Annotated in this window: 52 protein-coding genes and 1 pseudogene (1 of these 53 cut by a window edge); 34 read left to right on the forward strand and 19 right to left on the reverse strand. The window is 62.9% G+C overall.

The features are described 5' to 3' along the window. Nucleotides 1-81: 81 nt before the first annotated feature. Genes M3484_RS21990 through M3484_RS22010 form a run of 5 tightly spaced genes read left to right on the forward strand, consistent with a single transcriptional unit; the run spans nt 82 to nt 5,074 of the window. Nucleotides 82-957, forward strand: a complete 876-nt coding sequence (locus tag M3484_RS21990) for an ABC transporter ATP-binding protein (RefSeq protein WP_249499257.1) — start codon at nt 82-84, stop codon at nt 955-957. Then, the gene (locus M3484_RS21995; RefSeq protein ID WP_249499307.1) at nt 957-1,853 is read left to right on the forward strand and encodes a branched-chain amino acid ABC transporter permease; all 897 of its coding nucleotides are present in this window, start codon (nt 957-959) and stop codon (nt 1,851-1,853) included. The genes M3484_RS21990 and M3484_RS21995 overlap by 1 nt, the downstream gene beginning before the upstream one ends. A 3-nt stretch (nt 1,854-1,856) precedes the next feature. Then, complete coding sequence (locus tag M3484_RS22000) at nt 1,857-2,894, forward strand: branched-chain amino acid ABC transporter permease (RefSeq protein WP_249499258.1); 1,038 nt, start codon at nt 1,857-1,859, stop codon at nt 2,892-2,894. A 35-nt stretch (nt 2,895-2,929) separates the two neighbouring features. Then, entirely contained in the window at nt 2,930-4,267 is a 1,338-nt protein-coding gene (locus tag M3484_RS22005) for an ABC transporter substrate-binding protein (protein WP_249499259.1), read from the forward strand. Between the two features lie 51 nt (nt 4,268-4,318). Continuing rightward, entirely contained in the window at nt 4,319-5,074 is a 756-nt protein-coding gene (locus M3484_RS22010) for an ABC transporter ATP-binding protein (RefSeq protein WP_249499260.1), read from the forward strand. A gap of 232 nt (nt 5,075-5,306) precedes the next feature. Here M3484_RS22010 and M3484_RS22015 read toward each other — a convergent pair whose 3' ends face one another. Beyond that, nucleotides 5,307-8,096 carry a bifunctional aconitate hydratase 2/2-methylisocitrate dehydratase gene (locus tag M3484_RS22015; protein ID WP_249499261.1) on the reverse strand — a complete coding sequence of 930 codons (2,790 nt, stop codon included), beginning with the start codon at nt 8,094-8,096 and terminating at the stop codon, nt 5,307-5,309. Nucleotides 8,097-8,396: 300 nt separating this feature from the next. On the opposite strand from M3484_RS22015, the gene M3484_RS22020 reads away from it, so the two are divergent. The 8 genes from M3484_RS22020 to M3484_RS22055 all read left to right on the forward strand — a co-directional run bounded on the left by M3484_RS22020 (nt 8,397) and on the right by M3484_RS22055 (nt 16,047). Next, complete coding sequence (locus M3484_RS22020; RefSeq protein ID WP_249499262.1) at nt 8,397-9,689, forward strand: 3-deoxy-D-manno-octulosonic acid transferase; 1,293 nt, start codon at nt 8,397-8,399, stop codon at nt 9,687-9,689. Continuing rightward, nucleotides 9,686-11,050: a 3-deoxy-D-manno-octulosonic acid transferase gene (locus M3484_RS22025; RefSeq protein WP_249499263.1), complete on the forward strand. Its 1,365-nt coding sequence runs from the start codon at nt 9,686-9,688 to the stop codon at nt 11,048-11,050. Before M3484_RS22020 ends, M3484_RS22025 begins: the two co-directional genes overlap by 4 nt. Nucleotides 11,051-11,220: 170 nt before the next feature. Then, a complete protein-coding gene (locus tag M3484_RS22030; protein WP_249499264.1) occupies nt 11,221-11,556 on the forward strand; it encodes a c-type cytochrome in 336 nt (111 codons plus the stop codon). Further along, nucleotides 11,553-12,833, forward strand: coding sequence for an NAD(P)/FAD-dependent oxidoreductase (locus M3484_RS22035; protein ID WP_249499265.1), 1,281 nt, complete (start codon nt 11,553-11,555; stop codon nt 12,831-12,833). The genes M3484_RS22030 and M3484_RS22035 overlap by 4 nt, the downstream gene beginning before the upstream one ends. A gap of 27 nt (nt 12,834-12,860) precedes the next feature. After that, nucleotides 12,861-13,895, forward strand: a complete 1,035-nt coding sequence (locus M3484_RS22040; protein ID WP_249499266.1) for a YeeE/YedE family protein — start codon at nt 12,861-12,863, stop codon at nt 13,893-13,895. Then, nucleotides 13,892-15,238 (forward strand): FAD-dependent oxidoreductase, encoded by a 1,347-nt coding sequence (locus M3484_RS22045; RefSeq protein ID WP_249499267.1) that lies wholly within the window; start codon nt 13,892-13,894, stop codon nt 15,236-15,238. The genes M3484_RS22040 and M3484_RS22045 overlap by 4 nt, the downstream gene beginning before the upstream one ends. Then, a complete protein-coding gene (locus M3484_RS22050; protein ID WP_249499268.1) occupies nt 15,222-15,707 on the forward strand; it encodes a thiosulfate oxidation carrier protein SoxY in 486 nt (161 codons plus the stop codon). Before M3484_RS22045 ends, M3484_RS22050 begins: the two co-directional genes overlap by 17 nt. 13 nt (nt 15,708-15,720) lie before the next feature. Beyond that, nucleotides 15,721-16,047: a thiosulfate oxidation carrier complex protein SoxZ gene (locus M3484_RS22055; protein ID WP_092898880.1), complete on the forward strand. Its 327-nt coding sequence runs from the start codon at nt 15,721-15,723 to the stop codon at nt 16,045-16,047. A gap of 84 nt (nt 16,048-16,131) precedes the next feature. Here M3484_RS22055 and M3484_RS22060 read toward each other — a convergent pair whose 3' ends face one another. Then, nucleotides 16,132-16,503: an HIT domain-containing protein gene (locus M3484_RS22060; protein WP_249499269.1), complete on the reverse strand. Its 372-nt coding sequence runs from the start codon at nt 16,501-16,503 to the stop codon at nt 16,132-16,134. Between the two features lie 33 nt (nt 16,504-16,536). Continuing rightward, nucleotides 16,537-18,114, reverse strand: a complete 1,578-nt coding sequence (locus M3484_RS22065; protein WP_092898884.1) for a DUF5928 domain-containing protein — start codon at nt 18,112-18,114, stop codon at nt 16,537-16,539. Nucleotides 18,115-18,339: 225 nt separating this feature from the next. On the opposite strand from M3484_RS22065, the gene M3484_RS22070 reads away from it, so the two are divergent. Further along, nucleotides 18,340-19,158 (forward strand): sulfotransferase family protein, encoded by an 819-nt coding sequence (locus M3484_RS22070; protein WP_092898886.1) that lies wholly within the window; start codon nt 18,340-18,342, stop codon nt 19,156-19,158. A gap of 278 nt (nt 19,159-19,436) precedes the next feature. On the opposite strand, the gene M3484_RS22075 is transcribed toward M3484_RS22070, so the two are convergent. Then, nucleotides 19,437-20,672 (reverse strand): urate hydroxylase PuuD, encoded by a 1,236-nt coding sequence (locus M3484_RS22075; RefSeq protein ID WP_283258546.1) that lies wholly within the window; start codon nt 20,670-20,672, stop codon nt 19,437-19,439. Nucleotides 20,673-20,808: 136 nt separating this feature from the next. On the opposite strand from M3484_RS22075, the gene M3484_RS22080 reads away from it, so the two are divergent. Beyond that, nucleotides 20,809-21,744 carry a LysR family transcriptional regulator gene (locus M3484_RS22080; protein WP_249499270.1) on the forward strand — a complete coding sequence of 312 codons (936 nt, stop codon included), beginning with the start codon at nt 20,809-20,811 and terminating at the stop codon, nt 21,742-21,744. Nucleotides 21,745-21,815: 71 nt separating this feature from the next. Here M3484_RS22080 and M3484_RS22085 read toward each other — a convergent pair whose 3' ends face one another. Both M3484_RS22085 and uraH read right to left on the reverse strand, forming a co-directional pair. Next, on the reverse strand, nt 21,816-23,330 hold the full coding sequence (locus M3484_RS22085) for a DUF2125 domain-containing protein (protein WP_249499271.1): 1,515 nt from the start codon (nt 23,328-23,330) through the stop codon (nt 21,816-21,818). 159 nt (nt 23,331-23,489) lie between these two features. Beyond that, nucleotides 23,490-23,846: a hydroxyisourate hydrolase gene (gene uraH / locus M3484_RS22090; RefSeq protein WP_249499272.1), complete on the reverse strand. Its 357-nt coding sequence runs from the start codon at nt 23,844-23,846 to the stop codon at nt 23,490-23,492. Between the two features lie 172 nt (nt 23,847-24,018). Between uraH and puuE the strand changes: the two are divergent. The 4 genes and pseudogenes from puuE to M3484_RS22110 all read left to right on the forward strand — a co-directional run. Continuing rightward, a pseudogene (gene puuE, locus M3484_RS22095) lies at nt 24,019-24,918 on the forward strand (allantoinase PuuE); the annotation flags it as partial. 27 nt (nt 24,919-24,945) lie between these two features. After that, nucleotides 24,946-25,434: a 2-oxo-4-hydroxy-4-carboxy-5-ureidoimidazoline decarboxylase gene (gene uraD, locus M3484_RS22100; protein ID WP_249499308.1), complete on the forward strand. Its 489-nt coding sequence runs from the start codon at nt 24,946-24,948 to the stop codon at nt 25,432-25,434. Continuing rightward, nucleotides 25,431-26,285, forward strand: a complete 855-nt coding sequence (locus M3484_RS22105) for a bifunctional allantoicase/(S)-ureidoglycine aminohydrolase (protein ID WP_249499273.1) — start codon at nt 25,431-25,433, stop codon at nt 26,283-26,285. The genes uraD and M3484_RS22105 overlap by 4 nt, the downstream gene beginning before the upstream one ends. 89 nt (nt 26,286-26,374) lie before the next feature. Then, on the forward strand, nt 26,375-26,887 hold the full coding sequence (locus tag M3484_RS22110; protein WP_249499274.1) for an ureidoglycolate lyase: 513 nt from the start codon (nt 26,375-26,377) through the stop codon (nt 26,885-26,887). Between the two features lie 13 nt (nt 26,888-26,900). Here the strand turns inward: M3484_RS22110 and hisG are convergent, their stop codons facing one another. The 3 genes from hisG to hisS are packed head-to-tail and all read right to left on the reverse strand — an operon-like array spanning nt 26,901 to nt 30,195. Then, the gene (hisG, locus tag M3484_RS22115; RefSeq protein ID WP_249499275.1) at nt 26,901-27,605 is read right to left on the reverse strand and encodes an ATP phosphoribosyltransferase; all 705 of its coding nucleotides are present in this window, start codon (nt 27,603-27,605) and stop codon (nt 26,901-26,903) included. Further along, nucleotides 27,605-28,714 carry an ATP phosphoribosyltransferase regulatory subunit gene (locus M3484_RS22120; RefSeq protein WP_249499276.1) on the reverse strand — a complete coding sequence of 370 codons (1,110 nt, stop codon included), beginning with the start codon at nt 28,712-28,714 and terminating at the stop codon, nt 27,605-27,607. The genes hisG and M3484_RS22120 overlap by 1 nt, the downstream gene beginning before the upstream one ends. Then, the gene (gene hisS, locus M3484_RS22125) at nt 28,711-30,195 is read right to left on the reverse strand and encodes a histidine--tRNA ligase (RefSeq protein WP_249499277.1); all 1,485 of its coding nucleotides are present in this window, start codon (nt 30,193-30,195) and stop codon (nt 28,711-28,713) included. Before hisS ends, M3484_RS22120 begins: the two co-directional genes overlap by 4 nt. A 104-nt stretch (nt 30,196-30,299) precedes the next feature. On the opposite strand from hisS, the gene M3484_RS22130 reads away from it, so the two are divergent. After that, the gene (locus M3484_RS22130; protein ID WP_249499278.1) at nt 30,300-30,515 is read left to right on the forward strand and encodes a SlyX family protein; all 216 of its coding nucleotides are present in this window, start codon (nt 30,300-30,302) and stop codon (nt 30,513-30,515) included. Nucleotides 30,516-30,614: 99 nt separating this feature from the next. Here M3484_RS22130 and dnaE read toward each other — a convergent pair whose 3' ends face one another. After that, the gene (gene dnaE / locus M3484_RS22135) at nt 30,615-34,103 is read right to left on the reverse strand and encodes a DNA polymerase III subunit alpha (RefSeq protein ID WP_249499279.1); all 3,489 of its coding nucleotides are present in this window, start codon (nt 34,101-34,103) and stop codon (nt 30,615-30,617) included. A 256-nt stretch (nt 34,104-34,359) separates the two neighbouring features. Here dnaE and xdhA point away from each other — a divergent pair, with 256 nt between their 5' ends. The 10 genes from xdhA (at nt 34,360) to M3484_RS22185 (ending at nt 47,133) form a co-directional block, all read left to right on the forward strand. Continuing rightward, nucleotides 34,360-35,766, forward strand: a complete 1,407-nt coding sequence (xdhA, locus tag M3484_RS22140) for a xanthine dehydrogenase small subunit (RefSeq protein WP_249499280.1) — start codon at nt 34,360-34,362, stop codon at nt 35,764-35,766. Then, on the forward strand, nt 35,763-38,141 hold the full coding sequence (gene xdhB / locus M3484_RS22145) for a xanthine dehydrogenase molybdopterin binding subunit (RefSeq protein WP_249499281.1): 2,379 nt from the start codon (nt 35,763-35,765) through the stop codon (nt 38,139-38,141). Before xdhA ends, xdhB begins: the two co-directional genes overlap by 4 nt. After that, nucleotides 38,134-39,123: a xanthine dehydrogenase accessory protein XdhC gene (xdhC, locus tag M3484_RS22150; protein WP_249499282.1), complete on the forward strand. Its 990-nt coding sequence runs from the start codon at nt 38,134-38,136 to the stop codon at nt 39,121-39,123. The genes xdhB and xdhC overlap by 8 nt, the downstream gene beginning before the upstream one ends. Then, entirely contained in the window at nt 39,104-40,636 is a 1,533-nt protein-coding gene (locus M3484_RS22155) for an ABC transporter ATP-binding protein (protein ID WP_249499283.1), read from the forward strand. Before xdhC ends, M3484_RS22155 begins: the two co-directional genes overlap by 20 nt. A gap of 96 nt (nt 40,637-40,732) precedes the next feature. Continuing rightward, nucleotides 40,733-41,827, forward strand: a complete 1,095-nt coding sequence (locus M3484_RS22160; RefSeq protein WP_092898918.1) for an ABC transporter permease — start codon at nt 40,733-40,735, stop codon at nt 41,825-41,827. Further along, the gene (locus tag M3484_RS22165) at nt 41,824-42,753 is read left to right on the forward strand and encodes an ABC transporter permease (RefSeq protein WP_249499284.1); all 930 of its coding nucleotides are present in this window, start codon (nt 41,824-41,826) and stop codon (nt 42,751-42,753) included. Before M3484_RS22160 ends, M3484_RS22165 begins: the two co-directional genes overlap by 4 nt. A 50-nt stretch (nt 42,754-42,803) precedes the next feature. Then, nucleotides 42,804-43,901: a BMP family ABC transporter substrate-binding protein gene (locus tag M3484_RS22170; protein WP_092898922.1), complete on the forward strand. Its 1,098-nt coding sequence runs from the start codon at nt 42,804-42,806 to the stop codon at nt 43,899-43,901. Between the two features lie 100 nt (nt 43,902-44,001). Then, the gene (gene aspS / locus M3484_RS22175; protein WP_249499285.1) at nt 44,002-45,849 is read left to right on the forward strand and encodes an aspartate--tRNA ligase; all 1,848 of its coding nucleotides are present in this window, start codon (nt 44,002-44,004) and stop codon (nt 45,847-45,849) included. After that, a complete protein-coding gene (locus M3484_RS22180; RefSeq protein ID WP_249499286.1) occupies nt 45,849-46,301 on the forward strand; it encodes a DUF1993 family protein in 453 nt (150 codons plus the stop codon). The genes aspS and M3484_RS22180 overlap by 1 nt, the downstream gene beginning before the upstream one ends. A 100-nt stretch (nt 46,302-46,401) precedes the next feature. Continuing rightward, the gene (locus M3484_RS22185) at nt 46,402-47,133 is read left to right on the forward strand and encodes a GNAT family N-acetyltransferase (RefSeq protein WP_249499287.1); all 732 of its coding nucleotides are present in this window, start codon (nt 46,402-46,404) and stop codon (nt 47,131-47,133) included. A 358-nt stretch (nt 47,134-47,491) separates the two neighbouring features. On the opposite strand, the gene M3484_RS22190 is transcribed toward M3484_RS22185, so the two are convergent. Beyond that, on the reverse strand, nt 47,492-48,244 hold the full coding sequence (locus M3484_RS22190) for a response regulator (RefSeq protein WP_249499288.1): 753 nt from the start codon (nt 48,242-48,244) through the stop codon (nt 47,492-47,494). Between the two features lie 142 nt (nt 48,245-48,386). On the opposite strand from M3484_RS22190, the gene mce reads away from it, so the two are divergent. Continuing rightward, a complete protein-coding gene (gene mce, locus M3484_RS22195) occupies nt 48,387-48,809 on the forward strand; it encodes a methylmalonyl-CoA epimerase (RefSeq protein ID WP_249499289.1) in 423 nt (140 codons plus the stop codon). After that, nucleotides 48,806-49,102 (forward strand): DUF1467 family protein, encoded by a 297-nt coding sequence (locus M3484_RS22200; RefSeq protein WP_249499290.1) that lies wholly within the window; start codon nt 48,806-48,808, stop codon nt 49,100-49,102. The genes mce and M3484_RS22200 overlap by 4 nt, the downstream gene beginning before the upstream one ends. Nucleotides 49,103-49,225: 123 nt before the next feature. Here M3484_RS22200 and M3484_RS22205 read toward each other — a convergent pair whose 3' ends face one another. From M3484_RS22205 to M3484_RS22230, 6 genes are all read right to left on the reverse strand, one after another. After that, a complete protein-coding gene (locus M3484_RS22205) occupies nt 49,226-49,810 on the reverse strand; it encodes a nitroreductase family protein (RefSeq protein ID WP_249499291.1) in 585 nt (194 codons plus the stop codon). A 120-nt stretch (nt 49,811-49,930) separates the two neighbouring features. Further along, entirely contained in the window at nt 49,931-50,500 is a 570-nt protein-coding gene (locus tag M3484_RS22210; RefSeq protein WP_249499292.1) for a methylated-DNA--[protein]-cysteine S-methyltransferase, read from the reverse strand. After that, on the reverse strand, nt 50,487-51,140 hold the full coding sequence (locus tag M3484_RS22215) for a 2OG-Fe(II) oxygenase (RefSeq protein ID WP_092901894.1): 654 nt from the start codon (nt 51,138-51,140) through the stop codon (nt 50,487-50,489). Before M3484_RS22215 ends, M3484_RS22210 begins: the two co-directional genes overlap by 14 nt. Before the next feature lie 104 nt (nt 51,141-51,244). Then, on the reverse strand, nt 51,245-52,327 hold the full coding sequence (ada, locus tag M3484_RS22220) for a bifunctional DNA-binding transcriptional regulator/O6-methylguanine-DNA methyltransferase Ada (protein ID WP_216279392.1): 1,083 nt from the start codon (nt 52,325-52,327) through the stop codon (nt 51,245-51,247). Nucleotides 52,328-52,895: 568 nt separating this feature from the next. Beyond that, complete coding sequence (locus M3484_RS22225) at nt 52,896-53,162, reverse strand: glutaredoxin family protein (protein WP_249499293.1); 267 nt, start codon at nt 53,160-53,162, stop codon at nt 52,896-52,898. Between the two features lie 27 nt (nt 53,163-53,189). Continuing rightward, nucleotides 53,190-53,426 (reverse strand): hypothetical protein, encoded by a 237-nt coding sequence (locus tag M3484_RS22230; RefSeq protein ID WP_249499294.1) that lies wholly within the window; start codon nt 53,424-53,426, stop codon nt 53,190-53,192. A 98-nt stretch (nt 53,427-53,524) separates the two neighbouring features. On the opposite strand from M3484_RS22230, the gene M3484_RS22235 reads away from it, so the two are divergent. Both M3484_RS22235 and M3484_RS22240 read left to right on the forward strand, forming a co-directional pair. Further along, nucleotides 53,525-53,794: a hypothetical protein gene (locus M3484_RS22235; RefSeq protein WP_249499295.1), complete on the forward strand. Its 270-nt coding sequence runs from the start codon at nt 53,525-53,527 to the stop codon at nt 53,792-53,794. Between the two features lie 533 nt (nt 53,795-54,327). Next, a complete protein-coding gene (locus tag M3484_RS22240) occupies nt 54,328-55,887 on the forward strand; it encodes an anti-phage dCTP deaminase (protein WP_249499296.1) in 1,560 nt (519 codons plus the stop codon). A gap of 307 nt (nt 55,888-56,194) precedes the next feature. Here M3484_RS22240 and M3484_RS23740 read toward each other — a convergent pair whose 3' ends face one another. After that, nucleotides 56,195-56,326: a hypothetical protein gene (locus M3484_RS23740; RefSeq protein WP_283258547.1), complete on the reverse strand. Its 132-nt coding sequence runs from the start codon at nt 56,324-56,326 to the stop codon at nt 56,195-56,197. Nucleotides 56,327-56,351: 25 nt separating this feature from the next. Continuing rightward, nucleotides 56,352-56,521 carry the final stretch of a thermonuclease family protein gene (locus M3484_RS22245; RefSeq protein ID WP_249499297.1) on the reverse strand. The gene runs 445 nt beyond the window's last position, so the window shows 170 of its 615 coding nt (coding positions 446-615); its start codon lies off the right edge, out of view; it ends in the stop codon at nt 56,352-56,354.

The raw sequence follows: 56,521 nt of genomic DNA on the forward strand, positions 1-56,521 counted from the left end.
CCCCGCGTCCGCGACATCGAAGCCCGCAAAAAACAAACCCTCGCTGCAGAATAAAGCAGCGCCTGCCCTCCGGAGACAGATATGACAGGCCTTGCCCTGAGCGAGCCGGCCCTGCAGCCGGAGCGGCGCAGCTTTGCGTCCCGGATCGCGCCCCCGAGGCCGGTCACGGCCAGCACCACGCCGGCCCTGCAGCTGAGCGGCATCTCGCTGGCCTTTGGCGGTATCCGCGCGCTGAAAGACGTGTCCTTCGATGTGCGCCCCGGCGAGATCCGGGCGGTGATCGGGCCGAATGGCGCGGGAAAATCCTCGCTGGTCAATGTCATCAGCGGGCTGTACCGCGCCGATAATGGCCGGATCGGGATCGGCGGCGAAAGCTTTGCCCATGTTCCGCCGGGGCGGTTGCCGGGCCTTGGGGTGGCGCGGACCTTCCAGAATCTTGCACTGTTTCCGGGGCTGAGCGTGGCCGAGAACATCGCCTCCGGCCTTGTTTTTCGCAGGCGCGCTTTTGCCTGGCTGCCCTTCTTTCCGGCCTCACGGCGCGAGGGTCGGGCGACTGCGGCCCGGGTGCGTGAGATCGCGGCCTTCCTGGGCCTTGAGGCGCATTTGTCGCGCCTGGTTTCGACCCTGCCCTTCGGCTTGCAAAAACAGGTGGAACTGGCCCGCGCCATGATCGCAGATCCGCGGCTTTTGCTGCTGGACGAGCCGATGGCCGGGCTGACCGGCACCGAGAAAGCCGCAATGGCCGCCCATATCCGCGCCATCCGCGACCGGCTTGGCCTGTCTGTGATCCTGATCGAACATGATATCGCCGTCGTGATGGGGCTTTCCGACCGTATCGTGGTGCTCGACCATGGCGAGGTGATCGCCGATGGCAGCCCCGATGAGGTGCGCCGCGACCCCGAGGTGATCCGGGCCTATCTCGGCAACGATGCCGCGCCGCTGGCGGGGGCGGCATGATGGACTGGTATGAATTTCTCTTCGTGATCGAGGTTGCGGTGGGCGGGCTGTTGTCGGGCGTGATGTACAGCCTTGTCGCCATCGGTTTCGTGCTGATTTACAAAACCTCGGGCGTGCTGAATTTCGCGCAAGGGGCGATGGTGCTGTTCGCGGCACTGACCTTCGTGAGCCTGGTCGAGCGCGGGGTGCCCTTTGCCTTTGCCCTTGTGATCACGCTTTTGATCATGGGGCTGCTGGGGCTGGCGATTGAGCGCGCGGTGCTGCGCCCGCTGGCCAATCGCTCGCCGATGACCCTGTTCATGGCGACACTGGGGCTGGCCTGGGTGATCGAAGGGGGCGCGCAGCTGATATGGGGCACCCAGGTCCATGCGCTGGATCTGGGCATCTCGAACGCGCCCTTCGAGATCGGCGGCATCTTCATCTCGAATTTTGACCTCGTGGCGGCGGCTATTGCGCTGGCGCTGGTCGTGGTGCTGACGAGCTTTTTCCGCTTCACCCGCACCGGGCTGTCTTTCCGCGCCGTGGCCGATGACACTTTCGCCGCCATCGCCATCGGGCTGAAACTGAACCGTATCCAGGCTGCGGTCTGGACCGCAGCCGGCGTGGTCGCGCTGGTCGCCGGCCTTCTCTGGGGCGCGCGGCTCGGGGTGCAGTTCTCGCTGTCGCTCGTCGTGCTGAAAGCGCTGCCGGTGCTGGTGCTGGGCGGGTTCGACTCGGTCCCCGGCGCGATTGTCGCCGGGCTGATCATCGGCGCTTCCGAGAAACTGGCCGAGGTCTATCTTGGCCCCTATGTCGGAGGCGGCATCGAGGGCTGGTTCGCCTATGTCGTGGCGCTTGCGGTGTTGCTGATCCGGCCACAGGGCCTGTTCGGCCGCAAGATCACCGAGAGGTTCTGACCCATGTCCCTCGCGGTTGCGGCGCCCGCGCGCGCCCTTTTCACCGGACAGAGACTGTCGGTCCTGGCCCTTTTGGCCCTGGCTTTCCTTGGCGTGCCGGCCTTCGCCTCGCCCTGGACGATCGAAGCGATCCTGCTGCCGTTTCTGACGCTCTCGCTGGCGGGTCTGGGGCTAAATCTGCTCACGGGCTATGCGGGTCAGGTCTCGCTGGGGTCAGCTGCCTTCATGGCGGTCGGTGCCTATGCCGCGTTCAACATCCAGCTGCGGCTTGGCCTGCCTTTGCCGCTGACCTTCCTGTTCGCCGCGACCACGGCGGCGGCGGTGGGGGTGATCTTCGGCCTGCCATCCCTGCGGCTCAGGGGCTTTTACCTCGCGGTCTCGACCCTGGCGGCACAGTTCTTCATCCAGTGGCTCTTCAACAAATTCGGCTGGTTTTCGAATTACAGCGCCTCGGGCGTGATCTCGGCCCCCGTTCTCAGCTTCGCCGGCATCACCTTTGATACCCGCGAGAGCCGCTACCTGCTGGCGCTGACCACCGTCACCCTCATCACCATCCTTGTTCATCGCCTGGTGAACGGCCCGGCCCGCATCAACCTGATTGCCGTGCGCGACAATGAGACCGCCGCGAAGGTGATCGGCGTCCCGGTTCTGCGCACCAAACTCGCCGCCTTCGCGCTGTCATCGGCGATTATCGGCGTCGCGGGGGTTCTCTGGTCCTTCACCTATCTGCGGACCATCGAGCCCGAAGGCTTCAACCTCGACCGGTCCTTCCAGATCCTCTTCATCGCGATCATCGGCGGGCTGGCGACTATTCGCGGCGCCTTTCTCGGCGCCGGGCTGATCGTGGTCTTCCCGCTCCTGCTGTCGCGTGGCTCGGCCTGGATCTTTGACGGCGGGCTGGATGCCGGCTCGGTCCAGCTGACGCAGCGCATCCTCCTTGGTGCAACGATCATCACCTTCCTGATCCTCGAGCCGAACGGTCTCTCCTCCATTCTCGACCGGGTCACCACCCGGATCAGAAGCCTCATGGGCCGCACCTGAGCCGCGCGCCCTTCCCCTTTCAAACCGGAGCAATCATGTCCTTTTTCCGTCGCCTCGCGCCTGCCCTTCTGGCCGCAACCATCCTGACGGGTGCTATTGCCCCCGCCCATGCCGATGAGCAGTTCTTCCCGCTGCAATCCTACCGCGTCGGTCCTTATGCCGCCGGCGGCACCGGGTTTTTCGGCGGCTTCATCGACTATCTGACGCTGATCAATGACCGCGACGGCGGCGTGAATGGCGTCAAACTGACCTGGGCCGAGGGCGAGACCGAATATGAGGTCGAAAAAGGCGTCGAGGTCTATCAGCGCCTGAAATCCACCCCCGGCATCGCCGCCTGGAACCCGCTTTCGGTCGGCATCGCCTATGCGATGATCGACGGCGTGACCGAAGACAAGGTGCCGCTTCTGACCATCAACCATGGCCGCACCGATACAACCGATGGCCGGGTCTTTCCTTATGTCTTCCCGCTTCTGCTGAACCCCTATTCGGAAAGCTCGGGGATCATCAATTACATCGCCGCGAAGGAAGGCGGGGCAGAGGCACTGAAGGGCAAGAAGATCGTCGTCCTTTATCACGGCTCGCCCTATGGCAAGGAAACCATCCCGATCTATGAGCTTCTGGCCGAGAAATACGGCTTTCAGCTGATCCAGATCGAGGTGCCGCATCCGGGATCGGAGCAACAGGCGCAATGGCTGCAGATCCGCCGCGAACGCCCGGATTACGTGGTGCTGCGCGGCTGGGGTGTGATGAACCCGGTGGCGCTGACCACCGCACAGCGCAACGGTTTCCCGGCTGACAGGATCATCGGCAATGTCTGGTCGAATTCCGAAGAAGACGTGCTTCCGGCGGGTGAGGCCGCGATTGGCTATACCGCCATCACCACCCAGGCCTCGGGCCAGGAATATCCGGTGCTGAAAGAGGTGATCGCCGGGGTCTATGACAAAGGCCAGGGCAACCTGTCAGACAAGGCGCGCATCGGTTCGGTCTACCACAATCTCGGCATCGTAAACGGCATCCTGAATGTCGAGGCGATCCGCATCGCCCAGGCCAAATTCGGCAACCGCACCCTGACCGGCGACGAGGTCCGCTGGGGGTTTGAACATCTCCGACTGTCCCCCGAACGCGTGAAGGAACTTGGCGCCGAAGGGCTGTTCCATTCGATCAACGTCACCTGGGACAATCACGAGGGCGAAGGCTACGTCACCTTCCAGCAATGGGATGGCAAGAAATGGAACGTGGTCTCGGACTGGATCGCGCCGGACTGGGCCTTGCTGCGCCCGATCATCGAAGCGTCTTCCGAAGCCTATGCCAAAGAGAAGGGTCTGACGATCCGCACCGAGGCCGATGTCGACACGGTTATCGGCCCGAACTGACCCCATGGCGGCCCCGGATAGCCGGGGCCGCCTTTCCTGAAAGGTGCCGCCATGTCTGACGTTATCCTGCAATTCGACGATGTGTCGGTGCGCTATTCCGGCTCGATCACCGCGCTGAGCGGGGTCAGCCTGACGGTCCGCCAGGGTGAGATCGCGGCGCTTCTGGGCGCGAATGGCGCGGGCAAGACAACGCTGTTGAAAGCGGCATCGAACCTTTTACCGGCCGAACGCGGCCGCGTCACCGGCGGGCGTATCACCTTCCGGGGCGAGGATGTGACCCGCAAAAGCCCCGATGACCATATCCGCAAGGGCCTCGTTCCGGTGCTGGAGGGGCGGCGGCTCTTCAAATCGCTGACCATCGAGGAAAACCTGATCACCGGCGGCATCGGCGCCGGTCTGCGCCAGTCCGCGATCCGCCAGGGCCTTGATCAGGTCTATGACTTCTTCCCGCGCCTGAAAGAGCGCCGGCTTTCCCGCGCCGGCCTCACCTCGGGCGGCGAGCAGCAGATGGCTGCCATCGGACGCGGGCTGATGGCGCGCCCGACGGTTTTCCTGCTTGATGAGCCTTCGATGGGGCTTGCGCCGCTGGTGGTGGCAGAGATTTTCGCGACGCTGGCGCGGCTGAATCGCGAGACCGGGCTGACGATCCTCGTGGCGGAACAGAACTCCTCGGTCGCATTGAAACACGCGCTGCATGCGGTGGTGATCGAGAACGGGCGTTCGACCCTTTCCGGCCTTGCTGCCGATCTGGCCAGCCGCGATGAGATCCGCGAGGCCTATCTCGGCGGCGCGGCCCGCGCCTCCTGACCACCGCGGGGCATCCTGCTGCGGCCTGACCCCGGGCGGTCCTGGAACTGCTGCCGATCACAGGCCCGGCACAATTTCGGATCACGGCGGCCAGTTAGCCTCTCATCTCGCCAGATCGGGCACATGGGAGACCGGGATCCCGATACGCCCTGCCCCGGAGCAAGGCCAAAGAAAAAGGCCAGCACCGGCGACCGGCACTGCCCTTCTCTGTCTCAGCTGACCGGATTTCCGGTCAGAAATGAACCGACCGTGCCAGGCCCGGCTTTTCCAGCGGCGGTGCGAAACGGGTCAGGTCGATGCCCTCGACCGCTTCCTTATATTCCTCGGCCGAAGGCGTGCGCCCGAGGATCGCGGCCAGCACCACAACCGGGGTCGAGGCCAGCAGGCTCTCGCCCTTTTTTTCGGCGCTGTCTTCGACCACACGCCCCTGGAAGAGGCGGGTCGAGGTCGCGAGGACAGTATCGCCCTTCTCGGCCTTTTCCTGGTTCCCCATGCAAAGGTTGCAGCCCGGGCGTTCGAGATAGAGGATATTCTCATACTCGGTGCGGTTTTTCGTCTTGGGCAGCAGGTCGTCGAATTCAAAGCCGGAATAGCGCTGGAGGATCTCCCAGTCGCCCTCGGCCTTCAGCTCGTCGATGATGTTATAGGTGGGGGCCGCGACGACCAGAGGCGCTTTGAACTCCACCTTACCCTTTGCTTTCTCGACGTTTTTCAGCATCTGAGCGACGATCTTCATATCGCCCTTATGCACCATGCACGAGCCGACAAAGCCCAGATCCACCTTCTTCGTGCCGCCATAGTAAGAAACCGGGCGGATGGTGTCATGGGTGTAGCGGCGCGAAACATCGGCATTGTTCACGTCGGGGTCGGCGATCATCGGCTCGTCGATGATATCCAGATCCACCAGCACTTCGGCGAAGTATTTCGCGTTTTCATCCGGGGTCAGCGCGGGCTTCTCGCCCGAACGGATCTCGAAGATCCGCGCATCGGCCCTGGCGATCAGACCGGCCAGCACCTGCGCCGCATTGTCCATACCCTTGTCGATCATGATCTGGATGCGCGATTTCGCGATCTCCAGGCTTTCGATCAGGGTCTCGTCTTCCGAGATACAGATCGAGGCCTTGGCCTTCATCTCGGCCGTCCAGTCGGTGAAGGTGAAAGCCTGATCCGCCAGAAGCGTCCCGATATGAACCTCGATGATGCGGCCCTGGAAGACGTTGTCGCCATGCTGTTTCAGCATCTGGGCCTGGGTCGCATGGACCACATCGCGGAAATCCATCCAGGGCTTCATCTTGCCCCGGAAGGTGACTTTCACCGATTGCGGGATCGGCATCGTCGCCTCGCCCGTGGCCAGAGCCAGCGCCACGGTGCCACTATCCGCGCCAAAGGCCACGCCTTTCGACATGCGGGTATGGCTGTCGCCACCGATGATGATTGCCCAGTCATCCACGGTGATGTCGTTCAGCACCTTATGGATCACGTCGGTCATCGCGTGATAGACGCCTTTAGGGTCGCGCGCGGTGATAACCCCGAAGTTGTTCATGAATTTCATGAGCTTGGGGATATTCTCCTGGGCCTTTTTATCCCAGACCGATGCGGTATGGCAGCCCGACTGATAGGCGCCATCGACCAGCGGCGAGATCACGGTGGCCGCCATCGCCTCCAGTTCCTGCGCGGTCATGAGACCGGTCGTATCCTGGGAGCCTACGATATTCACCTTCACCCGCACGTCAGATCCGGCATGCAGGATCTTGCCCGGCGTCACGCCGACCGCATTGCGGTTGAAGATCTTTTCGACGGCGGTCAGGCCCTGTCCCTCAACGCTGATCTCTTTGTTCGGCGCGAAGACCGGCACCGCCTCGACACCCAGGGTCTGGGCGGCGAATGTCTGCAGTTTCTTGCCGAACACGATGGCGTAAGAAGACCCCGCCTTCATGAATTCCATCTTCTGCGGCGTGAAAGACCCTGCCACATCGACCAGCTCATCGCCCGAAGCCGATTTCAGTTTACGGTTCTTCACATCGATGTGAAGAACCGTACCGGTCTCGACCGAATATTTCTGTTCGAGGATCGGGTTGCCGTCATTGTTCAGGATCGGCTTGCCATTCTCATCGGTCTTCTTGACCCAGTTTTTCAGGTTGATCCCGATGCCGCCGGTCACATCGACCGTGGTTGCGAAAATCGGCGAGATCCCGTTGGTGCCGGCCACCACGGGCGCGAAATTGACGAAGGGCACATAGGGGCTCGACTGTTTACCGGTCCAGAGCGCCACATTGTTCACCCCCGACATCCGGGAAGACCCCACGCCCATGGTGCCTTTTTCCGCGATCATCATCACGCGGGCATCGGGATGCGCCTTTTGCAGCGCGACGATCTCGGCCTGGGCGGCCGGCGTGATCATGCACTGACCATGCAATTCGCGGTCGGAACGCGAATGCGCCTGGTTGCCCGGGGACAAGAGGTCGGTCGAAATATCGCCTTCTGCGGCGATGAAGGTCACAACCTTGATATCATCTTCGACCGGCGGCAGTTTGGTGAAGAATTCGGCCTTCGCATAGCTTTCCAGCACCGATTTCGCGACCGGATTACCCGCCTTATAGGCGTCGCGCAGGCGGAACATATCGGCGTCATAGAGGAAGACCTGGGTCTTCAGCACCTCGCCCGCTTTCGCGGCAATGGCGGTATCGGTCCCGAGCGCCACATCCAGCAGCACCTCAACCGAGGGTCCGCCTTTCATATGCGACAACAGCTCCAATGCAAAATCGGGGCTGATCTCGGGAACGACCGTCGCACCGGTCACGATCTTCTTCAGGAAGGCCGCTTTGACGCCTGCAGCACTCGTGGTGCCGGGAAGCGTGTTATAGATGAAAAATTGCAGGGAATCAGCCCGATATGCATTGCCCGGCGCTTCGATCTGGGTGATCAGCTCGGCCGCCAGTGCACCATCATCGATGGGCTTGGGGTGCAGCCCCTGGGTCTTACGGGTTTCGATCTCGGTTAGGTAGTCTGTGTACAAGCTCATGACGATCCCTGCGATTCCATGGTGCGACAAGCTGGAACACCGGTCTCTCAGAAGTTCTCGCAGAAACTCTGGCAGGCGGCGGCGAGCTCATTGTATGCAATTGTATGCCGAACATGGTCCGGTTTCAAGCGCTGTTATTCTGCCAGTGCGAAAGACCTTTCCGCAAGAGCAGTATGGGGCCTTTGGCATGGATGCTGCGGATTGCTGGCACTGGCGGTGGCGTTATGCCAAACCTATGGGCCAGACATGAACCAACGCCTGTCCCCGACCTGTACCTGACCTGAACCCGGACCCCGCCAGATGCCCTTCGTAAATGACCAGAGCCCAAAGGCTGACGGCTGGCAACTCCGGCTCTGGCTCTGGCTCAGGCCGCTTTTGCAGCCCTTGATGCGCCGGATCCTGCGCAGGCGCCTGGCGCAGGGGCGCGAGGATCCGCAGCGGATGGGCGAGAAGCTTGGCCAGGCCACCCTGCCCCGCCCGCCGGGGCGCCTCGTCTGGCTGCATGCGGTCGGGCTAGGCGAGGTGATGGCGCTGCGCCCGCTGATCGCGCAGATGCAGGCCGATGCCCCGGATCTGCGGTTTCTGATCACTTCGACCGCGCGGTCTTCGGCGGGGGTGATCGGGCAGAACCTTCCCGAAGGCGCGGTGCATCAGTTCCTGCCGCTGGACGGGCCGGATTTCGGCGCGCGGTTTCTGGATCACTGGCAGCCATCGCTCTCGGTCTGGTCGGAACAGGATCTCTGGCCTGGTCTCATCTGTGACACCGCCCGGCGGGGCATTCCGCTGGCCTGGGTCAATGCGCGGATGAATGATGCGAGCCTGAAAAAGCGCCGCCGTCTGCGCGGGCTTTACCGTGATATCATGGCGCGTTTCTCACTGGTCGAGGCCCAGGATTCCCGCAGCGCCGCGAACCTGCGCAAGCTGGGCGCGGCTTTCCCGCGCGAAGGCCGGTCGCTGAAACCCGCCGCGGAACCGCTTGGTGTCGACAAGGCCGCGCTGACCGTGCTGCAGACCGCGCTCGCGGGGCGCAGCAGCATCATCGCCGCCTCAACCCATCCCGCCGATGAGGCGGTGCTGATCCCCGCCTTCCGCGAAATCGCCGCGCGGGATCCTGCGGCGCTGCTGATCCTGGCCCCGCGCCTGCCCGCACGCGCGGATGAGATCGCCGCCGCGCTTGACGCGGCAGGCCTCAGTCATACGCGGCGCAGCCTGGGCGAGACGCCCACGCCCGCCACCCGGGTCTGGCTTGCCGACACCTTCGGCGAGCTGGGCCTCTGGTATCGCCTCGCGGAGCGCGCCTTTATCGGCGGGGCGATGGGCGAGACCGGCGGTCATAATCCATGGGAGGCGGTCTGCCTTGGCCTGCCCGTGATCCATGGGCCGAATGTGGCGAATTTCGCCCGCGACTATGCCGACCTTCACGCAGCCGGCCTTGCCACCGAAGTACCGCCCGATCCGCTTGCCCTGAGTGCCGCCCTGGCCGCGCCCCTGACGGACGCCACGGCAAAGGCCGAAACCCTTGTCAGTGAGGCCCGCGCCGCGCTGCAGCCTCTCGCCGCCGATCTGGTCGCGCTGATCGGAGACCGCGCATGATCCTGCATCTCTTCCTGATCCTCTGGCGGCTTTTGTGGATTCCGCTTTTGCCGCTTTTGCTGGTCTATCTCTGGCGGCGCGGGCGCCGCGATCCGGATTACACCCGCCATCTGGCCGAGCGCTTTGGCATCTATTCCCGCCCGCTGCCGAAGGGCGCGATCTGGTTTCATGCGGTCAGCCTTGGCGAGACGCGCTCGGCCACCGCGCTGATCCGCCTGTGTCTTGCGCGCGGAGACCAGGTCGTTCTGACCCATTTCACCCCCGCCGGGCGCCGCGAATCCGCCCGGCTTTTCGCGCCCGAAATCGCCTCGGGCCAGCTCGCGGCCGTCTGGGTGCCGCTGGATATGTTCTGGTGCTGGCGGCGGTTTTTCCGGGCCTGCCGCCCCCGGATCGGGCTGACCCTGGAGATCGAGATCTGGCCCGCGATGATCTTCGCCGCGAGGCGCGCGGGCGTGCCTTTGTTCATGTGCAATGCGCAATATCCCTCGCCCTCGCTCGCGCGGGACAGCAAGGGGCTCAGGCTGCGCCAGCGGGTGATCCGGGGACTTGCCGGCGCCTTCGTGAAGTCCGATCTGCAAAAGGCGAGGTTCGAAAGCATCGGCCTGACAAATATTACCGTCACCGGTGAATTGCGGTTCGACCAGCCACTCCCCCCCGGGCTGGACGCGGTGGCGGCCTCGTTCCGCCACTGGCTGGCGCCCGAGGGCCAGATTATCACCATAGCCAGTGGTGTCGAAGTTGAAGAGCCGATCTATGCACATGTGATCAGCGAAATGCGCGACGCCGCCCGGGCACAGGGCCTGCCGCCCCCGCTTTTCATCTATGTGCCCCGCGCGCCGGAACGGTTCGATGCGGTATATGAGGGGCTTGTGGCCGAGGGGCTGAGCGTGTTGCGCCGCAGCACTGCCCTGCCACCGGGCGTTGCCGGTTTCACCCATCCCCCCGCCGGTCACGCTTTGGGCGATGTGGATGTCTTTCTCGCTGACAGCCTCGGCGAGATGTTCTTTTGCCTCGCCCCGGCGGATCGGGTTGTCGTTGGCGGTGGTTTCAACCCACGCGGCGCGCATAATATTTCCGAGGCGCTGATGCTGATGAAGCCGGTGGTCACCGGCCCCTGGACCTGGACCATCGAATTCCCGTTCGAAGAGGCCGCCCTTGCCGGGGTCGCGGTCAGTCTGGGCGACCAGACCGACCCGCCTTCCGCACTCGCGGACAGGCTGGCCGCCGCGCTGTCGCAGCCCGACCAGACAGATCCGGCACAGATCCGGGCCTTCCTCGACCAGCAGCAGGGCGCCAGCGCGCGCACCCTTGCGGCGATTGACCAGGTGCTGGCCGCCGGCAAAGCGCGTCAGGCCGGATAAATCCTCTTTCCCCCCGCTGTGGAAGTAAATTTCACCTGTCCGCACCCCGCGAAGCGCCTGGGATATTTTCTTGCGCGGCGGGGACATGGCCGCAAGAATGGCGCGTCGCGCGGCGTGAGGCCCGCATCAGCCGATACCCAAGCCAGATGGCCAGGAAAGAGGATCCGACCATGCTTTCGCCCCCCCAGCCCCCCACCCTGAGGGCGCTGTTTGCCGCCCTGACCTTCGCCACAATCGCCGCCCCTGGTCTTGTGCTTGCGCAGGGCACGGTATCCGAGGCCCAGATCCTCGCCGGTCCCTGTGCCAGCTGCCACGGCCCTGCCGGCCAGTCGCCGGGCGCCATTCCCTCGATCGCTGGTCTGCCCGAGGCCGAACTGACGGCGAAACTGACCGCGTTTCGCGACAACCCGCCCGCAGGCACCACCGTCATGACCCGCCATATGAAAGGGTATGATGACGATCAGATCGCCGCCCTGGCGAAGTTTTTCGCGGAGGTGGAAGGATGAATACGACCCGCAGAACCCTGCTTGCAGGCCTTGGCGCAGGCGCCGCCAGTTTCGCGCTTCCTGGCCTGATCCGGGCGCAGAACGCCTCGGCTCATGTCGTCGTCGTGGGCGGCGGCTTTGGTGGCGCCACTGCGGCCCGCTACCTGCGCCGCTACAGCTCCGATCTGAAAATCACCCTGGTCGAGCCCTCGGAAACATTTGTCACCTGCCCGTTCTCGAACCTCTATCTCGGCGGGCTCCGGACCTGGGACAGCATCACCCACAGCTACGCTGCCCATACCGCCGAGGGGATCGATGTCATCCATGCCTCTGCCGAACAGATCGACGGCGCGGCGCGCAGGGTGACGCTCTCGAATGGGACGGTGCTGGATTATGACCGGCTTGTCCTGTCGCCGGGCATCGATATCAAATGGGGCGCGCTGGAGGGCTATGACGAAGCCGCGTCAGACCGCGCGCCGCATGCCTGGAAGGCCGGGCCACAGACGCAGCTGCTGAAATCGCAGCTCGAAGCGATGGAGGATGGCGGCACATTCGTGATGTCGATCACCGATGGCGCTTTCCGCTGCCCGCCCGGGCCTTATGAGCGTGCCTCGCTGGTGGCGCATTACCTGAAAACCAATAAGTCGAAATCCAAGATCCTGCTTCTGGACAGCAAAGAAACCTTCTCGAAACAGGGGCTGTTCAAACAGGGATGGGAGGCGCTTTACGGCGATATGATCGAATGGATCAGCGCCGATAATGACGGCAAGGTCGCAAAGGTCGATGCTGGCGCCCTGACGGTCGAAACCGCATTTGGTGTGACACATAAGGCAGATGTGCTGAATGTGGTGCCGCCGCAGAAAGCGGGCTGGATCGCGGACCGCGCCGGGGTCACCAATGACACCGGCTGGGTGCCGGTGAATGGCAACACGTTCGAATCCGCGCAGGTGCCGGGGATCTATGTGGTGGGCGACGCGACCATTGCCGCCCCCATGCCGAAATCGGGCTTCTGTGCCAATGCCCAGGGCAAGGTCGCGGCCGCCGCGATCATCGCCGATCTGGCGGGTGCCGAGCCGGCACCGGCAAGCTTCGTGAACACCTGCTACAGTCTCGTGGGCCCGGAATGGGGGATCTCGGTCGCCGGGGTCTATTATTTCGACGGCGAGAAGATCGCCGAGCGCGAAGGGTCCGGCGGGGTCAGCCCGCTGGAGGCGGATGCCAGCTTCCGCCAGGCCGAAGCGGTTTACGGCGCGGGCTGGTATGCCTCGATCAGTGCCGATACCTGGGGTACGGTATGAGGGCATAAACAGGTTAAGGGCAGCTCAATGGATGCGGTAACTCTCGGTCTTGGTCTTGGCTTTCTGTTCGGGGCCGCGGCCAGGGCGGGGAAGTTCTGCCTCCTGCGGGGAATGAAAGGCCTGATGGGCGGGGGGGATCTCTCCCCCCTTCGCGCATTCGCGCTGGCGCTGGCGGTGGCGATTGCCGGCACCCAGGCGCTGAATTTCCTGGGGCTGACCGATCTGTCGCGCTCGCTGCCGTTGCGGGGGTCGTTTGCGGCGGGCGGGCTGTTCATCGGCGGCGCGATTTTCGGGCTGGGCATGGTGCTGGCCAATGCCTGTGGCGCACGCTCGCTGGTTTTGCTCGCGGGGGGCAATCTGCGGTCGCTTCTGGTGCTGTTATGCCTTGGGCTGGCGGCTCAGGCCAGCCTGACCGGCGTATTGGCCCCCTGGCGCCAGGCGCTGCAACTGGGTCAGATCAGCCCTGAAGCGCTGAGCCTGACCGGTCTCCTGCGCGGGTTTGGCCTCTCGCCGATAATCGCGCTCGTGCTGGCGGCGGGTCTGCCGGTGCTGATCCTGATCTGGTTCGCCCGGCCGGTCTTCAAACGGCCTGCAGAGGCATTTTCCGCCCTGTTGATCGGGCTTTGCGTGGTCGCGGGCTGGTGGATCAGCTTTACGACCGATGACCCGTTCGACCCGAAAACCCTGTCTTCCATCAGCTTTGTCGCGCCCGTGGGCGAAGGTCTTTTGTGGCTGATGTTGTCTTCGGGCCGCGCAGTCGCCTTCGGTCTCGCCATGGTCGGAGGCACTCTCGCGGGGGCCTTCCTCATCGCGCTTGTCACCCGCAGCTTCGCCCTGGAGAGTTTCACCTCGGGAAGCCATTCCCTGATTGCCGCCCTTGGAGGAATTCTGATGGGCTTTGGCGGCGTTCTTGCAATGGGTTGTTCTATCGGGCAAGCTTTGACCGGTGTCTCGACACTTTCGCTGGCCAGTCTGGTCGCAAGCGCCGGTATTCTCGCGGGGATTGTGGCTGGTCTGGCTGTGATGCGCCAGACAACTCTCGGGAGGAGTTCCAGCCAATGATGAAAGCCCCGCATTTCACCCGCCGCAAGCTGCTCACCGCCGCGCCGTCGCTGGCGCTTCTGACCGGGATCGGAGGGGCTGCCCTGGCCGCGCCCGAAGGTCTTACCTCAGAGACGCTTCTGCTGTCGCGCCAGGGCAAGGGCCCGAGGATCGTCATTTGCGGCGGTGGCTGGGGCGGGCTTTCCGCCGCGCGCCATCTGCGCGAAGAGCTTCCCGAGGCCGAGATCATTGTTCTGGAGAGGAACCCGATCTTCTGGTCCTGCCCGATGTCGAACAAATGGCTGATCGACGTGGTCGATACCGCCTTCCTGACCCATGACCTGCTGCGCCCGGCGCAGAAATGGGGCTATTCCCTCGTGCAATGCGAGGTGACGAATATCGACCGGGTGGCAAAGACCGTCCATACCTCAAAGGGCAAGGTCGATTACGATTTCCTGATCCTCGCCGGGGGGATCCGTAACGCTTATGAAGCCTGGTTCGGCGAGGATCAAAAGGCTGCCGAATATACCCGCCAGAATTTCGGATCGGCCTATATCCCGAATGCCGAGCACCTGGCGCTGAAGAACAAGATCCACAATTTCAAAGGCGGCACCATCGTGATGACGCTGCCACCGCCACCGCATCGCTGCCCGCCCTCGCCCTATGAGCGCGCCTGCGTCATGGCCTGGCATTTCAAGGTCAATAACATCCCGGCAAAGATCATCATCCTTGATCCGAAACCGAAAATCGCCCCGATCGGCGCGGGCTATCAGGCGGCGTTTGATGAACTTTACCCCGATATCATCACCCATGTACCGAATGCGAAGGTGAAAGAGGTCGATCCGTATAACAAGCGGATCATGACCGAGGCCGGGGATTTCGACTTTGACGATGCGGTCTTCATGCCGCCGCATCAGGCATCAGACATGGTCTGGTATGCGGATCTGATCGGCAAGGGCGAAGATGGCAGGCCGACGGGCTGGGCCGATATGGATCCACGTTTCTTCACCGCGCGGGGCGATGACAGCGTCTATATCATCGGGGATTCCATGGGCGCGATTTCCCCGCATTTCGGCCATTATCCGAAATCCGGTCATGTCGCGAATTACATCGGACGGATCGTGGCCCGCAATATCGGCCAGCGGGTACGCGACGAGGATGTGGTGGCAGAGCTGCCCGATAACCTCTGCTATATGCTGGTGAATGGCGACCCGCAGGAGGCGATTTCGGTCGAGTTCACCTATGCGGTCGGTCAGGACGGTCTGGTGCATCAGACGCAGATCGATATCGACGTGCGCACGCCAGATCTGATGGCCGAAGACCTTGTCTGGGTGGATGGGATGTTCAATGACTTTCTGCGCTGAGATGAATCGCCGTCAGGTGATGATCATGGGGGCGGCGCTTGGTGCCTCCCCTTTGCTTGCTAATACTGCGGGGGCGCAAAGCTCCACCGCAGCCGCGCGGGTCGATACCGCTGAATCTGATCGTATCGCGGCGGAATTCATCGGTGCATCCGAAGCGGTGAGCGAGGGCCTCGCGCTTGATCTGCCGGCACTTGGCGACAACCCTTCGGCGGTGCCGGTCCGGGTGCATGTGACGGAAGAAATCACCGATGACAGCTGGTGTGAGGAACTGATCGTGCTGGCCGAACTGAACCCGATGCCGCTGGCCTGCCGGTTCCGCTTTTCACAGGCCAGTGGCGCGGCGGATGTGGCGGTGCGCCTGCGGCTGATCGAGACGATGCATGTGCGGGCGCTGGCGCGGATGAATGACGGGCGGGTGTTTGATACGCGCGGCCAGATCACCGTCGCCGCCGGCGGCTGCGGCCTTTAAGGAGGGCAAAAGGATGGCAAATCCCCCCCGGATCTGGCTGAGCAATGAGACGCCTGCAAAAGACGAGATCGTCCGCGTCCGTGCCCAGGTCGTGCATATCATGGAAAGCGGCCTGCGCCTTGATGCGGCAGGCGCCCCGATCCCTCGCGACACGCTGATGCGGTTCGAGGCCTGGCTCGGAGAAGCCCTGGTGCTTGACTGGCTGCCGGAAACGGCAATCTCGCAAAACCCCTATATCGAGTTCACCTTCAAAGCGCGCGAAAGCGCTGTTCTGAAAATGACCTGGACCGATCAGAATGGCATCCTGGCAGAGGTCGAACGCCAGATCACAACATCCTGACGCCGCGCCCTGCGACAGACCGGTTTCTGCACAGAAACCGGTCCCGGAATTTTACTTAAAATTCCGCTCGCGCGGGTGACGCGGTTACGCTTTTTCAACAAGCCGGCCGAGGACGCGACCGCCAAGGATATGCAGGTGGTAATGCGGCACTTCCTGCATCCCAGAGCTGCCGGCATTGGTGATCGCGCGGTAGCCTTCCGGCCCGGAAAGCCCCAGATCGGCGATCACTTTCGCGACTGTGCGGTGAAAATCGATGATCTCGGCCTCTGACGCCTCAGCCGCGAAATGGTCGAAATTGACATAGGCGCCTTTCGGGATCGCCAGCACATGCACCGGCGCATGCGGCGCGATGTCATGGAAGACCAGCGTATGCGCGCTTTCGGCCACGGTCTTGTTCGGGATCTCACCGCGCAGGATGCGGGCGAAGATGTTCTGCGGATCGTAATTCCAGCTCATGGGCAGGCTCCGGTTTGGGAAAATTGCGGATCTTCAGTCCACAAAGAGATAGGATGTGCCAGCGATCTCTTCGGCCTCGCTCAGCGGGATGCCGAAGAAATCCTGCAGGGCCCGGGCGTTCTCTGCCGCCGTGCCGCGCTGACGGATGCGGTGGAAGTCGGGGAAGTCACTCTCGCGGAGACGGTCGCTCTCGAATTTCACATCATAGCGGATGGTCGGCAGCAGGCGTTCCAGCGTCCCGCGCGGCGAGCCGGTTCCCGCCAGGCCCACCCGTTTCGCATGTCCGATCAGATAGTCATCGGTGAAATCGCAGTCGATCTCGAGAAGCTTCACCCGCGCCGTGTCATTGTAGAAATCCTGCATCAGTTCAACCGAGGCCGGATCGATGCAGAAGACCAGCCGGTCGGTCTGCCAGTAGTCATAGAGCATCCGGACGAGCGCACGCCGGTGCCGCGTGCGTTTCTCCAGCGTCGACTGGATGCCCCCCAGATCAGGCAGGGGCGTGCCGTCTTCGTTGAAGAGGTAGTCCACCGCCCGGAGGCTGCTGACATTCCGCGCGCGTTCAACCAGGCGTTTCGCCACATGCCATTTCTTGCAGGTGACCATCATCAGCGTGCGTTCACGCCCGAGGCTGGACTCGGCTTCCCAGAACCGCTGGGCATAGCGCCGCCCCACTCTGCCGCGCGCGCTCAGAAAGCGAAAAAGACTGCGCCCCTCATCCGAAATCTGAAAGGTTTTGCCTTTTTGCGCATAAAGATCGCCAAGCCGCGCCCTCAGATCGGTGGCTTCCGGGCTGACCTTGCGCGCGAAGAGATAATCCTGGCTTAAGAGCAGGTCATAATGGTCGTTATAGAAGACCACCGGCATCCCGTAATCGGTGAACAGAAGGAAGGTCAGTGTCCGGGTGCGGATCTCGTTTTCCGGCACGATATGATGCACGAGGGTCTGGAAGAAGGTCTCATCCGGGATCCAGGTCGTGCGGAAAAACCGCATCACATCCCGGCGCCTGCGAATGAATTCCAGCAAGGCCTCGACGGTGCGGCGGCGCAGGCACCACCATTGGCTGCCGATCTGCATTACCAGATCAGCGGGGATCTTGCGTTCCAGCCCAAGCCGCTTTTGCCAGGCCAGCGACCGGTAGAACCAGGTCTTGCTGCTGCGTTCATTGAACCAGTGGCGATAGATCAGCCGCTCTTCCCTGATGCCGGTCTTGATCCAGTCCGAGCGGAAAAAATCGAAGCTCTCGATATAATCCACATCCTCGCGGCCGAGGACATCATGGGCATATTCCGCCGTCTTGACCGGCATGCAATCGCCCGAGAGCATGTAGAAATGCGTGGCTCTGGGGAATGCCTCAACCGCCGCACGCAAGGCAAGCAGCGTGGCCTCAACAAGGCTCCATTCGCCCCAGCCGCAACGGATGCGCCGTTTCGCGAAAACCACCAGCGGATTGCCGGCAAGCGCCGTGCGCAGCTGATTGAAATCGGCCTGAGGCGATCGCGCGTCGAAATGAATGGCGATGCAATCTCCCGCGGCCGTCAGCCGCTCTGCCTGGGCGATGATCCCGGCAGGATCCTTGTGACATAACAGGATATAGGCAATCGTCGCCATGGGTCTCGTCTTACTGTGCCGCCGGCTTTGCGGGCCGGCGCTACGCTCTTACCAGACTATCTGATAAAGGGCTTCATACTTCCTTGAAAAGGTCGGATTTCTTTGCTTTTTCCAGACGACGCTCTTGTGGTACACCCCGGCGCCTGGCACGCATGCCTGCAGGGGGTATATGTGTTGGGGCCGGAACAGGGCATCGCGCTGCCGTTCGGAAAAAGGATGATGTGAATGGGCTTTCCAGGCACCTGGATGACCGAAAGTGAAAGCGTGGTTTACCGCGTGGTGCCGAAATGCGCCTGCTCGACCATTGGTCAGATCATGTTCTATTCCGATCATGGCCGCTTTTTTGACGGCGATATCCATGATGCCACCGCCGATATGCATAAATGGGCGATGGAGGCGAGCCAGCCTAAGATCGAGGCCAATGTGAAGGCGCATAAAAGCTATGCCTTCACCTGTGTCAGAAATCCTTATACCCGGATCCTCTCGTCGTTTTTCGACAAGATCTGCGGCATTCAGCGCAATGGCCGCCGCTACCGGGGCAATCTGGTGCCGCTTCTGATCCAGAAATACGGGATCGAGGTTGGCGGCGAGGACGGCAAGCAGGAGTTCGACCAGATCAGGAGCTTCCGCCGCTTTCTTCTGTTCGCGCGCGACACCATCCGCTGGAAAAAACCGATGGAGCCGGATATTCACTGGTCGGCCATGTCCGGCCATGTCTCGACCTTTATCGTGAATGGCGGGCGCTATGACCGCATCTTCTTCACCGAGAAATTCAACGAAGGCATGCAGGACGTTCTCGACAGGATCGAGGTGGCGCATCCGATTGATCTGAAAACAATCCCGCGCTTCAACGAATCAGAGGGTCACGGGCCCAAGCGCCTGCACCCCGTCGAGGATTATTTCGACGATCTCTCGATGCATCTGATCTGGGAGATCTACAAACGCGACTTCCAGCTCTTCCGCTATGATTTCGAAAATCCCGGCAACAAGATGCCAAAGGGCGAGGTCGATCTCGACGAGGTTCACGCCAGGCTGGGTAACTGAGGCACGGCGGTCCCGGTGAGGGCCGTCCTGTGACCGCAATCCGGAATGTAAGGCGAGGACGGTAGCTGATTTCCGCATCCTGACTCGCCTGAGCCGGTTCGCGGCTGCCATCGCGAAGCTGCGGATGACTGTGATACTCTCCCTCCGAGAGCGCCCGATTGCTCTGTGCTGCCGCCCGCATAAACGCCGCTCAGGCTATCTGGCTCCCGTGCCCGTCCGGTACGATCCGCGATCCTGACCGCCAGCGGGCAAGGCCCATGCCCCCCTGCGCCAAAGGGTCAGACCGGATCGGGCAACCTGGCTGCGGCCCGGTACCAGTCGATGATCCGGTGGCGCTCTGCCTCCTCCATATAGCTCAGATTGCCCGGCGGCATCGCATGGGTGACACCGGATTGCAGATAGATCCGCCGGGCCTCATGCGCGATCTGTGCCTCGCTTTCCAATACGACTGCTTTCGGGGGCCAGAGCATCCCCTCCCAGGCGGGTTCCGCAGCGTGACACATCGAGCAGCGCCCCTGCACGATCGAAACCACATCCCCGAAGCCGGGCGCGCTCGCATAGCGCAGCGCCTCACCTTCCAGCGCGGCCTCTTCAGGCTGCAGCCGCAAGGGTGCGGTCGAGAGCCAGGCGATGATCAGGAACAGAACCACCGTCACGCCCCAGGTCCAGTGCGGATTGCCGCGCCCGGCATGGCGGGTGTTGAACCAGTGACGGATGGTGACGCCCATCAGAAAGACAAGGCTCGCAATGATCCAGTTATATTCGGTCGCGAAGGCCAGCGGATAGTGGTTTGACAGCATCAGGAACAGCACCGGCAGCGTCAGGTAATTGTTATGCGTGCTGCGCTGCTTGGCGATACGGCCATATTTCGGATCGGGCGTGCGGCCCGCCTTCAGATCCGCCACCACGATCTTCTGATTGGGGATGATCACCAGGAAGACATTGGCGGACATGATCGTCGCGGTGAAGGCGCCAAGATGCAAAAGCGCCGCCCGGCCAGAAAAGACCGAGGCATAGAAATACGACATCGCCACCAGAACGCCGAACAAAGCCAGCATGACAAGGCTTTGATTGGATTTCACAAAGACCCGGCAGATCGTGTCATAGGCCAGCCATCCGAAGGCGAGCGATCCGACCGAGATCGCCACTGCCTGCCAGACCTGCAGCTCCATCACCCGGGGGTCGATCAGGAAAAGCTCGGCGCCCATGTAATAGACCAGCACCAGCATCAGAAAGCCCGAAAGCCATGTGGCGTAGCTTTCCCATTTGAACCAGATCAGGTGTTCGGGCAGGCGTTCGGGCGCGACGAGGTATTTCTGGATATTGTAAAAGCCACCACCATGAACCTGCCATTCCTCGCCATAGGCACCGGGCGGCAGGTCGGGGGATTTCCTCAGGCCCAGATCCAGCGCCACGAAGTAAAAGCTCGATCCGATCCAGGCGATGGCTGTGATCACATGCAGCCAGCGCGCCGCCAGTTGCATCCAGTCCCAGAGTACTGTGAAATCATACATAGCCGCCGCCTCTTCTGCCTGAATCCCAGGCTATACCGAAGCCGGCTTTCCTGTTAACCGGGATAATCTCTCGGCACTTTCAAACAGGGCCGAACAATCAAATGCTGACCGCTTCTGCGCCAATCCGGGTTTCAGGATGAGCTATGTCAACAATCTGAGGATGTTCGTCAGGGTCTATGACCTTGGCTCGATGTCGGCGGCAGCGCGGGATCAGCGCTGTTCGCCCGCCGTCGCCTCGTCCAGGATCTCCGAGCTGGAAAAGCATCTTGGCACCCGGCTTTTCAACCGCACCACGCGCTCGCTGCAACCGACCTCGAACGGGCGGCTGTTTTACGACGGCGCGCTTACGGTGCTTGAAGCGATTGCAGAGGCCGAAGCGGCACTGATGACCGCGACACAGAACCCGCGTGGCACCATTGTCATCTCGGCGCCGCTTGGGGTCGGGCGCCGGCTGATCGCGCCACATGTGCCCGCCTTCAAGGATCTCTGGCCGCAAATCGAGCTGCGGCTGCGGCTTTCGGACCGGCCGGTGGATATCCTGGCTGAGGGGATCGACCTCGCCTTCCATCTTGGCATGCCCGAGGATTCCTCGCTGAAAATGCGGCTGATCTCAGGGGCGCCGCGGGTGCTTTGTGCCGCGCCGGACTATATCGCGCGGCGCGGGATGCCGGCGGATGGCGCGGCGCTGATCAGAGACGGGCATGACTGCCTGATCCTGCGCTATCCGGGCGTGCGCGAATATCGCTGGACGCTGGAAACCCCTGACGGGCCGCAGCAATTCGCCGTCAGCGGCCCGTTCGAAAGTGATGACGGCGACGTGCTGACCGGCTGGGCGCTGGACGGGCGGGGCATTGTGCTCAAACCGCTGTTTGAGGTGGCGGCCCATCTGCGCGAGGGCCGGCTGGTGCCGGTAGCGGTGGCCACGCCGCCGCTCGACACGCAGCTCGCGATCCTGATGCAGCACCGGCGGCTGAAAGACCCCAAGCTGCAGCTCTTTGCCGATTACATCGTGACGCATATCCGCGACGCGATCCGACGCGAGACCGATGGCCCCGCGGCCGCCCTTCTGTAAACCGCATCTCCCCAAATGCAGAACGCGGCCCCGAAGGGCCGCGTTCCGGTTTGTCAGCCTATGGCCGCAGCTTATTGCAGCTGCTGGCCATTTGCGAAAATGCTGAAGCCTTCTTTGAACTCGATTTTCGAGGTCAGGCTGTCGGGCTCCGAGCCCGGGACCATGAACATGCCCATCATCATCCGCGCGCCCATTGCATCCTGTTCCGCGAGAACACCGATGGAGATCAGGCCGTTGATCAGCTGCTCTGCCCCGGTGAGGTTCACATTCACTTCGCCCAGCGGAGCCGGGAAGCCGATGCTGTTGTCGAAGGTCAGCGCGCCGGTTGCGTTAAGGGCGGCACCGGCCAGTTTCAGCGCGGCCTGGGTGATGTTCAGCGATTCCGGCTCCGGGATCACCGGCTCACCGCCGGTTTCATCTGCAACCGCCATCGCGATCCAGTCGACTTTCGCCTTGCCGCTGAGATCAAGCGCCAGATCGATCGGATCACGCTTCAGCGCGGCATTCGGGTCAAAGAGGCCCCAGCTTTCGTCATTCAGCGTCAGCTGACCAAGGATCAGCTTCAGGCCGTAATCGGCAGCGGTTTCCCCCGACATGACCGGCGAAAGCAGGTTCATCTCGACATCGGCGATGGTGATCTTTGCCGGAGCCGGCAGACCATCAGAGGTCACGACGATCTCCATGCCGTCATTGCCTTTCGAGGCAAGGCTGAAGACATCCTTGTTGAACAGCACATCTGCCGTGGCCGGGCCGGCCTTCATATCCATGTCAAACGACATGAACATCGACTTCTCGCTGGATTTACCCGTGGAGGCGCCGTTGGTGGTGTTCAGCTTAAGCTGGAGACCCTGTTGCAGCGCGGTGCCGAAATCAGCCGGCGACTGGATCTCGCCAAGGGTGATGGTGCTCGGCAGGGTGAATTCAGCGACCAGCGCAAGATTGACGGATTCGCTGTTCGAGGTGCTTTTGCTGTCGAATGACGGCTGGTCGGAATTGATCGCATAGATCAGCTTCGCCGTCTCAAGCGCCACCGAGAACACGCGGTTGGCGCCCGGGATATCGCTGTAGCTGCCCTTCAGCCCTTCAAAGGTGAAATTGCCATTATCCTTGCCCGGCTCCGGGGTTTCATCTTCGCCGTAAGCAAAGCCCGGGGTGGTGAAATCATAGGCAATATCGAGCTTTTTCGCCGAATAGTCATAGATGATGCCACCATTATCGCCTTCGCGGGCGATGATGGACAGGCCGTCATGGGTCAGTTTCGCCGTGCCACCCTCTTCAGCGGTGCCGGTCTGGAAACCGATCGCATCGCCGGGCGTGATGGTGACGGTGCCATCGCTGTTTTCGGTCAGGGTCAGCGCCGAAACGGTCAGCGGATCGGGCGCGTCTTCCGGAGCGATGCTCAATCCGTTGAGGGTCAGAGTGCCGCCCGAATTTGCTTCGGTCGCGACATTAATGGTCAGCCCGATCAGGCCGGCGCCGTCCTTCCAGGACTGCCAGACCTGATCAGCGGTCAGCGCCGCATGGGCGCTTCCACTCATCAGAACGACCATTGCGGGAACGGCAAAGCCATGCCTCAGAAACGCCATGTGATCTCTCCGGAACAATGCAATTACGCGAGTGACATGCCAAGGTTAGCGGCAGACTGCAAGTCAGCCTTTCCCGACCGGCGGAATTCTACGTAATTCGTCGGGCTCTGCAAAACTAGCATCCGCAGGCGGTGCAATCCAGGGAAAAAGGCCCGGCGTTCAGCTGCCCCGATAGGTGGAATAGGCAAAGGGGCTCAGGAGCAGCGGCACGTGATAATGCTGGTCCGGATGCCCAATTCCAAAGCGGATCGGGATCTGATCAAGGAACAGCCCCTCGCCCTGCGCCTGGCCGCTCTGGCGCAGATAATCGCCCGCTTCAAAGACCAGCTCATATTCCCCGACCCGCATCGCCTCCCCCGTCAGCAGCGGCGCATCGCAGCGGCCATCCGCATTGGTCACCACCCGGGCAAGCAGCGCGCGCGCATTCCCTTCGATGCGCCACAGGCTGATCGCAAGCCCCGCCGCCGGCTGGCCCCGCGCGGTATCCAGCACATGTGTCGTCAGCCTGCCGCCCATCTGCCGCCCCTCTCCTGATCAGTGCCGCCAGCAAAGCATGACAGCGCTGTGCAGGCGAGTCTCCTGCGACAAGGCCCGCAAGACCAGGAAGGAGTTTCGCGCAAAACAGAAAAGCCTTGTCGCTTGCCACGCGCTATTCTGCCCCGTGACAGCACTGCCGGAGCCCGTATCCATGACCCGCTACCCCCGCGATTTCCGAGGCTATGGCCCCAATCCCCCCGATGCGGCCTGGCCCGGAGGCGCGAAGATCGCCATCTCGCTGGTGCTGAATTACGAAGAGGGCGGCGAGAACAATATCCTGCATGGTGATGCCGGGTCAGAAGCCTTCCTCTCGGACATCGCGGGCGCGCAGCCCTGGCCTGGCCTGCGCCACTGGAATATGGAATCGCTTTACGATTACGGCGCGCGGGCGGGGTTCTGGCGGCTCCACCGCCTGTTCACCCGGCGGGGTATCCCGGTCACGATCTATGGTGTCGCGACCGCATTGGCGCGCAACCCCGAACAGGTGGCCGCGATGCAGGAGGCGGGATGGGAAATCGCCAGCCACGGGCTGAAATGGGTCGAGCATCGCGATATGCCCGAGGCCGACGAGGCCGCAGCGATTGCCGAAGCCTTCCGCCTGCATGAAGAGGTCACCGGGGCGCCGCCTTCGGGCTGGTATACCGGACGCTGCTCGATGAACACGGTGCGGCTTACCGCAGAGACAGGGCGCCTCGCCTGGATTTCCGACACTTATGACGACGATCTGCCCTGGTGGCTGAAGACCGGCGACCATGATCAGCTGGTGATCCCCTATACGCTCGAGGCAAATGACATGCGCTTTGCCACTGCGCCGGGCTATATCACCGGCGAGCAGTTCTTCACCTATCTGAAAGACAGCTTTGATGTGCTTTATGCCGAAGGCGTCGCGGGTCACGCCAAGATGTTTTCCATAGGCCTGCATAACCGGCTGATCGGGCGGCCCGGAAAATTTGCGGGCCTGCAGAAGTTTCTTGATTACGCGCAAAGCCATGAGGGGGTCTGGTTTCCCCGCCGCATCGACATTGCCGATCACTGGCGGCGCATCCATCCGCCGGTTGCGCAGGAACGCCCCTCGCAAATGTCGCGCGCGGCATTTGTCGCCCGGTTCGGCGGCATTTACGAACATTCGCCCTGGATCGCGGATCAGGCATGGGAGCTGGAACTTGGCCCCGCCCATGACAGCGCTGTCGGGCTGGCCTCTGCACTGGCCCGCACCTTCCGCCGTGCCTCTCCCGAGGCCCGGCTTCAGGTGCTGCGCGCCCATCCCGATCTCGCCGGCAAACTGGCCGCCGCAAAACGGCTGACGGCGTCCAGCACATCCGAGCAGGCCTCGGCAGCGCTGGACGCCCTGACCGATGCCGAGCGCGCCACCTTTCAGCGGCTCAACAGCGCTTATACCGCGCGTCACGGCTTTCCGTTCATCATCGCGGTCCGTGACAATACCAGGGCCTCGATCCTCGCCGCGTTCGAGGCCCGCCTCGCCAATGACAGCGAGACCGAATTCAAGACCGCCTGCACCCAGGTGGAACGCATTGCCACCCTTCGCCTGAAAGACCTCCTGCCATGACGACACGCAGCTATTACGCTCCCGAAGGCGGCCTGCCCCCCCAGACCCGGCTGATGACCGGGCGGGCCGTGTTCACCGATGCCTATGCGGTGATCCCGAAGGGCTGTTTCTCCGACATCCTCACCAGTTTTCTGCCGGGATGGGATAAAACCAGGCTCTGGCTGATCGCCCGCCCGATGTCGGGCTTTGCGGAAACCTTCAGCCAATATGTGATGGAGGTCGCGCCCGGCGGTGGTTCCACGACCCCCGAACCCGATGCCGGCGCCGAGGGCTGGCTCTTTTTCACAGGAGGCCTCGCCACGCTGACGCTGAACGGCGAGGGCTATGAGATGGAGGCAGGCTCCTACGCCTATATCCCGCCCGGCGCCTCCTGGACGCTTTTTGCCGAAGGCCGCAGCCCCGCGCGTTTCCACTGGATCCGCAAATTGTGGGAGCCCGCCGCCGGCCTGACGCCCCCCGACCCTGTCGTGATCAATGAGCGCGATATCGCACCGACGCCGATGCCCGACACGGGCGGCGTCTGGGCCACCACCCGTTTCGTCGCGCCCGACGATCTGCGCCATGACGGCCATGTCACCGTCGTCACCTTCCAGCCCGGCGGCGTGATCCCGTTCGAAGAGACCCATGTCATGGAACATGGTCTCTATGTGCTCGAAGGCAAGGCGGTCTATAAACTCAACCAGGACTGGGTCGAGGTCGAGGCCGGCGATTTCATGTGGCTGCGCGCCTATTGCCCCCAGGCCTGCTATGCCGGCGGCCCGGGCCCGTTCCGTTACCTGCTTTACAAAGATGTCAACCGTCACGCCAAACTGCGCGGCCCCGGCGCCTTCGGCAACCCGTCCGGGCGCTGAAACCCGCTCCTTTTCATCTGTCTGAAAATATCCTCGGGGGTCCGGGGGGCCGAGGCCCCCCGGCGCTCACCACAAGTATAAAGGCCGCCATGCAGATCCACCCAGAACCCCTGACACCCGAGGCCTTCGCCCCCTTCGGCGACGTTCTTGCGGCAACCGGCCCCCATCGCCTGATCAATGACGGCCTCTGCCAGCGCCATCATGACCTTGCCCGCCTCGATTTCGGCGAAGACAGCTCTCCGCCCGGCCGCGCCGGTATCTCGGTTTTCAAGGCCGCGCCCCGCGCCCTGCCCTATGAATTCGACCTGATCGAGCGCCACCCGGATGGCTCACAGGCCTTTATCCCGATGTCGGATCAGCCCTTCCTGGTGATCGTCGCCACCGGCCCGGACATGACCCCCCGCGCCTTTCTGACCAATGGTGCGCAAGGCGTGAACCTGCATCGTGGCACCTGGCATGGGGTGCTGACGCCGCTCGGCGCGCCGGGGCTGATTGCGGTCGTGGACCGGATCGGTGAAAGCCGCAATCTCGAGGAATACCGCTATCCGCACCCCTGGCTGGTGGTGGAGGCGGGGCTCCCCCCCGCAGTCCCGGGCGTTTAGACTAGGAGGAAGATCAGAGCCCCGGCATCGGGAGGCCCAGCCTCGCCGCAAGCGCCGCGAGGGTCGCGGTCTGATCAGGCGCCCAATCCGCGTTGCGGGCCAGGAACAGAGTAGCCTGGCTTTGATGGATCAGCCCCTCCGGGAGGATCTTCAGGTGGTTGGCGCGCAGCGTCTCGCCCGACGAGGTGATATCGGCAATCGCCTCGGCGGTAAGGTTCTTCACCGTGCCCTCGGTCGCGCCCTGGCTGTCCACCAGCGCGTAATCGGCAACACCATTGGCGGTCAGGAAGTCGCGCACGAGGCGATGATATTTCGTCGCTATCCTGAGGCGAAACCCGTGTTGCGCCCGGAAGGCGCTTGCGGCGGCATCCAGATCATCCAGCGTATCGACATCGACCCAGGCCTGGGGCACCGCGATCACCAGATCAGCATGGCCAAAGCCAAGCGGCTGCCAGTCGGCCACCTGGGCGTGCCACGCCGCCAGCTTGTCACGCACCAGATCCGATCCGGTCACGCCCAGATGGATGCGGCCCGCTGCCAGCTCGCGCGGGATTTCGCCGGCGGAAAGCATCACCAGTTCCACCCCGTCAATCCCGTCGATCCGGCCGGAATATTCCCGCTCATTGCCGGTTTTCGCCATCGCGAGCCCGCGCGCGCCGAACCAGTCGAAGGTCTTTTCCATCAGCCGGCCCTTGGACGGCACCCCGATCTTGAGCATCAGATCCCCCCCCTCAGTCGCGCCACCAGTTCGGGGCGGATGATGCCGCCCACGGCGGGGATCGAGCCACCCTGGCCCAGATGCGCCGTCAGCGCGTCATAGCGCCCGCCCGACGCCACCGCCGGCAGGGCCGGATCGGCGGCCGCCAGGGTGAAGACAAAGCCGTCATAATATTCCAGCGTGGTGCGCCCGTGGCTTGCCTCGAAAGGCAGGGTTTCGACATTGACGCCGCGCGCCTTCAGCGCTTCGAGCCGCGCCGCAAATCGTTCAATCGCCGGGGTGATCGCGGGCAGCATGGGCGCAATCCCGCGCAGATGGGCGAGCGCCGCCAGCGAGGGCGCCTGAAGCGTCAGCAGATCATAAAGCAGCGCGGCTTCGGTCGCAGCGATGGGCGGCGTGGCCGCATCTTCGATCAGCGCGGCTGCGCGGCCGGCGATATCTTCGGCCGAGCGCAGACCGACAAGCGGGCCTGCGGCCTCGATCAGCGCCTCTGGCGCATCGGATTTCAGCCGCTCGAGCAGCGCGGCCCGGGCCGGAGACGGCGCGGCACGCCCCGCGAAACGGTCAAGCAGCGCACGAAACCGCTTCGGGCGCCAGATATGGCGCAAGAGCGCGGCCTTGCGCCGGTCCGAGGTCGACAGCCCACGCACTGCGGCCATCAGAATCCCGATATCGCCGGTGGCCGGGCGCAGGTTCAGGGGCGCCAACAGGTCGGAGAACAGTGCGAAAACCTCGGCATCGGCCTCGGAGGCGGCACGGTCAAAGACCTCAAAGCCAACCTGGAGATATTCGCGGGCGCGGGCGTCAGGGTCTTCCTGACGGCGGAAGACCTCGCCCATATAGGCATAACGTGCGGGCTCGGCACCGTCCCGCATATGGGCCTCGACCACCGGCACGGTGAAATCGGGGCGCAGCATCATTTCGCCAAGGGTCGGATCGGCGGTCACATAGGCGCGGGCACGGATATCCTCGCCGTAAAGATCCAGAAGCGGGCCGGCAGGCTGCAGGATCTCGGTCTCGACCGCCACGGCACCGGCGGCGAGAAACTGCCCGTAAAGCTCATCGGCAACCGCGCGGATCGCGGCCCTGTCACTGGCGGAAAGCATCATTGCCCCAGCATCTTGCGCACAGAGGCCACCAGATCGCCGCGCGCGGTCTCGACCTGGGCGGGGCGGTCTTTCCATTCCTCAAGCGTGGCGTTTTCCGCGATTTTCGCGCCAAGGATCAGGTCTTTCAGCACCACAACACCGCGCGCCGCCTCGTCCGAACCCTGGATCACCGCAACCGGGCTTTGCCGTTTATCCGCATATTTCAGCTGGTTGCCGAAGTTCTTCGGATTGCCGAGATAGACCTCGGCACGGATGCCGGCATTTCTGAGATCCGCGACCATCGACATGTAATCGGCCATACGGTCACGGTCCATCACGGTCACCACGACCGGGCCGGTCGTATCCGCCGCCACGCGACCTTTCGCATGCAGCGCCGCAAGGAGCCGGTCGACCCCGATCGACACGCCGGTCGCAGGCACCGCCTGGCCGGTGAAGCGTTTCACCAGATCGTCATAGCGCCCGCCGCCCGCGACCGAGCCGAACTGGCGCTTGCGGCCCTTTTCGTCGAGGATTTCAAAGGTCAGTTCCGCCTCGAAAACCGGTCCGGTATAATAGCCAAGGCCGCGCACGACACCTGGGTCCAGCACGATCCGGTCAGGCCCATAGCCCTGGGCATCCAGCAGCGCCGCGATGGTTTCCAGCTCATTGACGCCATCGGCGCCAAGGGTCGAGGCGCCGACCAGTTCGCGCAACCGGGCGACCGTCTCCGCGCCACTGTCACGTTTCGCCGAAACAAAGCCCATCACCACTTCGGCCTGTTCCGAGGACAGGCCCGCGCCTTTGGTGAAATCACCGGACTCGTCCTTGCGGCCCTCGCCCAGCAGCGCGCGCACGCCCGCATCGCCCAGCCGGTCGATCTTGTCGATGGCGCGCAGAACGATGCCACGCTCGGCCTCGAACCTGGTGGCATCCGAGGGATCAAGGACGCCCGCGACCTCCATCACCCCGTTCAGCACTTTTCGGTTGTTCACCTTGACCACGTAATCGCCGCGCGGGATGCCGACCACTTCCAGCGCATCCGAGAGCATGGCGCAGATTTCGGCATCCGCCGCCACCGACCCCGTGCCGACCGTATCGGCGTCGCATTGGTAGAACTGGCGGAAGCGACCCGGACCCGGCTTTTCGTTCCGCCAGACCGGCCCCATCGCATAGCGGCGATAGGGTGAGGGCAGATCGTTGCGATATTGCGCCGCGACCCGCGCCAGTGGCGCCGTCAGGTCATAGCGCAATGCCATCCAGGCCTCATCCTCATCCTGCCAGGCAAAAACACCCTCATTCGGGCGGTCGACATCGGGAAGGAATTTGCCAAGCGCCTCGACGGTTTCCACCGCCGATGTCTCCAGCGCCTCGAACCCATAGCGATGATAGACCCCGGCAATGGCGTCGAGCATGGCTTTGCGTTCGGTGACCTCGGCCCCGAAATAATCGCGAAATCCCTTGGGGGTCTCGGCCCGGGGGCGGCGGATCTTGCCTTCGGACATGGGTCTTGCCTTCGGATAGAGGAGCGTTTGCCGGTGATTGCGGCCCGGCGGCAGTTGCTGCATCCTCTAGCGGATGGGGCAAGAGGCGACAAGCGGCGGATAAGATGACGACAGAGAGAAGCGACCGGGATGCAGCCCTGGAAGAACGGATCGCGCATCTGATCCGGACGATGGATGATCTGTCGGATGTGGTGGCGCGCCAGGATCGCGAGATCACCCAGCTGAACCGCCGGGTGCATATGCTGATGGAGCGCGAGGCCGAACGCGAGCAGATGGCGGGCGAGGCCCCGGCTGCGAACCAGCCGCCGCCGCATTGGTGACGGCTGATTGGCGCAGTGGCTGCTGATGCGTTTCCCGACCCGGTCGGCGTGAAGCCGGAAGGCATGATCCCGGTGCCAGGTGGCGCCGGGAGAACAGTGTCAGACCTCTTCGACCATCACCACGCCCTGCATCGCCTTGATCGCGCCCCGGATCTGCGGGCTGACCGGATAGGGGTCGGGCAAGAGAAGGTCGATCTCGCGCCCCTCTTCATCGGGAACACAAAGCGTGATGCGACCGCGCATCCGGCCCTCGGATTTGCCCAGCAGCATGGCGATCGAGGTGACCGCTTCGGGCCGGTCAATATGGATGCGGATATCGGCTGCCTCGGCTTTTGCCGCCACGCGGTCGATGGGTTCGACGCCATTGGCCAGAAGCTTCACGCCCTCGCCATCCGGGTCGACCTTGACCGTCAGCACCACATTGCTGCCCGGCTCCAGAAACTCGCGGCAGGCTTCCAGCACGTCCGAGAAACAGGTGACCTCATAAAGCCCGGTCGGGTCCGAGAGCGAGACAAAAGCGAATCGATTGCCCTTGGCCGATTTCCGCTCCTGCCGCGCCGAGACCGAGCCCGCGATCTTTGCGATATAAGGGCCTTTGGCCAGTGCCTTCCTGGTGATCTCTGCCAGGGTCTCGACCTTCTGGCGTTTCAGCGCCGGCATGTAATCATCGAGCGGATGGCCCGAGAGATAAAAGCCCACGGCCTGATGTTCATGCCCCAGCCGTTCGACCGGCAGCCAGTCATCGCGGAAGGGGATACGCGGCTCGGGGATATCGGAGCCCGAAGACCCGAAGAGCGAGACCTGAGCGGAGACCGCCGCCTCATGCACCGCCGCCGAATAGACGACCAGCCCGTCCAGTGCCTCGAACATGCGGGCGCGGTTGGGATCAAGCTGGTCAAAGGCCCCGGCGCGGGCCAGCATCTCCATCGGGCGTTTGCCGATCTTTTTCAGATCCACCCGGCGCGCGAAATCGAAGATCGTCGCGAAAGGCCTGTCGCCACGCGCATCGACGATAGACCGCATCGCCTCGACACCGACATTTTTCAGCGCGCCGAGGCCGTAGACCAGTTGCTGATCTTTGACCGAAAACACCGCGAGCGAGCGGTTGACGCAAGGCGGCACGACCTTGACCTCCATCCGGTCCAGCTCGCGTTTATAGACGGCGAGCTTGTCGGTCAGATGGATATCGCAATTCATCACACCGGACATGAATTCGACCGGGTGGTTCGCCTTCATCCAGCCGGTCTGGTAGCTCACGACCGCATAGGCCGCAGCGTGCGATTTGTTGAAGCCGTAATTCGCGAATTTCTCCAGCAGGTCAAAGACCTCGCCGGATTTTTTGGTGTCGATCTGGTGGGTGGCCGTGCAGCCCTCGATAAATTTGGGCCGCTCTTTCGCCATTTCCTCGGCGATCTTTTTCCCCATCGCGCGGCGCAACAGGTCGGCGCCACCAAGTGAATAGCCCGCCATGACCTGGGCGATCTGCATCACCTGCTCCTGGTAGACGATGATGCCCTGCGTCTCTTTCAGGATGTGATCGATGGTCGGATGGATACTTTCCAGCGCGCGCGTGCCGTTTTTCACCTCACAATAGGTCGGGATATTCTCCATCGGGCCGGGGCGATACAGCGCCACCAAGGCGACGATATCCTCGATACAGGTCGGCTTCATGCGCCGGAGCGCATCCATCATGCCTGAGCTTTCCACCTGGAAGACGGCAACCGTGCGCGCGGCGGAATAAAGGTCATAGGTCGCTTTGTCATCAAGCGGGATATGCCCGATATCGTTCTCAGCACCCTTTGGCGGGTCGTAAAGCTGCGTGCCATCCGGGCCGATATGCAAAGGCCGCCCGGCTTCCAGCACCTGACGAATCGCATCCTTGATCACGGTCAGGGTCTTCAGCCCGAGGAAGTCGAACTTCACCAGCCCTGCCGCCTCAACCCATTTCATATTGAACTGGGTGGCGGGCGTGTCCGAGCGCGGATCCTGATAGAGCGGCACCAGCTCATCCAGCGGCCGGTCGCCGATCACCACACCGGCGGCATGGGTGCCGGCAGAGCGGTAAAGCCCCTCGACCTGTTCGGCATATTTCAGCAGCCGCGCGACAACCTCTTCTTTCGCCGCCTCGCGCAGACGCGGCTCATCCGCCAGTGCCTTGGTGATCGAGACCGGCTTGACCCCTTCGACCGGGATCATCTTCGCCAGCCGGTCCACCTGACCATAAGACATCTGCAGCACACGCCCGACATCGCGCACCGCCATCTTTGAAAGCAGCGCGCCGAAGGTGATGATCTGCGCCACTTTGTCATGGCCGTATTTGTCCTGCACATAGCGGATCACCTCCTCGCGGCGATCCATGCAGAAGTCGATGTCGAAGTCGGGCATCGAGACCCGCTCGGGGTTCAGAAACCGCTCGAACAGCAGCGCATAGCGCAAAGGATCAAGGTCGGTGATCAGCAGGACATAGGCGACAAGCGAGCCCGCCCCCGAACCCCGCCCCGGCCCGACCGGAATATCGTGGTCCTTGGCCCATTTGATGAAATCGGACACGATCAGGAAATAGCCGGGGAACCCCATGCGCTCGATGATCGAGAGCTCGAATTTCAGCCGTTCCTCATATTCTTCGCGCGGCGCGGCGAGCGGAATCACGGCGAGGCGTTTCTCCAGGCCGTCCCAGGCCTGGCGCCGCAGTTCCTCTACCTCATCTTCTGCGAAAACCGGCAGGATAGGTTTGCGTTTATAGGCCATGAAGGCACAGCGGCGCGCGATCTCGACGGTGTTTTCCAGCGCCTCCGGCAGATCGGCAAACAGCGCGCACATCTCGGATTCGGATTTCAGATAATGCTGCGGCGTCAGACGTCTGCGCGGCTCCAGCTGGTCGACATAGGCGCCTTCCGCGATGCAGATCAGCGCGTCATGCGCCTCATACATGTCGGATTTCGGGAAATAGACGTCATTCGTCGCAACCAGAGGCAGGTTCAGATCATAGGCCAGCTCGATATGGCCGCGCTCGGACAGGGCTTCGGCCTGCGGCAGTCGCCCGCCCTCGCCCGGATGGCGCTGCAATTCGATGTAAAGCCGATCGGGATAAATCGCCGCCAGCCGTTCGGTCAGGGCCCGGGCCTTCGGCATCTGCCCGCCCTGCAACAACCGCCCCAAAGGCCCGTCCGGCCCGCCGCTCAGACAGATCAGCCCTGCGCTGTGGGCCGCCAGCTGATCCACCGTCACCTGCACCAGCTGCCCCGCCTTGCCCAGATAGAGGCAGGAGTTCAGCTTCATCAGATTCTCATATCCCGCCTCGGTCTGCGCCAGGAGCACAAGCGAGGCCGGCAGGCGCGGCTTTTCTCCCGGCGTCGCCGGATCATATTCCAGCGCCACCTGGCAGCCGACGATGGGCTGGACCCCGGCATCCTTGCAATGACTGGAAAATTCCAGCGCGCAGAACATATTGTTGGAATCGGTGACCGCGATGGCCGGCATCTCGGCGCCCGCCGCCAGTTTCACGAGCTTCTTGACCGGTATCGCGCCTTCCAGCAGCGAATGTTCGGTATGGGTGCGTAGATGGATGAATTTGGGGGCGCGTGACATGGTGCCAGTCTAACCCCGCCCCGCTGCGCAAGGAAGGGTCGAAAGACGGGCGCGGCGGCCTGCGCAGAAAACCGGCAGCCGCTTTCGCATCTCGCGATAAACTCTTTCTATCATCCGATTAATAATTTTTCTTGCCAGCCCATCCGCAGCCCGGCTTGATGAGGGTATAAGCAAAGGGGCGCACCGCCCGGCCCTACGCCGCATCGGGCCGGCAGGCACAGACCCCGCCACAGGGAGTATCGCGGCGGATTGAAGAATGACCGGTATCAGTTTCTGGCTGAACGGACTTGAAACCCACATCCCGGAGGCCGAAAGCCCCACCCGGACGCTGCTCGACTGGCTGCGCGACACAGGCGGGCTGAAAGGCACGAAAGAGGGCTGCAACGAAGGCGATTGCGGCGCCTGCACCGTCATCCTGCGTGACGAGACCGGCGCCCGCGCGGTCAATGCCTGCATCCTCTTCCTGCCGCAGCTCAAAGGCAAAGCCATCCGCACCGTCGAAGGCATCACCGGCCCCAAAGGCGAGATGCACCCGGTCCAAGCGGCGATGATCACCCATCACGGCAGCCAATGCGGCTTTTGCACGCCGGGCTTCATCGCTTCGATGGCCGCGGCCCATCTGAACGGCGACCGGAGCCACGATGACAGCCTCGCCGGCAATCTCTGCCGCTGCACCGGCTACGCGCCGATCCTCCGCGCCGCCCGGGCTGCCGAGACCGCCCCCATCCCCGACTGGCTTGAAAAAGATGCCGGTTTCATCTGTCCGGAAATATCCTCGGGGGGTGAGGCCAAAGGCCGAGGGGGGCAGACAGCCCCCCTGACCCCGACCACCACAGATGCCCTCGCAGCCCTTTATGCCGCGACGCCCGAGGCCACGCTGATCGCCGGTGCCACCGATATCGGTCTCTGGGTCACAAAACAGCTGCGCTCCCTCTCACCGGTCATATTCCTCAACCAGATCAAAGACCTGCAAAGCATCACCGATACCTCCGAAGGCCTGCGCATCGGCGCCATGGTCACCATCGCCCGGCTGCGCGCAGCGGTGAAAACCAGCCATCCCGGCCTTGCTGAGTTCCTGCGCCGCTTCGCCTCGGCCCAGATCCGCAACGCGGCCACAATCGGCGGCAATATCGCCAATGGCTCGCCCATCGGCGACGGCCCGCCCGCGCTGATCGCCGCCGGCGCCAGGCTGCATCTGCGCCAGGGCGACACCCGCCGCAGCCTCGCGCTTGAGGATTTCTTCCTCGATTACCGCAAACAAGACCGCCTGCCCGGCGAATTTGTCGAGGCGATCACCCTGCCCGCCGCCCCGGATCTGAGCTGCTACAAGGTCTCGAAACGCTTCGACCAGGATATTTCCGCGCTTTGCGGCTGCTTCAATATCACGCATAGCGAGGGCCGCATCACCTCTGCCCGCATCGCTTTTGGCGGCATGGCCGCGATCCCGAAACGCGCGCGCGGCGCAGAGGCGGCGCTTATCGGTCAGGACTGGAGCGAGACGACGATCCGCCATGCGATGCGCGCCATGGCGGAAGATTACCAGCCGCTTTCCGATATGCGCGCCTCGGCCGGGTACCGGCTTACTGTCGCGCAAAATCTCTTGCTGCGCTGCTTTCTGGAACGCTCCGGCGTGGAAACCTCCGTGCTGAAGGTGGCGCCATGAGCATCGGAAAACCCCTCCCCCACGATTCCGCGCCTTTGCATGTGGCGGGAACGGCGCGCTATCTGGATGACATTCCCCTGCCCCAGGGCGCGCTGCATCTGGCTTTTGGCCTGGCCGGCATAGCGCGCGGGAGGGTAGACAGCATCGACCTCGCGCCCGTACTGGCCGCGCCCGGTGTCGTGCGGGTGATTACGGCAGATGATCTGATCGCCGCTTTCGGCGCTATGCCCGATTGTTCCCCTTCGACCCATGACGAGCCGCTGCTGAGCCCGGATGCCATTCATTTCCACGGCCAGCCGCTGTTTATCGTGCTGGCGGAAAGCCTTCTCGCGGCGCGGCGGGCAGCGCGGCTGGCCCGGATCGACTACCACGAAGAAACCCCGATCCTGACCATCGAAGAGGCGCTGGAAGCAGACAGCCGCTTTGAACAGGGGCCGGTGATCTGGGCGCGGGGCGATGCGGCGGCCGCGATTGCAGCCGCGCCGCAGCGGATCGCGGGCCGCTTCCCGGTTGGCGGCCAGGAACATTTCTACCTTGAGGGCCAGATCGCAGCGGCGCTGCCGCAGGAAGACGGGATGCATATCCTGTCCTCGACCCAGCATCCAAGCGAGATCCAGCATAAGGTCGCCCATGCCCTGCATCTGCCGATGGCCTCGGTCCGGGTCGAGACGCGCCGGATGGGGGGCGGTTTCGGCGGCAAGGAAAGTCAGGGCAATGCACTGGCAATCGCCTGCGCGGTGGCGGCGCGCCTGACCGGCCAGGCCTGCAAGATGCGCTATGACCGCGATGACGATATGGTCATCACCGGCAAGCGCCACGATCTCGAGATCCGCTACGAGGCGGGGTTCGATGATGAAGGCCGGGTGCTCGGGATAGCGGTCACGCATCTTTTCCGCTGCGGCTGGAGCCAGGATCTGTCTTTGCCGGTGGCGGACCGGGCGATGCTGCATGCGGACAATTGTTATTTCCTGAAGGATATCCGCATCGAGAGTCATCGGCTGAAAACCAATACAGCATCCGCCACCGCCTTCCGGGGCTTTGGCGGGCCGCAGGGGATGATCGGGATCGAGCGGGTGATGGATCATATCGCATTCGCCCTCGGACGCGAGCCGCTGGAGGTGCGGCGGATCAATTTCTACGAGCCGGCCATTGCAGCAGAGGAACCGGGTGGCCAGCCCCCCGGCGCGTCACGGAGTATTCCGGGCAGGAGAAAGGGCGCTGTTCAGACCACGCCCTATCAGATGCCGGTCGAAGATTTTGTCGGGCAGGAGCTGGTGGCGCGACTGGTGCAAAGCTCGGATTACCTGGCGCGAAAGGCAGAGATTGCGGCCTGGAATGCGGGATCACAGGTGCTTAAGCGCGGCATCGCACTGACGCCGGTGAAATTCGGGATTTCCTTCACCCTGACATGGCTGAACCAGGCGGGGGCGCTGGTGCATGTCTACCAGGACGGCTCGGTGCATCTCAATCACGGTGGCACCGAGATGGGTCAGGGGCTGAACCTCAAGGTGGCCCAGGTGGTGGCAGAAGTCTTTGGCCTTGAGGCAGGCGATATCCGCATCACCGCGACCGACACGGCGAAAGTGCCCAATACCTCGGCGACGGCGGCCTCGTCAGGGTCGGATCTGAACGGGATGGCATCGCGCGAGGCGGCTTTGGTGATCCGGGGGCGGCTTGCCGGATTTCTGGCCGAAAAGCATCAGGTGGCGGTGGAGGCAGTGCGGTTCCAGGACGGGATGGTGCGGGTGGCGGGCGAGGCCTATCCCTTTGCCAGGGTCGCGGCCTGGGCCTATCAGGCGCGTATCTCGCTGTCTTCGACCGGCTTCTATGCCACGCCGAAAATCACCTGGGACCGGATCAGGGGTCAGGGCCGGCCGTTTTTGTATTTCGCCTATGGCGCGGCGGTAAGCGAGGTGGTGATCGATTGTCTGACCGGCGAGAACCGCATTTTGCGCACCGACATCCTGCATGACACCGGATCGCCGCTGAACCCCGCGATTGATATCGGCCAGATCGAGGGCGCCTATGTTCAGGGCGCAGGATGGCTTACCACCGAAGAGCTGGTCTGGGACCGCAAGGGCCGGCTGATGACCCATGCGCCCTCGACCTATAAGATCCCGGCCTGCTCCGACCGGCCGCGTATTTTCAATGTGGAACTGTGGAACCGGCCAAATCGCGAAGCGACGGTTGGGCGCTCAAAGGCGGTGGGCGAGCCGCCTTTCATGCTGGGGATCTCGGTCCATGCCGCTTTGTCGGCGGCGGTCGCCGCCTGTGGCGCTGATTGTGGGGATGGACGGGTCTGGCCTGATCTGGTGGCGCCCGCAACGCCGGAGGCGGTGCTGGCAGCGGTGGAAAGGGTCAGGCGCGATGTTTGACGCAGAAGCCCTGCGGGCGACACTTGCGGAACATGGGCCGGTGATCCGGGTGGTGATCGCCGGACATCAGGGGTCGTCCCCGCGCGAGGACGGGGCGGCGATGCTGGTCTGGGAGAACGGCCAGAAGGGCACGATCGGCGGCGGCGCGCTGGAATATCTCGCCGTGACGGGCGCGCGCAAGATGCTGGCGGGGGCCGGAAATGGCGGGCTGACACGCCATGCGCTTGGCCCGGGCCTTGGGCAATGCTGCGGCGGCGTGGTCGATCTGGTCAGCGAACACTGGGATCAGGCGCGGCTTGCCGGGCTGAGCGGCACGGTCGTTGCGCGACCTGTCAGCCCGGAGGCGGGCGCGATGCCGTTCCGGATCCGGCGTGCACTGGCGCGGGCCCGCAATGGCCGGGCCTGGGAAGGCGGCCCGCTTTGCACCGGCGGCTGGCTGGCGGAGCCCCTGAGCGCAGCGGCCAGCCCGCTCTGGATCTGGGGGGCGGGCCATGTCGGACGGGCCCTGGTCGCGGTCCTCGGCCCGCTGCCGGATTTCGCGCTGACCTGGATCGACACGTCGCGCGCCCGCTTTCCTGACACCCTGCCCGAAGGCGTCGACGCGCTCTGGGCGGCGGACCCCGCGCAGCTGGTGCGACATGCGCCTGCGGGCGCCGGGCATCTGATCGTCACCTTCTCACATGCGCTGGATCTGGAGCTTTGCCACCTCCTGCTGGGGCAGGAGACGGCGGGAATCGGGCTGATCGGATCGGCCACGAAATGGGCCCGGTTTCGCAGCAGGCTCCTCGCTCTGGGGCATCCTGGGGGTGAAATATCGCGCATCACCTCGCCGATTGGTGATATGAGCCTTGGCAAACACCCACAGGCCATTGCGATTGGGGTGGCGGTGCAACTATTGAAACGGAAACGGGAATCCGGATTGGCCTCCGGGTCAGCAGCGGTGGAAAGAGCGGGGATCACGGATGACAGCCGGTTCGGATGAGCTTCTGCGGCTGGAGGGTCTGACAAGGGCCTATCCGGGTGTCATCGCCAACAGCGATGTGTCTTTCACCATCCGGGCGGGCGAGATCCACGCGCTTCTGGGCGAAAACGGCGCCGGGAAATCGACGCTGGTCAAGATGATCTACGGCCTGGTGCGGCCCGATCAGGGACGGATGACCCTGCGCGGTCAGCCCTATGCGCCAGCGCGCCCCGCCGAGGCGCGGCGTCTGGGTGTCGCGATGGTGTTTCAGCATTTCAGCCTGTTCGAGGCGCTGAATGTTGCCGAGAATGTCGCCCTAGGGATGGAGGATCCGCCGCCGATGCGCGCCCTTTCCGCGCGGATCCGCGAGGTTTCCGAAGCTTATGGCCTGCCGCTTGATCCGGGCCGCAACGTGGGTGATCTTTCTGCCGGAGAGCGGCAGCGGGTCGAGATCATCCGCTGCCTGCTTCAGGATCCGAAACTGCTGATCATGGATGAACCGACCTCGGTGCTGACGCCGCAGGAGGTGGAGATCCTGTTTCGCACGCTGCGGCAGCTGGCGGCGGCGGGGACCTCGATCCTTTATATCAGCCATAAGCTAGAAGAGATCCGGGCGCTCTGTGATGAGGCAACCATCCTCAGGCGTGGCCGGGTGGTGGCAACCTGTACGCCGCGCGAACGATCGGCACGCGAGATGGCGGAGCTGATGGTCGGCGCATCGCTGGCGGTGCCGGCGCGTCGCAAAGGTCAGAAGGGCGATATCGCGCTGGAGGTGAACGGGCTGTCACTGGCATCGCCTATCCCCTTTGGCACCGCCCTCAAAGACGTGGGCTTCAGCGTGAGAAAGGGCGAGGTTCTGGGGATCGCCGGCGTTGCGGGCAATGGCCAGGACGAGCTTTTGCTGGCGCTGTCGGGGGAAATGCCGGCCCCGGCAGATGCGATCCGGCTGGGCAGCACCGGGATCGGCACGCTCGGCCCGGCCGGGCGGCGTGCGGCGGGGCTGGTGGCCGCGCCCGAGGACCGCTACGGCCATGCGGCGGCACCGGATATGAGCCTGGTCGACAATGCCTGGCTGACCGCATCGGTGCGGATGAACCTCTCGGATCGCGGCTTTATCCGCCGCGCGAGAACGCGCGACTTCACCGAAGAGGTGATCCGCGATTATGATGTGCGGACACCAGGGCCGGATGTGGCGGCGCGGGCGCTTTCGGGGGGGAATTTGCAGAAATTCCTGATGGGGCGCGAGCTGAAACAGGGGGCCGATGTCATCGTCATCAACCAGCCGACCTGGGGGGTGGATGCTGCGGCAGCAAGCGCGATCCGGCAGAAGATCCTCGATTGCGCGGGCCAGGGTGCGGCCGTCGTCGTGATCAGCCAGGATCTCGACGAGCTGATGGAAATCGCCGACAGCTTTGCAGTGCTGAATGAAGGCCGTCTTTCGGTGCCGCGCCCGGTTGAAGGGCTGAGCACCGAAGAGATCGGCCTGATGATGGGCGGGGCCCATGGGATGGAGGAGGCGCATCATGCGACCTGAAGCGCCGGCATCGGCCAGAGGACCGATTTCTGTACAGAAATCGTGCCAATTCCTGTGCAGGAATTGGTCGGCGCGGCAGGCGGGCGGAGGCGTCTCATGCTGAGGCTCGAGCGGCGCGCCACTCCGTCGCAGTTCTGGCTGTGGTTCACGCCGGTTCTCGCCGTTTTCCTGACCATGGTGGCGGGGGGGCTGTTATTTGCAGCGCTCGGCTCCAATCCCTTCACCGTGATCCGGACCATATTCTGGGAGCCGCTCGCGGGGGCCAATGCCTCCTATTTCCGCGCCCAGCTTTTCATCAAGGCCGCCCCCCTGATCCTGATCGCGGTCGGCCTTGCCATGGGCTTTCGTGCCGGCATCTGGAATATCGGCGCCGAGGGCCAGTATATCATGGGCGCGATCATCGGCGCCTCGGTCGGCCTCGCCTTCTACCCGACGGAAAACCGGCTGATTTTTCCTGTCATGATCGCGGCCGGCGCCTTTGGCGGCTGGGCCTGGGCCATGATCCCCGCCATCCTGAAGACGAAGTTCAACACCAATGAGATCCTCGTCTCGCTGATGCTCGTCTATGTCGCCCAGGCGATCCTCGCCAAGGCGGCGTTCAGCTTTCTGAGAAACCCGGACGGCATGGGCTTTCCCGGCAGCCGCAATTTCTCTGGCTATCCCGCCGCGCGCAATGTCGATCTGATCGAGCGCAGCGGGTTCCACTGGGGTGCGGTCGCGGCACTTGGCGTGGCGGTGGCGGCCTATGTGCTGCTGACGCGCCACGGCATCGGCTTTCGCATCCGCCTTGCCGGTCAGGCACCGCGCGCAGCCCGGTTCCATGGTGTAAGCCCTGCCCGGCTGGTGATCTTCTGCCTCGGCCTCGCCGGCGCATTGGCCGGACTGGCCGGGATCTTCGAGGTCAGCGGCCCCTCTGGCCAGATCACCGATAAATTCGCGACCGGCTACGGGTTCACCGCCATCATCGTGGCCTTCCTTGGCCGGCTGAACCCGCTGGGGATCATCCTTGCAGGGCTTCTGATGGCGCTGACCTATGTGGGGGGCAGCCTGGCCGAATCGCGGCTCAACCTGCCTGCCGCCTCGATCCAGGTCTTCCAGGGGATGCTGCTCTTCTTCCTGCTGGGTGTCGATATGCTGACCAATTACCGCATCCGCATCGGCCGGAGCCTTGGGACAGGAGCAGGCGCATGATCATAGGTGGCCTTGATGTGGCGATCCTGCTCGCCTCGCTGATGGTCGGCGCGGTGCCGATCCTGCTCGCGGCCCTTGGCGAGACGGTGGTGGAGCGCTCGGGTGTGCTGAACCTCGGCGTCGAGGGGATGATGATCATCGGCGCGGTCAGCGGCTTTATCGCCGCCGTCACCTTCCAGAGCCCGGTCGCGGGCTTTGCCATCGGTGCGGCCTCTGGCGCCGCCTTCTCGCTGATCTTCGCGCTTTTGACACTGGTGTTCCAGGCCAATCAGGTTGCCACCGGCCTTGCGCTGACCCTTTTCGGGATCGGGGTCTCGTCGCTGGCGGGCCAGGGCTATAACGGCATCAAGCCGCCGGTCACCACGCCTGTGGACCTCGGGCCCCTGCGCGATATTCCCTTTCTCGGGCCGATGCTGTTCCGCCACGACTGGGTGGTCTATTTCTCGCTGCTGATGGTGCTGGTCACCTGGGTGCTGCTGAACCGGACCCGCGCCGGGCTGATCATCCGCGCCGTGGGCGAGAGCCATGAGGCGGCCCATGCGCTTGGCTATAAGGTCAACCGGATCCGGCTTCTGTGCATCCTGTTCGGAGGCGCCATGGCCGGGATGGGCGGCGCCTATGTCAGCCTGGTGCGGGTGCCGCAATGGACCGACCGGATGACCAATGGCGTCGGCTGGATCGCCCTGGCGATTGTGGTCTTCGCCTCATGGCGGCCCGGGCGCGTGCTGTTTGGTGCCTGGCTTTTCGGCGGGCTGATGGTGCTGGGGCCGAACCTCCAGGCCGCCGGCTATGCCATTCCGGTCGAATATCTTGCGATGGCGCCTTACGTCATCACGATCATCGTACTTGTCATCATGTCCTCGGGTCGCGGCCGCAGCTTTGGCGCGCCGGCCTCTCTGGGGCAGAATTTCCACGCCTCACGCTGAGGCATCTATTGCCGGGGCCTGCCGCCCCGGCCCGAACGGGGAGACTACCCATGCAACGCAGAAACCTGCTGGCAACTGCCGCCATCACCCTCGGCCTCGCGCTGTCAGGCGGCGCCGCCATGGCCCAGGGCCTGGAAAAGGTGAAGGCCTGCTTCATCTATGTCGGCCCGATCGGCGATGGCGGCTGGACCTATCAGCACCATCAGGGCGCACTGGCCCTGGTCGAGGAATATGGCGACAAGGTCGAGATCGCCTGGCAGGAATCGGTCCCCGAAGGCGCTGATGCCGAACGCGCGATCACCCAGTTCGCGCTGGATGGCTGCAATATCATCTTCACCACCTCTTTCGGCTTCATGGATGCGACTCAGGCCGTCGCGGCCCAGTTTCCCGATATCAAATTCGAACATGCCACCGGCTTCAAACGCGACCAGCCGAATGTCTCGACCTATGACGCACGCTTCTATGAAGGTCGCGCCGTCATGGGCACCATCGCCGGCCATATGACCAAGTCGAACAAGATCGGCTATATCGGATCCTTCCCGATCCCCGAAGTCATCCAGGGCATCAATGCCTCGTTCATCCACGCCAAAAAGGTGAACCCCGATGTCAACATGTCGATCGTCTGGGCCTATACCTGGTTCGATCCGGCAAAAGAGGCCGATGCCGCCAAGGCGCTGATCGACCAGGGCGTCGATGTGATCCTGCAGCACACCGATTCCACCGCACCGCTGGCCGAAGCGGCCAAGGTTCCGGGCGTGATCGGCTTTGGTCAGGCCTCGGATATGTCGGCCTACAAGCCCTCGCCCCGCGTCTCGGCGATCATCGACAACTGGGCGCCCTATTACATCAAGCGCGTCGGCGCTCTGATGGATGGCACCTATGAGCAATCGGCGGCCTGGGAAGGCATCGCGGGCGGCGAAGTCGAGATCGGCGAGATCACCGAAGCCGTCCCGGCCGAAGTGAAAGCCGCTGCCGAAAAGGTTCGTGACGAAATCGCCGCCGGCACCTGGCACCCCTTCACCGGCCCGCTGAACAAGCAGGATGGCTCGGCCTGGCTGGCAGAAGGCGAAGTCGCTGATGACGGCGTGCTTGCTACGATGAACTTCTATGTCGAAGGCATCACCGGCGACATCCCGAACCAGAACTGATCGGGGTTCACCCCTGAGGCCCGCCGCTCCGGCGGGCCTTTTCATTTGCCCGCCGGCTGGCGCTGCGGTTTGTGCAGCGGGCAACATGGCGGGGCCGGGCTTGACTTCTTCTCATGAGGCGCGTTTTACCGGGGCCTGGAAAAACACCTCGGAAAGGGGACTGATGATGCACGCCTATCGCAGCCATACCTGTGCGGGCCTCGCACGCGCCAATGTCGGCGAAAATGTGCGTCTCTCGGGCTGGGTGCACCGGGTGCGCGATCATGGCGGCGTGTTGTTCATCGACCTGCGCGACCATTACGGCATCACCCAGGTGCTGGCCGACAGCGACAGCCCGGCCTTTGCCGAGCTGAACAAGGTGCGCTCGGAATGGGTAATCCGCATCGACGGCCGTGTGAAAGCGCGAGACGAAAGCCTTGTGAACGCAAAGATCCCGACCGGCGAGATCGAGGTCTATGCGACCGGCGTCGAGGTGCTCGGCCCGGTTGACGGCGACCTGCCGCTGCCGGTTTTCGGCGAAACCGAATACCCTGAGGAAACCCGCCTCACCTACCGCTTCCTCGATCTGCGTCGCGAGACGATGCATAAGAACATGATCCTGCGCTCGAATGTCGTGCGCTGGCTGCGCAACTCGATGTGGGATCAGGGGTTCAACGAATTCCAGACCCCGATCATCACGGCGTCCAGCCCCGAAGGCGCGCGCGACTTCCTCGTGCCCTCGCGCCTGCATCCCGGCAAATTCTACGCGCTCCCCCAGGCACCGCAGCAGTTCAAACAGCTGATCCAGGTTGCAGGCTTTGACCGCTATTTCCAGATCGCGCCCTGCTTCCGTGATGAAGACCCGCGTGCCGACCGCTCGCCCACCGATTTCTACCAGCTCGATATCGAGATGTCTTTCGTCACCCAGGAAGACGTTTTCGCGACCGTTCAGCCGGTGCTGCAGGGCCTGTTCGAAGAGTTCGGGGGGGGCCGCAAGGTCTATGCCGACTGGCCGCTGATTTCCTATCGCGACAGCCTGAAATGGTATGGTTCGGACAAGCCGGATCTGCGCAACCCGATCAGGATGGTCGATGTGTCCGAGCATTTCCGGGGTTCGGGCTTCGCGATCTTCGCGAACCTCCTGGAGAATGAGGGCACCGAGATCCGCGCCATTCCCGCGCCGACCGGCGGCTCGCGCAAATTCGCCGATCGCATGAATGCGTTTGCCCAGAAAGAGGGCCTGCCGGGCATGGGCTATATCTTCTGGCGCAAGGCCGAAGATGGCTCGACCGAGGCTGCCGGCCCCATCGCCAAAGCCATCGGTGCAGAGCGGACCGAAGCCATCCGCACCTCGCTGGGTCTGGATGTCGGCGACGCCGTCTTCTTCCTCGGCGGCAAGCCCGATGTGTTCGAATCCGTTGCCGGCCGCGCCAGGAACGAGATCGGCCGCGAGCTGAAGCTGACCGAGGAGAACAGCTTCCGCTTTGCCTGGATTGTCGATTTCCCGATGTATGAGAAGACCGACGAGGGCAAGATCGACTTCTCGCACAACCCCTTCTCGATGCCGCAAGGCGGGCTTGAGGCGCTGTCGGGCGATCCGCTGAATGTCTATGCCTATCAGTATGATCTGGCCTGCAATGGCTATGAGATCATCTCGGGCGGCATCCGCAACCATAAGCCGGAAATCATGTATAAGGCGTTTGAACTCGCTGGTTACCCGAATTCCGAGGTCGACAAGCGGTTCGGCGGCATGGTCAAGGCGTTCAAATATGGCGCGCCGCCCCATGGTGGCTGTGCGGCAGGGATCGACCGGCTGGTGATGCTGCTGGCCGATACCACCAATATCCGCGAGGTTATCATGTTCCCGATGAACCAGCGCGCCGAAGACCTGCTGATGAACGCGCCTTCTGATCCGACGAATGATCAGCTGCGCGAATTGCGCCTCAGGGTGATCCCGAAGGACGCATGATGTATCAGACCACGGTCCCCGTCTTTCGCCATTCCCTTTCGCGCATTGCGGATATGGTGGCGATTGCGGGGCCCGAGGCGCTGGATCAGCCCTTCCAGGACATGACGGCCCGCCAGCGATTTTCCATCGCGGCGGGCCTTTCCATTGAGATCTGCTTCCCATTGGCAGGGCGAGAGCTGCCGGATTTGCCAGAGGCGCTCGGGCCGCGTCTTGCAGTGGCGCGGGCCTTGCTGGGCGGCATGAAGCCAACCGAGTTTGACCCCGACCCGTCTCGCAGGATCCGGCGGCAGATCAACGGGATTCCCCTGGATCTTTCCGCCGGAGACTTCCTGCACCTCTTTGGCATGCCCTCGTTTTACTTCCAGATGGCGTTTGGCTATGCCGGGCTGCGGGCGGCGGGTGTCACCCTGAGCGAGGCGGATTTCAACGGGTTCGGCGCTCCATCACCCTAAGGCCAGTCATGCTCTGGAAATCAGTCCAGATCTCATGGCTGCTTGCCCGCGACAAGGACGCTGCCTAGCCTCGCTCCGGACAGTCAGCGGAGGGCGGGCAATGCAGAATGATCAGACCAAACCGGGGCCGGTCTGGGGCGAAGCCCTGCCCGACTGGACGCCGCCGCCATCGCCTGCGGGTCTCGCACTCGAAGGGCGCAATGTGCGGCTCGAGCCGCTTTCGGCCTGGCAACATGCGGCCGAGCTTCATGACAGTTTCGCCGGCCATGACCGGCTCTGGGATTATATGGGCTACGGGCCTTTCGCCACGGCTGCGGATTATCACCGCTGGACCGAAGCCTCTGAGGGCGACAGGGATCCGTATTTCCTTGTGCTGCGCGATCTGGAAACCGGGCGGGCCGGTGGGGTCGCCTCTTTCCTGCGGATCGCACCGGAAAGTGGGTCGGTCGAGGTGGGCCATATCTGCATTTCACCCGCTTTGCAGCGCAAGGTGGCGGTGACCGAAGCGATGCATCTGATGATGGGCTGGGCCTTTGCCGCCGGTTACCGTCGCTACGAGTGGAAATGCAATGCGCTGAACCTGCCCTCGCGCAGCGCGGCGCAGCGGCTGGGCTTCAGCTATGAAGGGGTCTTCCGCCAGCATATGATCGTAAAGGGTCACAGCCGCGATACGGCCTGGTTCTCGGTGATCGACAAGGAATGGCCGGCGCTGGAGACAGCGCATAAGGCCTGGCTTGATCCGTCAAATTTCGACATCGAAGGTCGGCAGAAGACCCGCCTCTCGGATCTGACACGCCCTTTGCTGGCGGTCCGGGATCCCGGGCTTTTGTGAACCGGGACGGATCTGAACGAGGGAACGAAACGCAAGAGCGGGTATCGGAAGGGCCCGAGCCCGGACCGGCCTGAGCCTTTGCCAATGCCAGGTCGCATGCGCGTTCGGCCTGGTGCTTTCCTGCGGACGGTTACAACACTCGCTCGTCTTGTAAGCGGCTGCCCTGTGGTGGAAGTCTTGCACAGCCCGGCGTAACCCATTGCAAAATACTCGTTTTCCGGGAACATCAGCGTCAATCTCAGGTATCCGGTGCCCTCCCTCACCTCCATGCGATGTTTGCAGCCGCCTTCCCGGGACAGCAGCCGGAGAAATCATCCATCCGGCTCTCGCGGAAAACGGCCCCTCACGCCCGGCACCCTCAGACCCAGCCCTGCCGCGTGCTGCCGGAGCTTTTACCAGGTGGCAGGAAAGCCGGCATCTGCCGGATCTTTTCGCTGAGGATCGCCCGGATCGGGCCAGGATCGCCGTTGCGGCTGACCGCTTCGGCTGCGGATTTCAGCGCCTCATCGCCACTTTGCAGCGCGAGGCCGGCCAGAAAACCGCGCAGCCAGTCGCGGGTGGCCTGTGCTGTGGGGGCATGCTGCAATCTGGCCTCGGCAAGCCGCAGATCATCGCGCAGCGCCATCGGATCGGGTTCCACAGCAGCGGGGTCGCCCCCGCCGCCAGGCGCGCCGTGCAGATGCCGGTCGCACAGATGCGCCAGAACCGCCGCCTGAAACCCGGCAAGATCGGGCAGCGGCTTGCCGAGATAGCCCGCGGCCCCCGCCCGCATCGCCCGCGTCATCCCGTCGCTGTCAGCGCTGGTTCCCAGCACCACCGGCCCGCCTGTCCCGCTCAGGCCGCTGATCAGATCTTCGCCCCGCCCATCGGGCAGACCCAGATCGACAATCACCAGATCCGGCCGGTAGATCCCCAGATGTGAGGCTGCAGCCGCCAGGCTTTCCGCCCGCCTGAGCCGCGCGCCCGAGCGCTGGCAAATAAGCCGCAAGGCCTCGCTGGCAAAGCGGCTGTCTTCCACCGCAAGCACCGTCAGCCCCCGCAGCGGCAGCGACATGGCGACAGGCAGAAGACCGGGCAATACAACCGGACTGGCAGGAAGACGGCTGGCCATAGGGCTGATCCTTTCGCAGCGGCGGTCGGGGGTGATTCTCTCCCTCCAGCCTCGCAGATCTCTGATGAAGCCTGCGTTAACAGAGGCCTCTCTCCCCCTTGCCCCGCCCAGCCCCGGCGCGCATAAGTCCAGGAGACCCTACATGAAGCAGGAGAAGCCGATGATCGGACGTCTGAACCATGTCGCCATTGCCGTGCCCGATCTTGAAGCCGCCGCGCGCCAGTATCGCGACACGCTTGGCGCAAAAGTCGGCGCCCCTCAGGATGAACCCGATCATGGCGTGACGGTGATCTTCATCGAATTGCCGAATACCAAGATCGAACTGCTGTATCCGCTGGGTGAAAACTCTCCGATCAATGGCTTTTTGGAAAAGAACCCTTCGGGCGGCATTCATCATATCTGCTATGAGGTCGAAGATATAATCGCGGCCCGTGACCGGCTGAAAGCGCAGGGCGCGCGGGTGCTGGGCAATGGCGAGCCGAAGATCGGCGCCCATGGCAAACCCGTCCTTTTCCTGCATCCCAAGGATTTCAACGGCTGTCTTGTGGAGCTTGAACAGGTATGAACCTCACCTCTGGCGTCGTCCTCTTCGCGGTCACCTGGTTTCTGACCTTCTACATCGTGCTGATGCTGCGCACCCGCACCCAGGCCGAGGCGGGCGATATCGTTCCGGGCACCCCCGCCGGGGCGCCGGCCGAAGAAAATATCGGCCGCTCGGCCCTGATCGCCACGGGCTTTGCGCTGGTGATCTGGGGGGCGATGGCGGCGGTGATCCTCTGGGGCGGCATCACCATCGAAGACCTTGATTTCCGTGGTATTCTGGAGCCGAAAGACAGCGTGGAAACGCCGTCATCCTGACAGGCCCACACCGCGCCCAAGCGGTGGAAAGCAGACGTGTTCCAGGCCATTCCCATGAAGGGCGCGGCCTGGATCAGCATAGACAGGACAAAAATCGGCGCGGCCGGCAGCGCCTGAGGGGGATCAGGCCGGCCCGAGCCCCCATTGCACCACCCGCGCAGGATCCGGGCGCGGCCGGTCGGGAAACGCATGCGCGGCTGTGCCGATATGGATGATGCCCGCCACGGTCTCGGCGCCCTGGCAGCCAAAGGCCCGCGCCCGGAACACCGCATCATGTGCCGGCCAGCCGCTGAGCCAGTTCGCCCCCCAGCCCGAGGCCGTCGCCACCGACAAAAGCGACATGCACAGCGCGCCCGCAGACAGCACCTGCTCTTCCACAGGGATCTTATCCGAAGCTTTCGGCGCGGAAATCACCACCACCGCCAGATGGCCGCGATCATACTGGCCGCGCCCCTTTTCAAGCTTTTCCGCATCCGCCCCCATCTCTTTCGCCCGTGCCTCGGCCAGATCGGCGAGGCGGGTGAAATCGGGTTTTTCCAGCACGATCAGGCGCCAGGGCTCCAGCTTGCCATGATCGGGCACCCGGAGCGCCAGCTGCAGCATCGCGGTCAGCTCGTCCCGCGACGGCACCGGCGGGTTAAACATCCTGGCCGGCTGCGACAGGCGGGTGGCCAGGAATTCCAGCGCGGCGGTGTTTTTGTCGGTCATCATGCTCTCCTTTGCGGTGCAGCGCCCTGTCGCGGCCAGCCGGAAAGCGCGGACGGTCGGGGGACACTGACCGGCGGACCTTGCCGTCATTTGCCGATGAGGTGAAGCCTTGCTGTGACATCACCCCGGCGCGGCAAAGCGCGCCTCGTGATCGAGCAGCCATCGTTTGCGCTCCAGCCCGCCAGCATAGCCCGTCAATGCGCCATCCGCACCGACAAGCCGGTGGCAGGGCAGGATCAGGTTGAACGGGTTGCTGCCATTCGCACGCCCCACTGCCCGCGCCGCGCCCGGCCTTCCGATCCGGAGTGCCTGTTCGCCATAGGTCACCGGCCTGCCGGGCGGGATGCGGCGCAAGGCCGCCCAGGCGAGGTTCTGAAACGGGCTGCCCGTCAGACAGACCACGATCCCGTCTGTCGCCACCAGATCGCCCGCGAAATAGCCCTCCACCGCCGCAGCCACCCGGCGCGGGATCGCCCCGGGTCGCAGATCGACCGGCCCGAGGCGGCGCGAGAGCAGCCGGTGCAGCCGGTCCTCATGGTCCGCATATTCCGATGCCATCAGCCCGCCCGTCGCATCTGTGACCATGATCAGCGCACCCAGCGGGGTCGCGATGCTGCCGATGGTCAGCGCAGCGGCATATTTACCGGTCAGGTCAGTGGTCGGATCTCCGGTCAGATCACCGGGCGTCATGGAAGATGATCCCAAGTGTATGCCTTTGCCCGGAGCGAATGCGGCTGACGCCATGACGAAGGTTGACACGGTAGCTGCCTCTTGTGCCCTCGACCGGCCGGTTATGCACCGCAAACGCGACCGCGTCACCCTGCGCCAGTGGCACCACCTCGGCCCGGCTCTGCATCCGGGGGCGTTGCTCGGTCAGCACAAACTCGCCGCCGGTGAAATCGCGCCCCGGCTCGGACAGAAGGAAGGCCACCTGGATCGGGAAGGCCAGATCGCCATAGAGATCCTGATGCAGGCAATTGAAATCGCCCGGCCCATATTGCAGGAGGAGCGGTGTCGGACGTGTCTGGCCGGCCTCATGGCAGTCGCGCAGGAAATCCTGATGGCGATCCGGATAGACCCGCCCTGCCCCCAGACGCGCGCTCCAGTCATTCGCAAGCCCGGCGAGATGCGGATAAAGCGCGCTCCGCAGCCCCGCGATCAGATCCGGCAGCGGATAGCGGTAATACTTGTATTCGCCCCGGCCAAAGCCATGCCGTGCCATGTGGATATGGCTGCGAAACGGCGCCTCTGCACCATAATCCCCGGCAAGATCCGCGCATTCCCCGGGTGAAAGAAGCCCTGGCAGAACCGCGCAGCCAAAACTGTCCATCCCGGCGGCAAAGGCGGCCCAGTCATATTGGCGCAGCCTGTCCACAGCGCCGGATGCGACATCAGGCGCGGGAACGGGCGAAGTGCTGACCTCAGACAGACCGCTCACAATCCACCCTCCTTTTCCAGCAGCGCGCGTTTGCGGGCAATGCCCCAGCGATAGCCCGACAGCGCGCCATCATTGCGGATCACGCGATGACAGGGGATAGCGAGCGCGATCCGGTTGGCGCCGCAGGCCTGGGCGACCGCACGCACCGCTTTTGGCGCGCCGATGCGGCGGGCGATATCGGCGTAAGAGGCGGTCTCTCCCGGCGGGATCTGCCGCAACGCCTGCCAGACCCGTTCCTGAAACGCGGTGCCCCGAATATCGAGAGGCAGATCAAACCCGGTCTGCGGCGCCTCAACCAGGCCCGCAACCCGGGCCACCAGCGCCTCGAATTCCGGGTCATCACCGATCAGCCTGGCGCGGGGAAAGCTGTCCTGCAGATCCCGGACCAGCGCCTCGGGGTCATCGCCCAGGGTAATGGCGCAGATGCCCCGGTCACTTTGCGCAACCAGGATCGCGCCAAGGCTGCTCGCCCCGACCGCAAACCGGATCTCGGCATCCTTGCCGCCATTGCGAAAAGCCGTCGGGGTCATGCCAAGCGCCGCGTCCGAGCCTTCGTAAAACCGGCTGCCAGAGCCAAAGCCCGCGCCATAGATCGCGCCGGTCACGCTGCTGCCCTTGTCGGCCAGCTCGGCCCGGACCTTGCGCCGGCGATGCGCGCTGGCCCATTGCGCCGGGGTCAGCCCGGTCACTGCCCGGAACTGCCGGTGGAACCACCAGGGGCTCATGCCGATCTTTGCTGCCAGATCCTGCAGCTTCGGCACCTCTTCGGAGGCCTCGATCAGCCGGCAGGCGGCGGCGACCAGCGCGGCATTCGCCTCGGTCACCGAGGGCCCACGCGGCGCGCAGCGCTGACAGGGGCGGTAGCCCGCCGCCTCCGCCTCATCCGGAAGATCGAAAAAGCGCACATTTTGCGGCTTCGCCCTGCGCGAGGGGCAAGAGGGGCGGCAATAGACGCCCGTGGTCTTTACCGCATAGACAAAGCGGCCATCAGCCGCCGCCTCGCGTGCCACCACGCTCTGCCAGCGCGGATCCTGTTCGGTCGCAGACGTGGTTGCGACAGCTGAATTACGGGTCGTCATCATGATGCCCCTCATGGTCCTGCTCATTACAGGATCAGATTAACCCCGTCATCCGGCATCCCCACTCCGATCCTTGCGGTCAAATTCGCGAGGTCTGACCCGGTCGCGAAATGCAAAGGATGCTGGCCTCAGAGCATAGCACAGGATCCGAACCGGAATGTACCTGCGGATCTGTGTCGCTTCTCGTGTTGCGGTCGTCACCCTTGTCCGCTGCAGCGGTCAGGGGCTGACTGGCCGGAAGAGGCCGTGCGGCTGGCGCGGATCGCGGGATCCCGGCAAGGGCCGCTGGCGGTGGCCGGGGATGAGGTGTGGTCAGGGTTTCGGGCGGATCTGGTCGCTGACCTCAGGTAGCCGGCAGAACGAATCCCGTACATCGTGTACGAAATTTGTACGGTCGGTTCGGTCGCGTAATTTCCTGCATCGGCGGATATCACCTTTTTGATACCAAAAGCCAAAATGCTGATATTTAATTATAAAATGGTGATCCCGACAGAATGGAAGCAACCAATGTGTTTCAAACACATAAGCCGTAAACACCCCTCTTGTGCGCTCTAGGGATTTCAAAGGGTTACGAATGGCCCTGTAAACGGCCCACCGCCTGATTACTGCCCATCGCGACGGCCTCAGCCAGCCTTGCCGGCTGAAACCCCGACCAGACCTGATCACCAGCAACCGCCAAAGGCCCTTGCCGCGCCCCGGCGATCACGGCCAGCCGTTCGACCTCTTCCGGCCAGTCAGCCCCTGCCCGCTCTTCATAGGCCAGCCCGGCCCGGTCCAGCGCGCGTTTCGTCGCAACGCACGGGCCACAGCCCGGCGAAGTGTAGAGGATGATCATGGGTTTGTTCCGGATTAGGGAGGTGGATCAGAAGCCGGTGTAGCCAGCAGGCGTCATGACCGGCACGGGCGGCGCAACTTCAGGCGCCAGCATTTCGACGAGCGCGGGCGCGCCCCGCTTGCCACAATGCAGGCATTTCATGATGGCGAGGGCCTCGGCGCGTATGACTGTGCCGCCCGCCTCGAGCCATTGGGGCGGCATATCGTCTGCCGCCAGGTGGCGCGACTGACCGCAAGAACATTTGAGGTGAAAGATCCGCTTCATGGTGAGAACATATACAGAACAGTTAACGATTCGAGAAGCCCGGAACCGGCCATATGCCATCTGTCCACCCCTCGGCCAACCCCTTCCAAAACCGGCGGATGATCCACGCCGCGCAGGACGGCATGATCATCACCATGCGGTGCAATGGCTGCAGGCGGAGCGTTCACTTCTGGGCATCGGATCTGGTGAAAGTCGTCGGAAATGATCACCAGCTGCATCTGGCACCGTGGCCTTGCGCGCGGTGCAAAAGTGCAGAGTGGATCAATGTCTCCTGGCGGGTGCCCTCACCCGACTTCCTGAACGGATTGACCATCCGCCGTCCGGTCAGGCAGGTTGTGAAATGGCTGTGGCGCAACGAGAAGGCCTGACGATGTGCAATCTTTACAGCCAGACCACGGCGCTCGAGGCGATGCGCAAGACTGGCGAACGCGGCCGGCGACATCGAACCGGGTGACATCTATCTCGACTGCATGGCCCCGATCGTCACAACCGAGGGGAATGGACATGTTCTGCGCCGCGCCCGCTGGGGCCAGCCCTCACACCGCAGTTCCACAGTAAGAGCGGAATCGACCAAGGCGTGACGGGTGAACGCAAAACAAATTCGCCAAATGGCGGCGCGGCCTCAGTCCGCGGCACTGCTGCCATTTCCCAAATCTGGCATAACCTGTGCTGCCTCTCCTTGTCACCTGAGCGAAGCGCACGGTTAGCGCCGCGGCGCGTAACGCACCAAACTTGCCCTTTCATGTCATTCTTGAAACATAAGTTCATCTGTTTTCAGCGAAATGGCGCACTTCTACTCACATGAATCTTGACAGGAGACGTTGCGCGCGGCGTTCATAGCTTCTAAACGGCGCACGTCTCAGCAAGCAAACGACTGAGCATCGCACGGAGGGAGACGACGATGGCGCTAGCGGTGATCGGCGGAGCAGTAAACGAAGGCACCGCTGAGAATGGAGTTCTCCTAGCAAACGACATCGATGAACGACTTTCGCAAGAGCTAGTTTTTGCGTTGGTTGGACCGGTAGGATCTGGATGCTCAACGGTAGCAGCCGAGCTCAAAAAGGAGCTCGAGATCAATTACAAGTACGACGTCGCACCGATAATATCCGCCTCGGAAATTATCAAAGCAACCCAACGCAAGCTAGGACTGGAGGTGCCAGTCAAGTCCAATATAACAAACTATGTTGATAGCATGCAAAAGGCCGGAAACGGCCTTAGAAAAAAGTATGGCCAAGACTATATTGCCAAACGAATCGTCGAGCAGATCCAGCGCGAGCGGAAAACCATCGGTGGATTCGATGGAAATAAGGTGATTCCAAAGAGAGCGGCTTATATAGTTGATTCCATCAAGAATATTGATGAACTGAAGTTACTACGGAAGATTTATAGAGAAACGCTTATTGTAATCGGCACATTCGCGCCAGAGGCGCAGCGTAGCCTCCGCCTAAGGATCACGCCGAGCGAGGAAAAACTCGTTAAAATTCTGTTTTCAAAAGATCAGGGTGAATCAGAATCGTTCGGACAGGCAACCAGGAAGATCTTTACCAAATCTGATTGCTTCATTTGCAATGATTCATCACTTGATCTATTAAAGCAGAAAATTCAAAGAATGCTTCGCCTCTGCTTCAATGTTGGAATCAATACGCCGACAAAAGCCGAAGCTGCAATGTACAAGGCAAATGCTGTTGCCGCCAATTCGGCTTGCCTTTCTCGGCAAGTTGGGGCGACCATTGTTTCCGAGCGCGGCGAAGTCATTGCCGTAGGGTGGAACGATGTCCCGCGCTTTGGCGGCGGACTCTACGATGAAGACACACGTATCTCGAATGGAAAAGACGAGCGCTGCTACAATTGGCAGGGCAAAGGATTATGCCGAAATGAGTCGACAAGAAATGATATCCTCGATGCAATAGTTGACAGGCTATCCGACGCAAATTTTGTCCTCAAGCGCACACCCAAGCATGCAATCAGAAGCCACCTCGCAGGCAGTCCAATTGATGCGCTAATAGAATTTTCACGATCAATTCACGCTGAAATGGAGGCGATATTATCAGTTGCACGCGAAGGCAAGCACTCACTCGTAGGGGCGACGCTCTATACAAACACCTACCCTTGCCACAACTGCGCGCGCCATATTGTCGCATCAGGGATCAAAAAGGTAGTTTATATAGAGCCCTACTTGAAAAGCCACGCAATAAAGCTACACAGTGACGCGATCACTGAGGACCTAACAGACGCAGAACAATGCCAAGACAAAGTATTCTTCCAGCAATTCGATGGTATTGCGCCCCAAAACTATCTAAAGTTCTTCCGGCCGGAGGGGGAACGAAAGGGCGATAGGGGAGTTATAACCGAAGAGAGGCCGAGTGATGCGCTACCCGTCCTTCGCATTGCCTTGGACGCACCTCTTTTGTACGAAGATGTAATTGTCGCTTCGCTTCTGAAGCTTGAGAAGGAGGAGTAAATCTATGTCGCATAAAGATTGCCCCGAACTTCAATATCAGTTCAACTTCCTGACTGAACAAGAAAATAACGTCCCTGTTAATTCGGGTTTACGCGTCTGCAACGTTGTTTCCATCGCAGATCGAACACTACTTAAGGAACGCCTACAGGCCCTAGAGAGAGTTCGGAAGAATTCAGTATTCGATACGAGCAGTATTGATGAAATCTTCCTCTGATCGAAATCTTGAGCACTGGTGCAGCACACCTTGAGCAGATTCTAACCCGTTTGTGAGCGGTTTACCCGTATTCCATCCACGCAATCAGCGGCTTCAGCCAGGAGATAACGCCTGACCGATCTTGCTCTGCACTAGCTTTGGGAGGATCGAGGTATCCGACCCGACCAGCGCCCGGATCGCATCCGGCACGCTCTCTCGCATATAGGCGATGGCCGCGTCACGCATGCGCGGGCCGTCCGCCACCCTACCGTCACCAGCGCTTGCAGGCACCCTCGGCAATCATGATCTCGCCCAGATCGCGCCCGTCTGGGAGGGAACAGACACCGACTTCGCGGTCGTATGATTTCCGCCCTTCCAGCCGGCACGTCAGCGTCTGTCCGTTGACGAGTTGCTTTACGCGGCGGGTCGCGCGCTCACCGC

It is taken from the genome of Pseudomonas sp. GX19020 (assembly GCF_023371075.1).
In the GTDB taxonomy this organism is placed as follows: Bacteria; Pseudomonadota; Alphaproteobacteria; order Rhodobacterales; family Rhodobacteraceae; genus Pseudogemmobacter.

Coding starts and splice junctions, on each gene's coding strand:
- M3484_RS21990 (WP_249499257.1), top strand. CDS start 82: ATGACAGGCCTTGCCCTGAGCGAGCCGGCCCTGCAGCCGGAGCGGCGC.
- M3484_RS21995 (WP_249499307.1), top strand. CDS start 957: ATGGACTGGTATGAATTTCTCTTCGTGATCGAGGTTGCGGTGGGCGGG.
- M3484_RS22000 (WP_249499258.1), top strand. CDS start 1,857: ATGTCCCTCGCGGTTGCGGCGCCCGCGCGCGCCCTTTTCACCGGACAG.
- M3484_RS22005 (WP_249499259.1), top strand. CDS start 2,930: ATGTCCTTTTTCCGTCGCCTCGCGCCTGCCCTTCTGGCCGCAACCATC.
- M3484_RS22010 (WP_249499260.1), top strand. CDS start 4,319: ATGTCTGACGTTATCCTGCAATTCGACGATGTGTCGGTGCGCTATTCC.
- M3484_RS22015 (WP_249499261.1), bottom strand. CDS start 8,096: ATGAGCTTGTACACAGACTACCTAACCGAGATCGAAACCCGTAAGACC.
- M3484_RS22020 (WP_249499262.1), top strand. CDS start 8,397: ATGCCCTTCGTAAATGACCAGAGCCCAAAGGCTGACGGCTGGCAACTC.
- M3484_RS22025 (WP_249499263.1), top strand. CDS start 9,686: ATGATCCTGCATCTCTTCCTGATCCTCTGGCGGCTTTTGTGGATTCCG.
- M3484_RS22030 (WP_249499264.1), top strand. CDS start 11,221: ATGCTTTCGCCCCCCCAGCCCCCCACCCTGAGGGCGCTGTTTGCCGCC.
- M3484_RS22035 (WP_249499265.1), top strand. CDS start 11,553: ATGAATACGACCCGCAGAACCCTGCTTGCAGGCCTTGGCGCAGGCGCC.
- M3484_RS22040 (WP_249499266.1), top strand. CDS start 12,861: ATGGATGCGGTAACTCTCGGTCTTGGTCTTGGCTTTCTGTTCGGGGCC.
- M3484_RS22045 (WP_249499267.1), top strand. CDS start 13,892: ATGATGAAAGCCCCGCATTTCACCCGCCGCAAGCTGCTCACCGCCGCG.
- M3484_RS22050 (WP_249499268.1), top strand. CDS start 15,222: ATGACTTTCTGCGCTGAGATGAATCGCCGTCAGGTGATGATCATGGGG.
- M3484_RS22055 (WP_092898880.1), top strand. CDS start 15,721: ATGGCAAATCCCCCCCGGATCTGGCTGAGCAATGAGACGCCTGCAAAA.
- M3484_RS22060 (WP_249499269.1), bottom strand. CDS start 16,503: ATGAGCTGGAATTACGATCCGCAGAACATCTTCGCCCGCATCCTGCGC.
- M3484_RS22065 (WP_092898884.1), bottom strand. CDS start 18,114: ATGGCGACGATTGCCTATATCCTGTTATGTCACAAGGATCCTGCCGGG.
- M3484_RS22070 (WP_092898886.1), top strand. CDS start 18,340: ATGGGCTTTCCAGGCACCTGGATGACCGAAAGTGAAAGCGTGGTTTAC.
- M3484_RS22075 (WP_283258546.1), bottom strand. CDS start 20,672: ATGTATGATTTCACAGTACTCTGGGACTGGATGCAACTGGCGGCGCGC.
- M3484_RS22080 (WP_249499270.1), top strand. CDS start 20,809: ATGAGCTATGTCAACAATCTGAGGATGTTCGTCAGGGTCTATGACCTT.
- M3484_RS22085 (WP_249499271.1), bottom strand. CDS start 23,330: ATGGCGTTTCTGAGGCATGGCTTTGCCGTTCCCGCAATGGTCGTTCTG.
- uraH (WP_249499272.1), bottom strand. CDS start 23,846: ATGGGCGGCAGGCTGACGACACATGTGCTGGATACCGCGCGGGGCCAG.
- uraD (WP_249499308.1), top strand. CDS start 24,946: ATGTCGCGCGCGGCATTTGTCGCCCGGTTCGGCGGCATTTACGAACAT.
- M3484_RS22105 (WP_249499273.1), top strand. CDS start 25,431: ATGACGACACGCAGCTATTACGCTCCCGAAGGCGGCCTGCCCCCCCAG.
- M3484_RS22110 (WP_249499274.1), top strand. CDS start 26,375: ATGCAGATCCACCCAGAACCCCTGACACCCGAGGCCTTCGCCCCCTTC.
- hisG (WP_249499275.1), bottom strand. CDS start 27,605: ATGCTCAAGATCGGGGTGCCGTCCAAGGGCCGGCTGATGGAAAAGACC.
- M3484_RS22120 (WP_249499276.1), bottom strand. CDS start 28,714: ATGATGCTTTCCGCCAGTGACAGGGCCGCGATCCGCGCGGTTGCCGAT.
- hisS (WP_249499277.1), bottom strand. CDS start 30,195: ATGTCCGAAGGCAAGATCCGCCGCCCCCGGGCCGAGACCCCCAAGGGA.
- M3484_RS22130 (WP_249499278.1), top strand. CDS start 30,300: ATGACGACAGAGAGAAGCGACCGGGATGCAGCCCTGGAAGAACGGATC.
- dnaE (WP_249499279.1), bottom strand. CDS start 34,103: ATGTCACGCGCCCCCAAATTCATCCATCTACGCACCCATACCGAACAT.
- xdhA (WP_249499280.1), top strand. CDS start 34,360: ATGACCGGTATCAGTTTCTGGCTGAACGGACTTGAAACCCACATCCCG.
- xdhB (WP_249499281.1), top strand. CDS start 35,763: ATGAGCATCGGAAAACCCCTCCCCCACGATTCCGCGCCTTTGCATGTG.
- xdhC (WP_249499282.1), top strand. CDS start 38,134: ATGTTTGACGCAGAAGCCCTGCGGGCGACACTTGCGGAACATGGGCCG.
- M3484_RS22155 (WP_249499283.1), top strand. CDS start 39,104: ATGACAGCCGGTTCGGATGAGCTTCTGCGGCTGGAGGGTCTGACAAGG.
- M3484_RS22160 (WP_092898918.1), top strand. CDS start 40,733: ATGCTGAGGCTCGAGCGGCGCGCCACTCCGTCGCAGTTCTGGCTGTGG.
- M3484_RS22165 (WP_249499284.1), top strand. CDS start 41,824: ATGATCATAGGTGGCCTTGATGTGGCGATCCTGCTCGCCTCGCTGATG.
- M3484_RS22170 (WP_092898922.1), top strand. CDS start 42,804: ATGCAACGCAGAAACCTGCTGGCAACTGCCGCCATCACCCTCGGCCTC.
- M3484_RS22180 (WP_249499286.1), top strand. CDS start 45,849: ATGTATCAGACCACGGTCCCCGTCTTTCGCCATTCCCTTTCGCGCATT.
- M3484_RS22185 (WP_249499287.1), top strand. CDS start 46,402: ATGCAGAATGATCAGACCAAACCGGGGCCGGTCTGGGGCGAAGCCCTG.
- M3484_RS22190 (WP_249499288.1), bottom strand. CDS start 48,244: ATGGCCAGCCGTCTTCCTGCCAGTCCGGTTGTATTGCCCGGTCTTCTG.
- mce (WP_249499289.1), top strand. CDS start 48,387: ATGAAGCAGGAGAAGCCGATGATCGGACGTCTGAACCATGTCGCCATT.
- M3484_RS22200 (WP_249499290.1), top strand. CDS start 48,806: ATGAACCTCACCTCTGGCGTCGTCCTCTTCGCGGTCACCTGGTTTCTG.
- M3484_RS22205 (WP_249499291.1), bottom strand. CDS start 49,810: ATGACCGACAAAAACACCGCCGCGCTGGAATTCCTGGCCACCCGCCTG.
- M3484_RS22210 (WP_249499292.1), bottom strand. CDS start 50,500: ATGACGCCCGGTGATCTGACCGGAGATCCGACCACTGACCTGACCGGT.
- M3484_RS22215 (WP_092901894.1), bottom strand. CDS start 51,140: ATGGACAGTTTTGGCTGCGCGGTTCTGCCAGGGCTTCTTTCACCCGGG.
- ada (WP_216279392.1), bottom strand. CDS start 52,327: ATGACGACCCGTAATTCAGCTGTCGCAACCACGTCTGCGACCGAACAG.
- M3484_RS22225 (WP_249499293.1), bottom strand. CDS start 53,162: ATGATCATCCTCTACACTTCGCCGGGCTGTGGCCCGTGCGTTGCGACG.
- M3484_RS22230 (WP_249499294.1), bottom strand. CDS start 53,426: ATGAAGCGGATCTTTCACCTCAAATGTTCTTGCGGTCAGTCGCGCCAC.
- M3484_RS22235 (WP_249499295.1), top strand. CDS start 53,525: ATGATCCACGCCGCGCAGGACGGCATGATCATCACCATGCGGTGCAAT.
- M3484_RS22240 (WP_249499296.1), top strand. CDS start 54,328: ATGGCGCTAGCGGTGATCGGCGGAGCAGTAAACGAAGGCACCGCTGAG.
- M3484_RS23740 (WP_283258547.1), bottom strand. CDS start 56,326: ATGCGTGACGCGGCCATCGCCTATATGCGAGAGAGCGTGCCGGATGCG.